This window comes from Streptomyces geranii, from assembly GCF_002954775.1.
Classification (GTDB): Bacteria; Actinomycetota; Actinomycetes; order Streptomycetales; family Streptomycetaceae; genus Streptomyces; species Streptomyces geranii.
Genome location: NZ_PJME01000008.1, coordinates 227,288 through 284,958 on the forward strand (window position 1 = coordinate 227,288; position 57,671 = coordinate 284,958).

Annotated in this window: 52 protein-coding genes and 2 pseudogenes (2 of these 54 running past the window's edge); 35 read left to right on the forward strand and 19 right to left on the reverse strand. The window is 65.4% G+C overall.

Annotation, left to right across the window (positions count from 1 at the left end; translation table 11 throughout):
* Positions 1–622: the 3' portion of a replication-relaxation family protein gene (locus CW359_RS14820; protein WP_105970391.1), read on the forward strand. Its footprint begins 56 nt before the window's first position; only the last 622 of its 678 coding nucleotides appear in the window; its start codon lies beyond the left edge, outside the window; the stop codon is at positions 620–622.
* Here the strand turns inward: CW359_RS14820 and CW359_RS14825 are convergent.
* Both CW359_RS14825 and CW359_RS44890 read right to left on the reverse strand, forming a co-directional pair.
* A complete protein-coding gene (locus CW359_RS14825) occupies positions 576–1,358 on the reverse strand; it encodes a nucleotidyltransferase family protein (RefSeq protein ID WP_157968537.1) in 783 nt (260 codons plus the stop codon). The genes CW359_RS14820 and CW359_RS14825 overlap by 47 nt on opposite strands.
* Positions 1,355–2,353, reverse strand: coding sequence for a hypothetical protein (locus CW359_RS44890; RefSeq protein ID WP_107503110.1), 999 nt, complete (start codon positions 2,351–2,353; stop codon positions 1,355–1,357). Before CW359_RS44890 ends, CW359_RS14825 begins: the two co-directional genes overlap by 4 nt.
* A 113-nt stretch (positions 2,354–2,466) precedes the next feature.
* Between CW359_RS44890 and CW359_RS14835 the strand changes: the two genes are divergently transcribed.
* Positions 2,467–3,477 (forward strand): GDP-mannose 4,6-dehydratase, encoded by a 1,011-nt coding sequence (locus CW359_RS14835; protein ID WP_105970394.1) that lies wholly within the window; start codon positions 2,467–2,469, stop codon positions 3,475–3,477.
* Between the two features lie 147 nt (positions 3,478–3,624).
* Here the strand turns inward: CW359_RS14835 and CW359_RS14840 are convergent, their stop codons facing one another.
* Positions 3,625–3,882, reverse strand: coding sequence for a hypothetical protein (locus CW359_RS14840; protein ID WP_105970395.1), 258 nt, complete (start codon positions 3,880–3,882; stop codon positions 3,625–3,627).
* A gap of 175 nt (positions 3,883–4,057) precedes the next feature.
* Between CW359_RS14840 and CW359_RS45235 the strand changes: the two genes are divergently transcribed.
* The 7 genes from CW359_RS45235 to CW359_RS47555 all read left to right on the forward strand — a co-directional run bounded on the left by CW359_RS45235 (position 4,058) and on the right by CW359_RS47555 (position 9,261).
* Entirely contained in the window at positions 4,058–4,378 is a 321-nt protein-coding gene (locus CW359_RS45235) for a hypothetical protein (protein WP_157968538.1), read from the forward strand.
* 3 nt (positions 4,379–4,381) lie between these two features.
* Entirely contained in the window at positions 4,382–4,648 is a 267-nt protein-coding gene (locus CW359_RS14845) for a hypothetical protein (RefSeq protein WP_105970396.1), read from the forward strand.
* 17 nt (positions 4,649–4,665) lie between these two features.
* A complete protein-coding gene (locus tag CW359_RS45240) occupies positions 4,666–4,803 on the forward strand; it encodes a hypothetical protein (protein WP_157968539.1) in 138 nt (45 codons plus the stop codon).
* 53 nt (positions 4,804–4,856) lie between these two features.
* On the forward strand, positions 4,857–7,121 hold the full coding sequence (locus tag CW359_RS14850) for a type IV secretory system conjugative DNA transfer family protein (RefSeq protein ID WP_157968540.1): 2,265 nt from the start codon (positions 4,857–4,859) through the stop codon (positions 7,119–7,121).
* Positions 7,109–7,417, forward strand: coding sequence for a hypothetical protein (locus CW359_RS14855; RefSeq protein WP_105970398.1), 309 nt, complete (start codon positions 7,109–7,111; stop codon positions 7,415–7,417). Before CW359_RS14850 ends, CW359_RS14855 begins: the two co-directional genes overlap by 13 nt.
* 219 nt (positions 7,418–7,636) lie before the next feature.
* Positions 7,637–7,855, forward strand: a complete 219-nt coding sequence (locus CW359_RS14860) for a helix-turn-helix domain-containing protein (RefSeq protein WP_105970399.1) — start codon at positions 7,637–7,639, stop codon at positions 7,853–7,855.
* Entirely contained in the window at positions 7,855–9,261 is a 1,407-nt protein-coding gene (locus tag CW359_RS47555; protein WP_105970400.1) for a tyrosine-type recombinase/integrase, read from the forward strand. The genes CW359_RS14860 and CW359_RS47555 overlap by 1 nt, the downstream gene beginning before the upstream one ends.
* Positions 9,262–9,344: 83 nt before the next feature.
* On the opposite strand, the gene CW359_RS45245 is transcribed toward CW359_RS47555, so the two are convergent.
* The 3 genes from CW359_RS45245 to CW359_RS14875 all read right to left on the reverse strand — a co-directional run bounded on the left by CW359_RS45245 (position 9,345) and on the right by CW359_RS14875 (position 11,095).
* Positions 9,345–9,761: a hypothetical protein gene (locus CW359_RS45245; protein WP_157968542.1), complete on the reverse strand. Its 417-nt coding sequence runs from the start codon at positions 9,759–9,761 to the stop codon at positions 9,345–9,347.
* Between the two features lie 375 nt (positions 9,762–10,136).
* A complete protein-coding gene (locus CW359_RS14870; RefSeq protein ID WP_105970401.1) occupies positions 10,137–10,751 on the reverse strand; it encodes an ATP-binding protein in 615 nt (204 codons plus the stop codon).
* A complete protein-coding gene (locus tag CW359_RS14875) occupies positions 10,748–11,095 on the reverse strand; it encodes a hypothetical protein (RefSeq protein WP_105970402.1) in 348 nt (115 codons plus the stop codon). The genes CW359_RS14870 and CW359_RS14875 overlap by 4 nt, the downstream gene beginning before the upstream one ends.
* Before the next feature lie 222 nt (positions 11,096–11,317).
* Here CW359_RS14875 and CW359_RS14880 point away from each other — a divergent pair, with 222 nt between their 5' ends.
* From CW359_RS14880 to CW359_RS14890, 3 genes are all read left to right on the forward strand, one after another.
* Entirely contained in the window at positions 11,318–12,469 is a 1,152-nt protein-coding gene (locus CW359_RS14880; protein WP_105970463.1) for a helix-turn-helix transcriptional regulator, read from the forward strand.
* Between the two features lie 11 nt (positions 12,470–12,480).
* Entirely contained in the window at positions 12,481–13,209 is a 729-nt protein-coding gene (locus tag CW359_RS14885) for a 5-formyltetrahydrofolate cyclo-ligase (RefSeq protein ID WP_105970403.1), read from the forward strand.
* Positions 13,210–13,343: 134 nt separating this feature from the next.
* Positions 13,344–17,795 (forward strand): NACHT domain-containing protein, encoded by a 4,452-nt coding sequence (locus CW359_RS14890; RefSeq protein ID WP_105970464.1) that lies wholly within the window; start codon positions 13,344–13,346, stop codon positions 17,793–17,795.
* A gap of 330 nt (positions 17,796–18,125) precedes the next feature.
* Here CW359_RS14890 and CW359_RS14895 read toward each other — a convergent pair.
* A pseudogene (locus CW359_RS14895) lies at positions 18,126–18,227 on the reverse strand (HhH-GPD-type base excision DNA repair protein); the annotation flags it as partial.
* A 167-nt stretch (positions 18,228–18,394) separates the two neighbouring features.
* On the opposite strand from CW359_RS14895, the gene CW359_RS14900 reads away from it, so the two are divergent.
* The 3 genes and pseudogenes from CW359_RS14900 to CW359_RS14910 all read left to right on the forward strand — a co-directional run bounded on the left by CW359_RS14900 (position 18,395) and on the right by CW359_RS14910 (position 21,821).
* On the forward strand, positions 18,395–18,895 hold the full coding sequence (locus CW359_RS14900) for a cupin domain-containing protein (protein WP_105970404.1): 501 nt from the start codon (positions 18,395–18,397) through the stop codon (positions 18,893–18,895).
* Positions 18,892–19,711: pseudogene (locus CW359_RS14905) on the forward strand (SDR family NAD(P)-dependent oxidoreductase). Before CW359_RS14900 ends, CW359_RS14905 begins: the two are co-directional and overlap by 4 nt.
* A 238-nt stretch (positions 19,712–19,949) precedes the next feature.
* Positions 19,950–21,821 (forward strand): copper resistance CopC/CopD family protein, encoded by a 1,872-nt coding sequence (locus tag CW359_RS14910; RefSeq protein ID WP_105970465.1) that lies wholly within the window; start codon positions 19,950–19,952, stop codon positions 21,819–21,821.
* Here CW359_RS14910 and CW359_RS14915 read toward each other — a convergent pair.
* The 3 genes from CW359_RS14915 to CW359_RS14925 are packed head-to-tail and all read right to left on the reverse strand — an operon-like array spanning position 21,811 to position 26,519.
* Positions 21,811–23,055, reverse strand: coding sequence for an McrC family protein (locus tag CW359_RS14915; protein ID WP_232838396.1), 1,245 nt, complete (start codon positions 23,053–23,055; stop codon positions 21,811–21,813). The genes CW359_RS14910 and CW359_RS14915 overlap by 11 nt on opposite strands.
* Positions 23,056–23,059: 4 nt before the next feature.
* On the reverse strand, positions 23,060–25,291 hold the full coding sequence (locus CW359_RS14920) for an AAA family ATPase (protein ID WP_232838397.1): 2,232 nt from the start codon (positions 25,289–25,291) through the stop codon (positions 23,060–23,062).
* Positions 25,242–26,519, reverse strand: coding sequence for a glycosyltransferase 87 family protein (locus tag CW359_RS14925; RefSeq protein WP_105970406.1), 1,278 nt, complete (start codon positions 26,517–26,519; stop codon positions 25,242–25,244). Before CW359_RS14925 ends, CW359_RS14920 begins: the two co-directional genes overlap by 50 nt.
* 367 nt (positions 26,520–26,886) lie before the next feature.
* On the opposite strand from CW359_RS14925, the gene CW359_RS14930 reads away from it, so the two are divergent.
* From CW359_RS14930 to CW359_RS14960, 7 genes are all read left to right on the forward strand, one after another.
* Positions 26,887–28,200 carry an ABC transporter substrate-binding protein gene (locus CW359_RS14930; protein WP_105970407.1) on the forward strand — a complete coding sequence of 438 codons (1,314 nt, stop codon included), beginning with the start codon at positions 26,887–26,889 and terminating at the stop codon, positions 28,198–28,200.
* Entirely contained in the window at positions 28,197–29,195 is a 999-nt protein-coding gene (locus tag CW359_RS14935) for a carbohydrate ABC transporter permease (protein ID WP_105970408.1), read from the forward strand. Before CW359_RS14930 ends, CW359_RS14935 begins: the two co-directional genes overlap by 4 nt.
* A complete protein-coding gene (locus CW359_RS14940) occupies positions 29,192–30,100 on the forward strand; it encodes a carbohydrate ABC transporter permease (RefSeq protein WP_105970409.1) in 909 nt (302 codons plus the stop codon). The genes CW359_RS14935 and CW359_RS14940 overlap by 4 nt, the downstream gene beginning before the upstream one ends.
* 37 nt (positions 30,101–30,137) lie before the next feature.
* The gene (locus CW359_RS14945) at positions 30,138–31,469 is read left to right on the forward strand and encodes a glycoside hydrolase family 36 protein (protein ID WP_105970410.1); all 1,332 of its coding nucleotides are present in this window, start codon (positions 30,138–30,140) and stop codon (positions 31,467–31,469) included.
* Positions 31,466–33,544 (forward strand): beta-galactosidase, encoded by a 2,079-nt coding sequence (locus CW359_RS14950; protein WP_105970411.1) that lies wholly within the window; start codon positions 31,466–31,468, stop codon positions 33,542–33,544. The genes CW359_RS14945 and CW359_RS14950 overlap by 4 nt, the downstream gene beginning before the upstream one ends.
* A gap of 83 nt (positions 33,545–33,627) precedes the next feature.
* Complete coding sequence (locus CW359_RS14955; protein WP_105970412.1) at positions 33,628–34,734, forward strand: hypothetical protein; 1,107 nt, start codon at positions 33,628–33,630, stop codon at positions 34,732–34,734.
* Positions 34,735–34,904: 170 nt separating this feature from the next.
* Positions 34,905–35,993 carry an alpha/beta fold hydrolase gene (locus tag CW359_RS14960; protein WP_105970413.1) on the forward strand — a complete coding sequence of 363 codons (1,089 nt, stop codon included), beginning with the start codon at positions 34,905–34,907 and terminating at the stop codon, positions 35,991–35,993.
* Here CW359_RS14960 and CW359_RS14965 read toward each other — a convergent pair.
* On the reverse strand, positions 35,968–36,618 hold the full coding sequence (locus tag CW359_RS14965; RefSeq protein WP_157968543.1) for a carbonic anhydrase family protein: 651 nt from the start codon (positions 36,616–36,618) through the stop codon (positions 35,968–35,970). The two genes, CW359_RS14960 and CW359_RS14965, sit on opposite strands and share 26 nt — an antisense overlap.
* Positions 36,619–36,740: 122 nt before the next feature.
* Between CW359_RS14965 and CW359_RS14970 the strand changes: the two genes are divergently transcribed.
* The gene (locus CW359_RS14970) at positions 36,741–38,180 is read left to right on the forward strand and encodes a hypothetical protein (protein WP_105970415.1); all 1,440 of its coding nucleotides are present in this window, start codon (positions 36,741–36,743) and stop codon (positions 38,178–38,180) included.
* Positions 38,181–38,486: 306 nt separating this feature from the next.
* Here CW359_RS14970 and CW359_RS14980 read toward each other — a convergent pair whose 3' ends face one another.
* From CW359_RS14980 to rutA, 3 genes are read right to left on the reverse strand one after another with little or no spacing between them, the layout of a single operon-like run.
* Positions 38,487–39,296: an ATP-grasp domain-containing protein gene (locus CW359_RS14980; protein WP_232838404.1), complete on the reverse strand. Its 810-nt coding sequence runs from the start codon at positions 39,294–39,296 to the stop codon at positions 38,487–38,489.
* Positions 39,297–39,344: 48 nt separating this feature from the next.
* Positions 39,345–39,989 carry an isochorismatase family protein gene (locus tag CW359_RS14985; RefSeq protein WP_105970416.1) on the reverse strand — a complete coding sequence of 215 codons (645 nt, stop codon included), beginning with the start codon at positions 39,987–39,989 and terminating at the stop codon, positions 39,345–39,347.
* The gene (gene rutA / locus CW359_RS14990) at positions 39,986–41,068 is read right to left on the reverse strand and encodes a pyrimidine utilization protein A (RefSeq protein ID WP_105970417.1); all 1,083 of its coding nucleotides are present in this window, start codon (positions 41,066–41,068) and stop codon (positions 39,986–39,988) included. The genes CW359_RS14985 and rutA overlap by 4 nt, the downstream gene beginning before the upstream one ends.
* A gap of 281 nt (positions 41,069–41,349) precedes the next feature.
* On the opposite strand from rutA, the gene CW359_RS14995 reads away from it, so the two are divergent.
* Positions 41,350–44,313 carry a SpoIIE family protein phosphatase gene (locus tag CW359_RS14995; RefSeq protein ID WP_105970418.1) on the forward strand — a complete coding sequence of 988 codons (2,964 nt, stop codon included), beginning with the start codon at positions 41,350–41,352 and terminating at the stop codon, positions 44,311–44,313.
* Positions 44,314–44,412: 99 nt separating this feature from the next.
* Here CW359_RS14995 and CW359_RS47560 read toward each other — a convergent pair whose 3' ends face one another.
* On the reverse strand, positions 44,413–45,294 hold the full coding sequence (locus tag CW359_RS47560) for a calcium-binding protein (protein ID WP_105970419.1): 882 nt from the start codon (positions 45,292–45,294) through the stop codon (positions 44,413–44,415).
* 180 nt (positions 45,295–45,474) lie between these two features.
* Here CW359_RS47560 and CW359_RS15005 point away from each other — a divergent pair, with 180 nt between their 5' ends.
* Positions 45,475–45,918 carry a hypothetical protein gene (locus tag CW359_RS15005; RefSeq protein ID WP_105970420.1) on the forward strand — a complete coding sequence of 148 codons (444 nt, stop codon included), beginning with the start codon at positions 45,475–45,477 and terminating at the stop codon, positions 45,916–45,918.
* 70 nt (positions 45,919–45,988) lie between these two features.
* On the forward strand, positions 45,989–47,044 hold the full coding sequence (locus CW359_RS15010) for an NAD(P)H-dependent amine dehydrogenase family protein (protein ID WP_105970421.1): 1,056 nt from the start codon (positions 45,989–45,991) through the stop codon (positions 47,042–47,044).
* An 86-nt stretch (positions 47,045–47,130) separates the two neighbouring features.
* Here CW359_RS15010 and CW359_RS45825 read toward each other — a convergent pair whose 3' ends face one another.
* Complete coding sequence (locus CW359_RS45825) at positions 47,131–47,277, reverse strand: hypothetical protein (protein WP_198655219.1); 147 nt, start codon at positions 47,275–47,277, stop codon at positions 47,131–47,133.
* 490 nt (positions 47,278–47,767) lie between these two features.
* Between CW359_RS45825 and CW359_RS15015 the strand changes: the two genes are divergently transcribed.
* The gene (locus tag CW359_RS15015; protein ID WP_105970422.1) at positions 47,768–48,106 is read left to right on the forward strand and encodes a hypothetical protein; all 339 of its coding nucleotides are present in this window, start codon (positions 47,768–47,770) and stop codon (positions 48,104–48,106) included.
* 179 nt (positions 48,107–48,285) lie between these two features.
* A complete protein-coding gene (locus CW359_RS15020) occupies positions 48,286–48,930 on the forward strand; it encodes a hypothetical protein (protein WP_105970423.1) in 645 nt (214 codons plus the stop codon).
* Positions 48,931–49,563: 633 nt separating this feature from the next.
* Here the strand turns inward: CW359_RS15020 and CW359_RS15030 are convergent.
* The 3 genes from CW359_RS15030 to CW359_RS15040 all read right to left on the reverse strand — a co-directional run bounded on the left by CW359_RS15030 (position 49,564) and on the right by CW359_RS15040 (position 53,959).
* Entirely contained in the window at positions 49,564–51,690 is a 2,127-nt protein-coding gene (locus CW359_RS15030; protein WP_105970424.1) for a KAP family P-loop NTPase fold protein, read from the reverse strand.
* A 614-nt stretch (positions 51,691–52,304) separates the two neighbouring features.
* The gene (locus CW359_RS15035) at positions 52,305–53,111 is read right to left on the reverse strand and encodes a protein phosphatase 2C domain-containing protein (RefSeq protein WP_105970425.1); all 807 of its coding nucleotides are present in this window, start codon (positions 53,109–53,111) and stop codon (positions 52,305–52,307) included.
* A 2-nt stretch (positions 53,112–53,113) separates the two neighbouring features.
* Positions 53,114–53,959, reverse strand: a complete 846-nt coding sequence (locus CW359_RS15040) for a sigma factor-like helix-turn-helix DNA-binding protein (RefSeq protein WP_105970426.1) — start codon at positions 53,957–53,959, stop codon at positions 53,114–53,116.
* A 760-nt stretch (positions 53,960–54,719) separates the two neighbouring features.
* Here CW359_RS15040 and CW359_RS15045 point away from each other — a divergent pair.
* The 7 genes from CW359_RS15045 to CW359_RS15075 all read left to right on the forward strand — a co-directional run.
* Entirely contained in the window at positions 54,720–55,025 is a 306-nt protein-coding gene (locus CW359_RS15045) for a hypothetical protein (RefSeq protein ID WP_105970427.1), read from the forward strand.
* A 30-nt stretch (positions 55,026–55,055) separates the two neighbouring features.
* A complete protein-coding gene (locus CW359_RS15050; RefSeq protein ID WP_105970428.1) occupies positions 55,056–55,508 on the forward strand; it encodes a hypothetical protein in 453 nt (150 codons plus the stop codon).
* A 199-nt stretch (positions 55,509–55,707) separates the two neighbouring features.
* Positions 55,708–55,971, forward strand: coding sequence for a DUF6284 family protein (locus CW359_RS15055; protein WP_105970429.1), 264 nt, complete (start codon positions 55,708–55,710; stop codon positions 55,969–55,971).
* Entirely contained in the window at positions 55,968–56,417 is a 450-nt protein-coding gene (locus CW359_RS15060; RefSeq protein WP_105970430.1) for a Pycsar system effector family protein, read from the forward strand. Before CW359_RS15055 ends, CW359_RS15060 begins: the two co-directional genes overlap by 4 nt.
* Entirely contained in the window at positions 56,414–57,274 is an 861-nt protein-coding gene (locus CW359_RS15065) for a protein spdB (protein ID WP_105970431.1), read from the forward strand. The genes CW359_RS15060 and CW359_RS15065 overlap by 4 nt, the downstream gene beginning before the upstream one ends.
* Positions 57,274–57,666, forward strand: coding sequence for an RRQRL motif-containing zinc-binding protein (locus CW359_RS15070; protein WP_105970432.1), 393 nt, complete (start codon positions 57,274–57,276; stop codon positions 57,664–57,666). The genes CW359_RS15065 and CW359_RS15070 overlap by 1 nt, the downstream gene beginning before the upstream one ends.
* Positions 57,667–57,668: 2 nt before the next feature.
* A protein-coding gene (locus tag CW359_RS15075) for a hypothetical protein (RefSeq protein WP_105970433.1) crosses the window boundary here: on the forward strand, positions 57,669–57,671 show its 5' portion. It continues 315 nt past the right edge of the window; 3 of the gene's 318 nt are visible here — the first part of the coding sequence; the start codon lies at positions 57,669–57,671; its stop codon lies off the right edge, out of view.

The following is a 57,671-nucleotide window of genomic DNA, read 5'->3' on the forward strand; positions in this document are numbered from 1 at the left end:
ACTCACCTCTTCCCACATTGCATCCATGGTTTTTCCAGACACAACCGGAACCCCGGTGGATAGAACCATGGCCCGGCTGGTTCGGCTGGAAGCACTGAGACGAATTGGTCGACGTGCAGCGGGCCCGCAGGGTGGTGCCGGTTCATATGCCTACCAACTCGGGCCGCGTGGTTGGTGGCTTCTCCAGCGTGAAGGGAAGTACCGGCCATATCGAGCGGTTAACCTGCACGCACTGGAAGTGGCAGATGCCTACGTCGAACTGCTCACCGCAGAGAGAGCGGGAGCTATCCAGATCCTGCATACAGAACTAGAACAGTCCATCGGGAGCGCTCGGCCAGACATGACCGTCGAGATTGGGCTTGTCCAGCAGCGCATGAAGATGAGCTATGCCATCGAGGTCGACCGAGGCAGCGAGAAGCCGCGGATCATTGCGGAGAAGTGCGCTGCGTACATCGAGGCGTTCTACAAGGGACTACGTAACCCGTTCCCGTATGTCCTCTTCCTGGTGCCGGACGAGTGGCGTAAGTCCGAGCTATCTCGGGTGCTTGGCCGGCTGGGGGATTGTCGAGAGATTTTTAGTGTGAAGCTGGCTGCGGGGTTTGGGGCGGGGTTTCAGGCGTGATCGTCTCTACTTGGGTCGCCAAGTACGAAAGCGCCTGCGCTAGCTCCTGCGCCGTTCCTACATTGAAGTAGCGGATATCAGGGTTGTGAGCCGCCCTCATGAGCCCCTTGTCTACCAGGGGGTTAATCATGCTGCTCCAGTCGTGGCCGTACTCCGTGTCGAAGAGATCCACTGCATCCCTGCGGAAGACGATGAAGCCGACGTTGATCTGTCCTACTTCGGTTTCGCGCGTCTTGAATCTTTCACCCTTCAGTTCGGTCGCCAAGATAGTTCCGTCTTCATCGGTGGTGATGACCCGATGCTGATAGAGGCGATCAGAACGCGTGGTGGTCATCGTGGCTCCTTTCTGAGGAGCGGAAGCATGTTGGGCCAGAAGGTCCCCCATGACCATGCCGTCTCGGGTTTCATCGGTGTTGCATACGATGAAGCTCTCCTGCGTCACGAGCTTGAGGGCGGCCTTTACTGCGCCCAGAACTCCGGGTTCAGTCTGCTCTGAAAAGTGAACCGGGCAGGGAATCTTCTGCTCTGCGACCCAGTCTCTGATGGCGTCCGCGTGATGGTCGATCGCAAATACCAGGCTGTTGATAGCCGAGAAGTCCAATACGTCTAGCGTGAACCTGATGAGCTCAAGGTCATCAAGCTTGTAGAGCGACTTGGGGATCGCGTCCTTCGTTACTTCATGGAACCGAGTGCCCTTACCTCCACAGAGAAGAACGACGTCTACCAAGCCGTTCACGCAGTGGTCCTTCTTGTAAGGTAGTTGGTGAGATCGAAGTAGCGGTTTACCGAGTTCTCGTTGTCGAAGTAGGCCGACAGATATAGATTCTCGCCTACGCGCCTTATGGAAGGCTCCACCAACACAGCAGAGTGAGAGGTGAACTTATGCTCTTCGGGCCCGTTGTCGGTCGCTACAAGGCCGTAGAGACGTCTTAGGCTTCCGGCCTTGATCGCATCTCGTATGAACGCCTTGATGCTCTCCTCGGAATCACCAGCCTTGAGCCTGAATCGGTAGTCAATGAGAGACACACCGGCGTATGGAACAAGGCTGTAGTTCACTAGGAAGTTGCTCGCATCAAGGAAGTCCAAGAGATGCGGCGCAACAAGTTCCAGGGTGCATTCTCGCCGCTCGATTGTGTCGAATGACTCCAGCTGTCGAACGGGCACGTTGTGGATGACGTTAACGTCGCTATCCAGAACGCCGTACTGCTCGTGTAGCAGCTGAGCCAGTGGAACATAGGCGTTGACCGTGCACGAGCCGTAGGAAATAGCCCCGTGCTTATCTCGGGCAAACTCTTCATGGTTGAAGCCATAGACGAGGATCTGATCCGCCGTCCAAGAAGTCGCCGACACAATGACATGTTTTGTGTCACCCGTAAGCGTCTCGTTCCAACCTTCCTTTCGCGTCTGCTTGCCAGAGCACTCTAAGAAGAGCGCTGGTTTGCCGAGCCAAGGAATCTGGTCGTACTCGACGTTCGTGTACGGAATGATTTTGGTACTTCCATCGGGCAGCTGCACGATGAGCGCCTGATCCGTTGTAGACACGTGCGACTTGAGCCGAAGGTACCTGTCACTCTGTACGGCTGTATTCAGTTCATCCAGCGAAAGATAGTCATCGTTTATATAATCAATTGAGAAGCGAGAGTGTTCGTAGTTCTCGATCCAATATTGCAGAAGATGTAGGCCAAATCTGCCAACTCCATTAACCCCTGTAGAAATTTTCTTGCTTTCCATAAATATAGAGATTAACACGGCTTGCCGATTATCAATAGGCGAAATGTCGAGTGTTGATCGGCACTACGAGAGGTGTTACATTACATATGTACACTATTTAAACGGACCTACTTATGACGCAGAAAAAGAAAGCCTTGATTATCGGTGTTTCTTCCCAGGATGGTTCATACCTTGCAGACTTATTGCTCGAAAAGGGTTATGAAGTATGGGGAACTATTCGAAGAAGCACAAGCTTCCACCACGAGAATATCGCTCATCTCTACGGAAAAATTATTATTAGGGCTGCTGACCTTATCGACTCAGTGAGCCTCGAAACTGTGGTTAAAGAATGTCAGCCAGACGAGGTTTACAACATCGCTGCTCAGTCTGTGCCAGCCGACAGCTGGACGCACGCCATGTATACAGGTGAAGTAACGGCCCTCGGACCAGTACGTGTCTTTGAGGCAGTTCGTCAGTTCGCCCCAAATGCTCGTGTCTACCAGGCAACCAGTCGCGAGATCCTCGGTAACATCGAAGCTGAATCAGCTACCGAGTCAACTCCGATCGATGCGAACAACCCATACGGTATCGCTAAGGCTTACGCCCACATGATGATTCGCAACTACCGCGAGTCATACGGAATGTTCGTGTGTGGTGGAATCCTCTTCAACCACGAGAGCCCACGCCGATCACTGCACTTTGTGACTCGTAAGATCACAGCTGGTGTTGCATGTATCAAGAACAATGTTGAGCATCCTCCAATCAACGAGGCCGGCGAGCCAATCATTGGTGCCGACGGCAAGTTGCACATGGGTGATATCAGCAACATGCGTGACTGGGGTTACGCTAAGGATTACGTCGAGGCTATGTGGCTCATGCTGCAACAGGACGAGCCAAAAGACTACGTTATTGGTACCAACACTGCTTACTCGGTTGAGGACGCTCTACGCGTAGCCTTTGCGCACGTTGGCCTTAACTGGGAAGACCACACTGTCGTTGACAAGAAGTTCTTCCGCCCTACCGAGATTAAAGAGCTCAAGGGTGACTACTCACTAGCCAAGAAGGAACTTGGTTGGGAGCCTAAGATGAGCTTCGAAGACCTCATGAAGTTGATGGTTGACGAAGACCTGAAGAAGTTCCAGTAGGAACCCGACTCATCGAATGAACGAAGCCCCTGTCTACGGACGGGGGCTTTTGTTTATCAGGCGGTCTTCTAATGGGGAGAGCCCGCAACCATAGGTGGTTGCGGGCTCGTGCATTTCCGAGAGGTACGGCAGGTATGAGAGGCGCGCTTAGTACGCGGCGTTGATCCGTTGGAGACCTTCGGCGGTGTGCCGGTCGATCTGCTGGATGGCGGTCTGCTGGATTCCTTCGAGGAGCCCCGCCAGTTGACCGGTCGGGTCATCCGAGCCGATGCCTGCTGCGAGCATCTCTTCGTATTGCGTTGTCAGCTGCTGCTTCCTTTCGGCCGCGTGCGCGACGAGGAAACCGCTCTGCTCCCGTCGTACCTGCTCCAGGTCAACCGGGGGTCGAAAGAAGTTGGGGAGCATAGCTCCTCCTGTTCTATCCGCAGGGTATGGAATTGCCCACCTATTTAAATATCATTCCATTAATGCGTCAATGATGAAATAACCTCCATTCGAGATTTGAACTGATCACCCGGATCTCACTAGGGTCACGCCTCGAACGGTAGATCCAGCCTTCACCCGAGACGGGCCCACACAGATGAACGAGCTCACCAACACCTCACGGCCGGCGATCCCTTGGATGAGCCGGTTCTTCGGCAGCACCCCCGCGCCCGCAAGTCGTCTTGGACGAGAGAGGCATGTCGTCGACGATGAAGCGCGGCTTGAAGTCTTCAAAGTTGACGGCGCTTATGCCGTCACGGGACGCATCATGGAGCGCAACGCGCAACTCACTTCTCAGCGCCATCAGTTGGCCCGAGGAGATGACCTCCTCAATCACATGCTCGCTGAGGTGCAGTGCAACTTTCTGCGGAAGGCCGCACAGATCCAGGCCGACATGTACGACCCCTACAGGCCCTGACCCGTGGGCATCGTGGTTCCGGTCGTTCTTCTGGTCTGCATCCTCTTCCAGAGCATCGCTCGTCTTCCGTGGCCGCTCGGCCTGGCCGTGATCGTCGGTGTCGTGCTCGCCTGCTGGGCCTGGATCAAGTGGGTTCAGGGCGACGCGCGCCGGTTGCGCCGGAAGACCATCCGCAACCAGCAGGCGACCGCTCGGCGCGAGGTCGAGTCGACCTACCGGGCCGCAGTCGTCGAGATGCAGCAGCACACCAACTCGCGAGGGCCGGCGTGAGGAAGGTCCGAGAGTTCTTGGTGCTCGCCCTGCTCGCCGCTGTCGTCGCCAAATTTGTGTGGTGGGTTGTGGCACCAACCTTGCCGTACATCGGTGGCGGCCTGCTGCTCGTGTCGATCTTTGGCGTGCTGTTCTACCGCAAAACCCGCTGGTAAACGCAAGCTTCTCGTGCCCGTTGGTCTCAGCGGGGATCATCACAATCAGTGACATGGTTACTGATGTTTTTCTCAGCCTCAGCGCTGGACTACTGGCACTAGCAGGAGCGGGCAAGATGCGTCTCGCTGGACAAGCAGAACGCGATGTTCAACGAGACGTGCTCTCCCTCCAATTCCCGCCCGACCTTACGGCCGAGCAGGTTTCCCTATGGTTGACCGCGATCAGCGGGAGCCTGCGCATGGGCAAGATTCCGCTCGGCGGGGTGCCCTCGATGGCCCTTGAGATGATGGCCAGCAGTCGGGGCATCGTCCACCGCATCAGAGTCCCCGAATCTCAAGCCGCCTACATACAGTCACAGCTCCAGACTCTTCTACCAGGCATCCGGGTTGCACCAGATGAGCCACCGTCAGAGAGCTGGAGCGGTGCCGTAGAGATGGGTACATCTCAGACGGCGCTACCGCTCCGTGTGCTCAATCCTGCTGCGCTCTCCGCCAGTCTCCTTGGAAGCATCCAGACTCTGACATCCGACGAGCGGGTCTTGATGCAGTGGGTCATCACGACGGCCCGCCCCCAACGGCCGGCGTCCGGGAAGAACGAGACGATCAAGCCTAACTCTCTGCTCGGCTGGTTGCTCACCGGCGCGACACCAGCGAGCAAGGAAGAAGCCGACGGCTTCAAGCGGAAGCTCTCCGAGGTCAACTTCCTTGGCCTGCTCCGAGTTGGAGCGAAGGCAACCAGCGAGACCCGTGCCCGACAGTTGATCGGGTTGGTTCAGAACGCCCTCGCTGGCACCGGAGATGCCAGCAACCACCTGCGTCCGCGGTGGCGAGTGCAAGAGCGACTTCTACGAGACATCCGTGATGCTCGAACTCCGCTCGCCTTCCCGGCCCAGCTGACCAGTTCAGAACTTGCCGGACTCCTGGCCTGGCCCATCGGGCAACCACATGTCGCCGGACTTCCTCAAGGACATGCTCGACAACTTCCACCAGGCGGCACCGTTGCTCGTGGTGGTCGGGTGGTCGCCTTCTCCAACTTTCCAGGCACCGAGCAACGGCCGCTTGCGACTACCGCGCAGGACAGCTTGAAGCATCTCCACATCTTGGGGCCGACCGGTGGCGGTAAGACAACGCTTCTCACCAACCTTGTGGCCCAGGACATCGCGGCCGGTCATGGGGTCATCGTGATGGAGAGCAAGGGAGACCTCTTCCATGGTGCTCTCACCGCAGTGCCCGAGCACCGTATAGACGACGTCATCGTCCTGGACGTCACCGAGGAACAACGGCCGGTCGGCTTCAACGTGCTCGCAGAGGCCAACCCCCGGGCGATCGTCGAGCAGCTCGGCTCGCTCTTCGAGTACCTCTACCGCGACAGCAGGAACGTCTACACCAGAGAGGTGCTGTACCACGGGCTGTCGACGCTGGTATCTCGTCCCGGCCTGACCTTCGCTGACCTCTCCGTCCTCCTGGCCCCGCGCCTCCCCGAAGAGGTGCGCTGGCGAGACAACCTGATCGCCTCGATCAAGGAGACAGAGCTTGCCAACTTCTGGGCTCGGTTCAAGGAAGCGCCGCGGATACAGCAAGAGCGCATCATCCAACCGGTGCTCGACCGCATCTGGCAGCTCAACTCTCGGCCGGAGATCCGGAACATCATTGGTCAGACGCACTCCAGCTTCACCATGCGCGAGGTGATCGAGCAGAACAAGATTCTGCTGGTCAACCTCGCCGGCCTCGGGGCTGAGACGGCCCGACTTACCGGGACGCTCCTCATCAATGCTCTCTGGCAGGCCGTGAAGAGTGGTCGATCCCGTCAACCGAGCTTCCTGTACGTCGATGAGTTCCAGGACTTCCTACAGCTCCCGATCAGCCCGGAGACCATGCTTGCGCAGGCCCGAAGCTTCGGGCTCGGCATGGTGCTTGCTCACCAGCACCTTGAACAGCTCTCCCGCGAGATGAAGAGCGCCATCATGGCCAACGCCCGGAGCAAGGTGGTCTTCCAGACCAACGCTGACGACGCCTTCGCCTTCTCTCGGGCCATGGGCCGCTCCGTGAGCGAGCACGACTTCATGAACCTCCGGCCCTTCGAGGTCATCACCCAGCTCGTGACCGGCGGTGGTGTCAGCTCCCCAATGACCGGAACCACCCCGGCCCCGTTCACCGGCTACCCCTTCGCGGGCGAGGTCATCCAGCGCTCCAGACAGCGCTACGGAACTCCGCTCGTTCTTGTGCTCGCCGAGATGGCGACGAGAACCCGAGAGCTTGAACCACCCGCACCCGAGAAGAAGCGCCCAAGTCTTGGAGCGCAGGAATGGACCCCGTGATGTTTGGCCTCAGTGGCAGCACAGACGCCCAGCGAACCGCAGACCGGATCTCTCGTATTGCAGACGAGGGCCGGGGTCATATTGGCAGTGACATGGAGGCGATCTACCTGGCAGCTCGGGACATCGAGAAGGCCGTCATGGCTCTAGAAAAGGAAGCCGGTAGCGAAGCCGAAAGTCACCTTCAGACCGTCGAGACACAGCTTGAACAGCGTGTCCAGCATGTACGGCACGAGCTGAATGACCTGAAGGTCTGGATGCAGGGGATGATGATTTCTGTTGAGCGGCTACGCAACTAAATCCCAGAAAATCAATGTTGCCGAAATGGGGCATTCTCTGCTATAAAAAATAAAGTTCAACCATAAGCGCACTTCTGCCACCCTCAACGCTCAACTACTTTGCAGCCAATCCTCAGCTGAAAGTAGGACTATGTATGTGGGCATCGCGAACTACCCGGTATAACCAATAACGCGCCAAGCGCTTGGTGCGCCGAAAGGGGGCAGAAGATGAAAGACAAAATGACAGACATACTCGACGACGAACATAGACCGGCTCTTGCGCCAAAATTACTGACCGTGCGGGAAGCGTACAGACGGCTCCGCATTAGCAAGTGGAAGCTATACGACCTGATCCGCTCACGTCGGCTCGTTTCCATCAAGATAGGCCGCCGCAGGCTCATACCTGCCGAAGCAGTTGAGAACATGATTCGTCAACTCTCGCGGGAGGCATTTGCCTAGTGCCTCGCCGTAGCACAAACGGTGAAGGCACGGTCTACCGCCGCAAGAGCGGCCGGTATGTCGGCTCCGCTTGGGTACTGACTACGAGCGGCGAGAGAAAAAGACGCTACGTCTACGGCGCTACTCGCGCGGAGGCCCGCGCAAATCTCAATGAACTCCTAGCCAACCATAACCAGGGGATTCCATCTCCAGACGCCGCATGGCGTCTGGAGGATTACCTTGACGCTTGGCTGGAGTCCGTAGTCAAGCCAACCATGCGGCCCAAGACTTATGAGCAGTACGAACTAATCGTGCGGCTCCACCTTAAGCCTGGGCTCGGGCAGAACTACCTAAAGAATCTGGGCGTGATGACCGTCCAGACTTTTTTGAATCAGCAGCATGAGAACGGCGCTTCTGTACGCCGAGTCCAGATGATTCGAACAGTACTTAGCTCTGCTCTCACCCGAGCCATGCGCGAAGAACTCATCACCCGCAACGTGGCGCGTCTTGTTGTCTTGCCGAAATGGCGGCGACGCAAGGTCGACCCGTGGACGGTCGAGGAAGCTACTCGATTCCTTGCAGTTGCTCGCGGGCATCGGTTATACGCGGCTTTCGTACTCGCGCTGTACTACGGAATGCGCCGAGGAGAGATCCTTGGGTTGCGCTGGCAGGACATTGACTTCCAGCGAGGAACCTTCAACGTAGAACAGCAGCTTCAGCGAGTCGGCACCGAGTTGCTGATTGGGCCAGTGAAGACAGATACCAGCCGTCGAGGTCTCCCGCTCGTAGAAGAGCTGGTTCAAGCGCTCCGCGGAATCGAGCGTAAACCATCCGATCATGACCTCGTCTTCACGAGTACCGTTGGCACACCACTTGAGCCGCGCAACTTTGTGCGGTTGTTCTGGCGACTTCGTGAGCAGGCCGGCTTGCGCGAGATCGTGTTCCACTACCTTCGCCACACACAGGCCACCATGTTGGAGCACTTTGGTGTGCCGGTCAGAACTGCGCAGATCATCCTGGGCCACTCCAGCCCATCCGTAACTCAGCAGGTCTACCAGCACGGAAACATGGAGCTAAAACAGAAGGCCATAGAGAGCCTGCAAGACGCCCTACGTCCAAGCACAACGGCTCCGACTGAAGAGTCGGAGCCGTCTAAGGATGGGGCTGACAGCAGTCGTAGCTGTCAAAATAGCTGTCAAAGTCTATTTGCAAGAATTTTTTCCATGAAAAAACACCGACAGGTAGCGATTTATCGGTGTTTTTTCATGGAGGGCCAGCTGGGACTTGAACCCAGGACACCCTGCTTAAAAGCTCAATCCGCCATCTCCTTGAAGGACCAGATAACAGAGGCCCGCGTGTTCGCGGATAGACGCACAAGGTCTTGGATGGTCGGGATCGTTGCTGTCAACTTAGCTGTCAAATGCTAAGAGTTTACCTCTCTGGGTAGCCAACTCACGGATTTCTACTTTCAGCAAAAAACAAACCCAGCCAAGTTTGGATCCTTTCTTCGCTATTTTTTGATCAGGGCAACTATGACAGCGGCGGCAGCTATGATTGTAGGTATCCAGAACGTCAGGCTCTTCCAGCCTTTATCCCTCATTTTTGCTTCGATGCGGCCGTCAACGTATAGATTGAGCTTCTGCTGCGCGTCGCTATTGCTGAATTGCGCAAGCCCAATTTCCTGAACTTTCGTCTGGAACGCCTCGTGCCTGTTACTAGAATATGCGTTGTCGAGCTCTTCCTTCAAAGAATCGCGGACCTTATTTCTAAAGTCGGTGCTGTCTGTGCGTTCATCAATTATTTTGATAATGCGCTCTCTGAAGTGTTCGTTATCTACAAAGTCCTGAATCTTCTGCTGGATTGCAGCATCACTGTGGGAAGCTTGAGAGATGGTTCGAGAGTGCGGAACACTTTGCTCTTCTGGCATAAATTAAGACTCGCTGGTTGGCGGTTTCGACTCTTTAAGTTTTTGAACCACCCCTATGGCAATCTTTACCACTTCCGTAAGATCTTCCGTCTCAAAGTATTCAGCTAAATCCTCCAACTCTTTGAGCGCCCCGTTCGTGAAGGTTACCTGAAAGGCGGCCTTCTCCTGGCCGTCGTCTTGAATCGTAGTCTTTTGTCCTTGGTGTGGCATAATGCTTTTAGTATATAGCAAATCTGCAGAATGAAAAAGAAATCTGCAATCACCCGTTTGATTTCTGCATCTTTGATATCGATTTCGCGACGACCGAAGAAAAAGAGTGCCCCGCGATTCAGTACGGGACACTCTCGGCAATGCTAATCGGTGCAAGCGGCAATCTTAAGTCACATCTTTCACCCTCCTCGCCACCGACGCCGTGACCGTGGTGTCCATCAGCCTCTCGTAGAGCGACATGCGCGCCTGCTGCTCAACAGGCCCTCGTCGTGCACGGAGGTCGCTGGGTAGAAGCAGTGGTCGGTGCCACTCGCCAGAGGGTTGCTCCACCGGAGCATCGAGGGGGAGTTCTGCCCAGACGATCTTCCCGCCTGCCCTGGGACGGTAGACACCCCAGCACTCAGTCAGCGCCTCGACCAGAACCAACCCGCGCCCACTCTCAGCTTGGAGGTCAGGGTTCTTCCGCGCAGGTGCATCATCTGTTCTGTCCCAGACCTCGATGTAGAGGCCGGCTCCGAGGGCTCGCATCTGAATTCCGATGACGTGCTCCGGCTTGATGTGCCAGGGCTTTACGTCCGGGTCGATGATGCCGCTGGCCTTCACGGCATTGGTGACGAGCTCGCTCATGATGAGCGTCGCGGTCTCGATCTGCTCCTTGTAGCCCCAGTTGGTCAGGTGGTGCGTGACGAACAACCGGGAGCAGCCGACAACGGTAGGTACGGCAACCAACCGGAGAGAGGCGTTCAGCAGTGGAATCGGGTGAACCGTGTCAGCGCTCATGACGCGGTACTCCTCTGCTGCACGGCGGCACCCTGCACCACCCAGAGACGAGCGCCAATCTCGCGCTCGATGTGGTCGCGCATGGCTGCTTGCAGACCAGGGAGACGAGCGAAGTGCCAGAGGCTGGGCACGATGACGTGCTTGACGTCGGTGGTCTTGAGAGCGTCAACCAGAGCGAAGAACGCTGACTCCTCGTCGACGCGGAGCCGTTCGATGAACAGCCGCTCCAGCGTGAAGCCCTCTCGCCTGGCGTGTGCTGCCAACTCCAGTTTGATTGCCTGGTTTTCGTCCTTGTCCTCTTCGTGTACGAGCTGCCGCATGTAACCGAACATGACGGGGGTCATCCGTTCCTCCGGGGGGTTGGAACGGTTGACGGGCAGTGGCACGGGGCTCCGACTGCCCGTCAACCTACCCGCCAGAGAAGCGGTTTGACCTGGGCAAACACCACAGCAAACGTGCCGCACGAATGACGCATCGGTGCTGCATTGGGCGGTCTGGCCTGCACAGATGGTCTACGTGCCGCTACGGTAGTAACTCGCCCCGTAACCGGAGGGATGGGCGATGGCATGAAGCGCATACGTTTCGCCGGGCGGCGCAAGGCGGCAGGCTTCACGCAAGAGAGCCTGGCCCAGTATCTAGGCGTCGAGCGGTCAACGGTAGGTCGCTGGGAGAGTGCCGAGACCGAGCCTCAAGCGTATATACGGCCAAAACTGGCGCGGGCGCTCAAGGTCGGTAGCGAAGAACTTCAGGCGCTCCTGGATGACATCACCGTCATGGACACCAGCCCCAGTGAGCGGATGAGCTATGCCCTGGAGCATCCAGGCTCCGCTGACCTGATGGTGGTTGCCTACCTCCACGAGCGGCTGCGGCAGTTGGATGAGTCCTACGACCAAGAGTCCTCAACAAGCCTGCTTGGTACGGCCGGTCAACTGCATGGGCAGGTCTGCTTCCTCCGGGAGAACGCCGGGAACCCTCGGGTACGCCGGGCCCTGTACGAGGTTGAGGCCGATTCGGCAACGTTCATGGGGCAGTTGGTCTGGGACGTCAGCCAGCGCCGTGACCATGCCGCACCCCTTGGGTACTTCGAGGAAGCCGTCACTGCGGCAAGACATGCCCGAGATCCGTCTACCGAGTCGTACGCCACCCTCCGGATGAGCTTTGTTGCGCTGTACGGCGAGAAGAACGCTGCACGAGGAGTGATGCTCGCCGAGCGGGCAGTCGAGGCGGCCAGGTTGGTCAGTCCCTCGCTCACTGGTCTCAGCCTTCTACATGTGGCCGAGGGGCACGCCATGACCGGTGCTCTCAAGGAGTGTGAGGATGCACTCAGGAAGGCGGAGGCTCAGTTCGACCGCGTACATGCGGATGACCTGGCAGCGCCGTTCTACACGCTCAATGAGTTCAACCGCCTCACCGGCTCCTGCTATCTCTTCCTCGGTCTCCCCGAGCGAGCCGAACCCATCCTGCGCACCACTTCACGGGCGCTGGCCTCCAAGAAGAAGAGCCAGGCCATCGCCCTCGGCAACCTGACCTTGGCGCTCATCCGTCAAGGGAAGCTCGACGAAGCAGCCGCGACCATGCACCGAACGATTGATGCCGTCGAGCTGACTCGTGGCGGAGGTGGTCTTAATCTGGCGTTCTCTGCCGGACGTGAGCTGCGGCAGTGGAGAGCAGAGCCGTGGGCGCAGGAGATCAACGATCGCTTGCTCGCCCTGATGTAGACAGGTGGGGCGTGAAAGAGATCGACCAGGCCAAGCAGGCCGTACGTGAGCGGGTATGGCGTCGACTGATCGACGGCGGCGGTGCTCCGGAAGACTCTTACGGCAAGATCCCAGGCTTCTACGGTGCAGAGGCGACCGCAGAACGACTTGCCGGTCTGGATGAGTGGCAGCAGGCATCAACCGTCAAGGCCAACCCGGATTGGGCACAGCTTCCTGTACGCATCCGCGCCTTGAAGGATGGGAAGCGCGTCTACATGGCTGTGCCGAGGATGGCCAGTCCCAAGCCGTTCTACCTGCTCGACCCCGAGACGCTGACCATCTCGCCAGAGGAGGCGGCCGAGAAGAAGGGTGCGGCTCAGGTTGCCACTCAAGTTGGCGCAGATGAGGTGCGACCTATCGACATCGTGGTCTGCGGCAGTGTCGCGGTGAACCGCTCTGGTGTCCGGATCGGTAAAGGTGCTGGGTACTCCGACCTTGAAGTCGCGCTTCTCATTGAAGCCGGCCTGATCACCGAGAAGACGGTGATCGTCGCGCCGGTGCATCAGCTTCAGGTCATCGAGGACGAGATCCCGGAGACGATGCACGATTTCTCCGTGGACTACATCGTCACCCCCGACGAGGTGATCCCCTGCCCCAACCCCCGGCGACCGAGCGGTCTGGTCTGGGAGGACCTCACCGCCGAGAAGATCGCGGCCATCCCGGTTCTGGCTGCGCTTGCCGCAACTGGACGAACCAAATGATCCGCTACTTAGCGTGGCAACAAAACGACAATAAGTAGTAGAATGGTGGCAAGGGAAGTGGGGGCCGGTATGTGGCTCCCACACTTGCTAATGAATAACATTGCGGATAATTCACATCAGAAACGGAGGGTTTCATGAGTCCTCGACCGGGAGGTGAGGCTGACAAGTTTGGCAATCGCTATGAAGGTGCCTGGACGATCCGGCATCTTCTTTACGTGCTTCGAGGCACGGGTCAGTCTGTAACGGTCGAGGATATCGATGATTTGGGGCAGGGAGCCGAGTTCACCTATTGCCATGGCGATACCGTAGAAGTGCACCAACTGAAGCGACAGAACGGCAGTGCAAACACTTGGACTGTCAAGTCCCTTCATAGCAAAGGGATCTGGGAGAACGTTCGTTCGCACGTCGAAGATGGACGTCAGTTCCACTTCGTTTCCCTGTTGCCTGCCAACTCCCTCCAGGAGCTTGCCGATCGCGCAAGACGTTCAGGCAGTCATGAGAATTTTATTAACCATTGGCTAACGGAGGGGCTCAGGGACCCTTTCGATGACCTCGCCTCTTCTGAGATTTTTGAATCTTCGGAGACGGCATGGGAGATGCTGCGAGGCTTCTGGATTTCTTGGCCTGATGAGCAAGATATTGTGAATATGAACGGAGCGCTTGCCGGGCTGTTCTTGGAAGGTGCGGCCGGAAACCTGGCGGCAGTTGGCTTGGGCGACTTGGTTCAGAATGCCCTTGGCGTAACGCTTGACGTCCCAGCAATTGAGGCCCGCCTGGGCACCTATGGGCTGAGCCGGTCCCGGCTTGTTAACATCAATGGAATCGCCGAGCAGGTTAGCTCGGTTTCCAAGGGTTGGAGTTCGAGCGTTGAGCGAGAGCTCCTTCAGCCCACCATCGAACGCCCTGAAACGACCCAGCTAGTAGAGCTGGTCAATGGAGCGGATCAACTTCTCCTGTTGATGGGGCATGGAGGTGGTGGGAAGAGCGCCACGCTTCATCAGGTCTACGAATCTCTTGATGCGGATTCGGTGCCGCTTCTAGCTTTCCGGCTTGACCGTCTTGAACCCTTCTCTTCTACGACCGAACTCGGGGCAAGGATTGGCCTCGGTGTTTCGCCCGTCACCGCGCTCGCTGCGGTTGCTGGGGAGCGTCCCAGTGTCATGGTCGTGGACCAGCTGGATGCGGTGAGTCTGGCTTCAGGAAGAATGCCGAGGAACTTCGACGCCGTTGCGAGCTTGGTGCGCGAAGCGTCAGCATTTCCTGCAATGACAGTTATTCTCGCTTGCCGGAAATTTGATGTCGAGAACGACTACCGCATCCGCGAACTCGTCGATGCTAAGAATTGTGCGCATGTCGAGGTTGGGGAGCTTTCCGACGAGCAGGTCGCAGAGTCGGTTCGCGCAATGGGGTTGGACGCGAACGCTCTAACTGACCATCAAAAGAAACTGCTGTGCTCTCCGCTGAATCTTGTACTGTTGAAGAGCATCGCCGGCGACGAAGACGCCATGGCATTTCAAACCTCGAAGAATCTCTTCGACGCCTTCTGGCAGCGCAAGCTGACGGACTGCCGTCAGAGGCGTGATGCAGTTCGCTTTAACAAGGTCATCTCGACCCTTGCTGAGGCCATCAGTTCGAGACAGCGACTCTCTGTCCCGATTACTGCTCTTGACGCCGATGATCTGGCTGATGATGCGGGAGTCCTGGTTTCAGAGCATGTACTTGTTCGTGATGGCCAGCAGATCGCGTTCTTCCATGAAAGCTTCTTTGACTACGCCTTTGCCCGCGGTTGGATCGAGCGCGGTGAGTCACTCGTAACGTTCTTGTTGGGCGGAGAACAAGAACTCTTCCGTCGGGCACAAGTTCGCCAGATCATGAACCATCTACGAGAACTTGAGCCAGACCGCTTTGCTGTCGAGGTGGAGGCTCTACTAACAAGTTCTGAGATTCGGTTTCACATCAAGGATGTGGCTCTCAAAATTATTGGCTCCTTGTCGAACCCATCGGCCCGTGAGTGGGAGATGGTGGCAAGTGTCCAGGATTCGGATCCGACTTTTGATGAGCGTTTGTGGCGCTCTCTCCAAACCGCAGGATGGTTTGGGCGCCTTGATGCTGAAGGCGTAATCGAAGAGTGGCTGGCTGGGCCTGACGAAGCAGCCCAAGGGCGAGCCATTGACATTATGGTTGGCGCCGCGAAAACCAACCCCGATCGTCTAGCAGTAATCCTTGATGCAGACAAAGCAGCACCTGAGCATCCGCAGCGTCTTCTTTGGGTGACCCGATTCTCTGACCTATACCGTAGTCGCCCGCTATTTGAACTGCTTCTCGATGCAGTGAGGAGCGGTCACTATGCAGCAAGGACGGATGAGCTGTGGCTATCAGCTCACGACCTCGGCAAACATGAGCCAGGGTGGGTAGTGGAGTTGTTGGCCGCTCACCTTGTCGATCGACCTGATGCAATGGCCGTGGATGACAACGGAAAAGTTGAGACGCTACTTGACCGTGACTACTCCGTAATCCGGCTAGTGCAGATCGCGGCAGTTGGCGCACCCGAAATTTTCTGTGAACGTCTAATCCCGTACATGCTGCAAGTAATGGCTGCGACAGCTTATGAGAACGGCGAGGACCGTCCCGCTAGAGATCGACATTTCTCCCAACGTCATCCAGGAACAAGAAGCCATGAACTTGAAGATGCCCTTCTGGCAGGAGCTGCTACAGCGCTTCGCCTCATTGTCGAGAGGGATGCCGCGTCGGCCCGGACCATCCTTGAAAACCTCGCCTCAGACTCTCACGACACGGCGCAGTGGCTTCTCTATGAAGCATTGAGGGCGGCGGGCAGCCAATACGCAGATTGGTCAGCCGAGCTTCTACTTCAGGGAACCCGTCGACTCATTAGTGGGTACTATGCGGCAAATGCTGTATGGAAAACACGGGAACTAATCCAGAGCACGAGTCAGTTCATGTCGGACGAGGCATTTTCGAGACTCGAAGCGGCGATCCTAGCGGTTCGGTTTCCATGGGAGTCTAAGCCGACGGGCTGGTATCCCTTCAATCTGCTTTCAGCGATGCAAGAAGATCGACTATCTGAGCAAGGGCGCCGTAGACTCGGAGAACTACGCAGGAAGTTTAATTGTGATCAGCCAGCGGCGCCGCAAGGCATAACAGGTGGTGCTATCGGCGCTCCCATTAATCAAGCTGCCTCTGAGCGCATGAACGATGAACAGTGGCTAGGCGCCATCGCAAAACATAACTCAGAAAGAACAAACTGGCAGAATCACACCGGTGGTGCTTACGAGCAGTCCCATGTACTCCGCGAACAAGTGAAGAGTGACCCTGAAAGATTCGCTCAACTCGCTCTCCAGTTTGATGAGAATGTCCATCCTGCCTATGGTGATGCACTTCTCATGGGACTAGGAGATGCCGAATCTCTCGCTGATCCTACGTCGGTATTTGAAGCTGTCCGCCATATTGCTTCCCTCGGACACGAGGCAAACAATCGATGGCTGGGATCTGCCATCCAAAAGTATCTCAAGACGGTTCCTCAAGATATCGTTCAACTTATTGTTGACCGTGCAACCGGTGCTGCTGATCCGGTTGACGGTAGCTTGACTGTCCAGACTGCTAATCAAGAGCACACGCGGGGGCGAGACCTGTATACGTCGGGGATTAATTCTTCGCGCGGAAGTGCGGCAGAGATCCTGGGCGACCTACTCATCTACGATGCGGATGGCTCTAGAACAGCATTGGTTGTTCCAGTACTCGAAACGATGGCTGAGGATCCCGCTGTCACCGTGCGCTCTTGTGTCGCACGCGTGATTCACGCCTCCATGCGCCATGCTCGTCCTCAGGCTTTGCAAGCCTTCACTCGGCTCATTGACGCAGACGATGAACTACTTGCTACGTATCACGTGGTACGGCTTATCGCGCACATTGGTTTTGAGAACCCTGACGTAGCGAAGCCCGTGATTGAACGCATGTTGCAATCGGACAGCTACGAGACACGGCAGTGCGGTGGGCAATTGGCTGCACTGGCTGCGATGCAGTGGAGCTTGGCAAGGCTCTTGGATTCGGTACTCTCAGGTGAGGATGCGGCCAGTCGTATTGGAGCTGCCGGGGCTTGTGCTCAAGGGCTGTCTAAAGCGACCGATACTACCATCACTCGGCGAGCCTTCGTGCAATTTATTGACGACTCTGAGGAGGGCGTACGCAAGGCCATCGCTGAGTTCCCATCGGTTGTACGTGGTGAGCGCCTACGCCCCCTGAAGGTCTCTCTGAAAGCACTAATTGAGTCTTCCTCCTTCGAGGAAGCTCTACCGCAACTGCTCATCACTCTTGAGCACGCACCTGACCGCGTCGATGACTTGGCCTTGGAGTGTGCCCGCCGGTTCATTGAGGTCCACGGAGGGGCATCCGGAAACATTCAGAACCGTGCAGCAGCCGATGCTCGGCATGTTGGTGAGCTGCTGGTTCGGGCCTACGCGCAAGCTACATCGAGTGCAAGCCGTGGACAGGTCCTTGATCTATTGGATCAGCTGCTACTTGTCGGTGCCTTTGGCGTTGCAGAGCTTGTGGAGAAGTCCGAGCGGTAGCACTGCACCCAACCACCTTCACCTGTCCAGGTTGGTGTGTTGACCTGGTGCCACAGATTGTCGCCGCTATCCCGGTGTTGGCTCAGCGTCGGCCTAGGTAGCCCAAGAACTCGCGTTCAAGAGCGCTCGGTCTGTCGGTTGGATCGGGCGTTCTTCGCGTTGGTTGGCTCCGAGAGCGACCGCCGGACCGCCACCTCTCGCCCCGGCCAGTACGGACGGCCGATCGTCCCTCGAAACCTGCTCTGACCTGCGACGTTGCGTCCTCCGAGGGACTGCCCACGGGCCCTCTCAGGCGGTAGACTTACCCCTGTCCGCACCACCTCGTATCCGAATGTGCTGGTCAAGCAGCATGCCGGTCAGCGCGGCGAGCGCGCTGCGGCCGAGGAGCGCGTCGGCCTCGGGGTCCTGGGCGAGGTGGAGAGTGACGTCCATGGGTCGATCATGCCTCGGCGGTCGCCCGGCCGCGTGTGGGGCATGGCTCCGCGGCGGGGCCGGGCGACTCGTACGACGGTCAGAGGTATACGTACGGGCTGGTCAGGGACGTACCGAAGAGCCAGAAGCAGCCGTCGGCGTTCTCGCCGGGAGGTAGTTTTCCCCGGGTGACCTCCACCCCGGGAAACCCCACCCCCGCCGACCTGATCGCCCACTACGGCCTGGAGCCCATCCCGCGTGAGGGCGGGCTGTTCCGGCGCACCTGGGCCGGGCCCGAGCGGGCCGACGGGCGGCCGGAGGGGTCGGCGATCGTCGCGCTGCTGACCTCCGCGCCCGGCGACTTCTCCGCCCTGCACCGGCTGCCGTCCGACGAGATCTGGCACTTCTACCTCGGCGACCCGCTGGAGCTGCTGCTCCTCGCCCCGGACGGGAGTTCGCGGGCGGTGGTGCTCGGGCCGGGTGTTCTGCGGGGGCAGGAGCTCCAGTTCACCGTGCCCGCCGGGACCTGGATGGGCGGGCGGGTCGTCGCGGGCGGTGCGTGGACGCTTTTCGGGTGCACGATGGCGCCCGGGTTCACGTACGAGGGGTACGAGCACGGGGACGCCGCCGGACTGGCCGCGCGTTATCCGGCGGAGGCGGCCCGGATCGGGGAACTGTGTCGCCCATGAACCTTTCGAACCCCTCGAACCCCTCGAACCCCTCGAACCCCTCGAACCTTTCAAGCCTTTTGGCAGGCCGGGTCGCCCTCGTCACCGGGGCCGGTGGCGGCATCGGGCGCGGGATCGCGACGCGGTTCGCGGCGGCGGGGGCCGCCGTCGCCGTGCACTGCCGGACCTCCGACGAGGGCGCCCGGGACGTGGTCGAGCGGATCGAGGGATCGGGCGGCCGGGCCGTCGTACTGCGCGGCGATCTCACCGTCGAGGACGACTGCCGGCGCGTGGTGCTGGAGGCCGCCGAGTGGGGCGGCGGGCGGCTGGACGCGCTGGTCAACAACGCGGGCGTACAGCCGGTGCAGGAACTGGCCGGGATGACGGTCGCGGACTGGCGGGCCGTCGTCGACACCAACCTCCTCGGCGTCTTCGCCTGTACGCAGGCCGCGGCGGAGGTCATGCGGGGACAGGAGGGCGGGGGGAGTGTCACCCACATCGCCTCCATCGAGGCCGCGCGCCCGGCTCCCGGCCACGCCCACTACTGCGCCGCCAAGGCGGCCGTCGTCATGCACGCCCGGTCGGCGGCGCTCGAATACGGGCCGTACGGCATCCGCGTCAACACCGTCTCGCCCGGGCTCGTCGACCGAGAAGGGTTGGCCGACGACTGGCCCGACGGGGTGCGGCGGTGGCAACAGGCGGTGCCCGTACGGCGGTTGGGGCGGCCGGAGGACATCGGCGACGCGTGTGTGTTCCTGGCCTCGCCGCTCGCCTCCTGGGTCAGCGGGCACGACCTGGTCGTGGACGGGGGGGATGTCGGCGCGTCCCACGTGGTGAAGACCACGGTGAAACCCTTCGCCGGGGCGGTGAGCGGGGCGTCAGGATCGTCCGTACGTATACGAGAGCCGAAAAGTCCCGAAGACGGAGAAGGTACGTGGGCCGACTACGGAGCGAAGGGCGCGATGACCGACGAGCCGCGGGAGGCGAACAGCCAGGCGTCGGCAGAGGGGTGATCCGGGGACTCGGGGGGTTCAGGGGGGCCCGGGGGCTTCAACGGGTGGCGCTGCTCGGTGCCATGCTGGTCCTGTTCGTCCTCGTCGGCGGGGCCGGTACCGCCTCCGCGCACGCCGCGCTCAAGGACACCGACCCCCGGGACGGCAGCGTCCTGGAGTCCGCGCCCCGGCAGGTCACCCTGAGCTTCACCGAGTCCGTCGGTCTGCTCGACGACTCCTTCCGCCTGTTCGACCCCGACAGCCGACGCGTGAGCACCGGCGAGGCCGAGCATGTGAAGGGGCGTTCCGACGCGGTGCGCGTGAGTCTGCCCGCCGGGCTCGGCGAGGGCACGTTCACCGTGGCCTGGCGGGTCGTCTCGGCGGACAGCCACCCCATCTCGGGCGCCTTCACCTTCTCCATCGGCGAGCCCTCGGCGACCCCGGCCGCCATCGACACCGGCCCCACCGAGAACGCGGCCACCAGCGCCCTCTACGACATCGTCCGCTATCTGGCGTACGCGGCACTGGCGTTGCTCGTCGGCACGGTCGTCTTCGTGCTGGTCTGCCGGCCGTCCAGTACGGACCCGCTGCGCAAGCTGGTCCTGACGGGCTGGTGGATCCTCCTCGGCGCCACGCTCGCCCTGCTGCTGCTGCGCGGCCCGTACGAGGCGGGCACCGCCCCGACCGCCGCCTTCGACCTGGCGACCCTGGAACGGACCGCGACCAGCAGGCCCGGCGAGGCGCTCCTCGCCCGGATCGTCCTGCTGGCCCTGACGGCCGTACTCCTCAAGGTCGTCGCCCGCCGCAGTGCGAGCGACGGCGAGAGCGGGACAGCGGGCGGGAAGCCGGTTCTGTTCGCCGCCGGTGGCGTGCTCACCCTCGGCCTCACGCTGACCTGGGCCGCCGCCGAGCACGCGTCGGCCGGTATCCAGGTGCCGGTGGCGATGACCTCCTCGGTGCTGCATCTGCTCGGCATGGCGGCCTGGCTCGGCGGCCTCGCGGCCCTGCTCGCCTGCCTCCAGGCGGCGGAGCCGCTCCCCGAGTCCGCCGTCGCCCGCTTCTCCAAGCTGGCCTTCGCCTCCGTGACCGTCCTGACGGTCACCGGCGTCTACCAGTCCTGGCGCGGCCTCGGCTCCTGGGACGCCTTCACCGACACGTCGTACGGCCGCATCCTGATCGCCAAGCTGGTCGCGGTGCTGGCGCTGCTGGCGGCGGCCGGGTTCTCGCGCCGCTGGACGGCACGGCTGCTGGTGCCGGAGACGGCCGAGGCGGAGAAGAAGCAGGAAGCGAAGGGGGCGGAGGCGGAGGTTGCCGAACGGGTGCCGGAGACCGTGGGCGCTCCGGCGGCGGGAACGGCGACAGCAACGTCGACGGTGACGGCCGCGGTGGGTGCGGGCGACGGTGACGCTTCCGGCGGCGGGGCCTCCGACGACGTACGCCCGGAGAGTTCTTCCGACGCCTACCGGCGTCGGCTGCGTGGCTCCGTGCTGGTCGAAGTGGCCGTCGGGGTCGCGGTGTTGGTGATCACGACGATTCTCACGGCCACCCTGCCCGGACGGGCCGCGGCCGAGGCGGCGGAGGCCGCCAAGGACGCGCCCGTGCCCGGGGTGATCAGCGCGTCCACGACGACGATCCCCTTCGACGTCGGCACGCCCGGCGGGCACGGCAAGGTGCAGGTGACCCTCGAACCGGCCCGGGTCGGCGAGAACAGTGTGCAGGCCGTGGTGTTCGGGCCCGACGACGGTTTCGCGATCGTCCCGGAACTCCGGATCTCCTTCTCCCTGCCCAGCAAGGACATCGGCCCGCTCAACGCCGACGTCACCGACCAGGGCGGCTACTGGGGCGCCAACGCCTTCCAGCTGCCCATCGCCGGGACCTGGACCATGAAGGTGACCATCCGCACCTCGGACGTCGACCAGGTGAGCGTGGAGCGGAAGGTGGAGATCAGGCCCTGACCCGGGAGAGGTGCCCGGCGAGGGCGGTGACCGACGCCAGGATCTCCGCCGGTGGGCGGGCCAGGTCCACGGCGTGGCTGGTCAGGGTGATGCCGGCGTTGCGGATCGGGTGCGGGACGGGGGCGTCGCCGCGCTGGGCCGCGTAGACGAGGTGGCCGTGCGGGAGCGCCAACGCCGTGCAGTAGCTGAGCAGTTGGTACAGGTGCTCGTGGGGCGGCGGGTCGGCGCCGAGGTCGCGGTACTTGGCGTCCACGACGGTGAGCGGGACTCCGGCGCGGTAGAGGACCAGGTCCGGGATGATCCGGACGCGTGCGCCGACGTCGAGGTGGTGGCGCCGGTCCTGGCGGGCGACGCGTATGCCGTGGGGGCGGAGCGCGGCGGTCAGGGTGTCGGTGAGGAACCGTTCGAAGACCCGGGCCAGGTCGAGGACGAACCCGTCGGTTGTCACGGGGGCCGCGCCTGCGTGCGGGGACATGCTGCGGTCGGTGAGGACCAGTTCCGCCAGGCGCAGGGCGGGCGCGTAACGGGAGTTGAGGCGGGTCGGCGTCCAGACGGGGAGCGGGGTGCCGGGGCGCAGCGGGGTGACCTCGGGGAGGCGTCCGGCCAGGTGGCGCAGGGTGCGGCGGGTCGGCTCCGGGACTCCGGGGAGGCGTTCCAGGCGGTGCAGCGCGGCCAGCAGGACGCGGTTCTCCGCGATGTCGGCCGTGAAGTCGTCGTAGCGGACGGCCACGGGGAGCGGCAGTCCCGTCCGGCGCAACTGGTCGGCGGCGCGGATCCGGCCGCGTACGACGGGGAGTTCGTCGTCGGTGACGCGGTAGCCGTGCAGGACGCCGGGGTCGAGGGCGCGGCGGGCGGCGCGGGCGTAGGCGTCGGCGAGGGCCGGGAGCAGGGTGTCGTCGGACGCGGACGCGGTGACCTGCTGGTCCTGCCAGGGGTCGCCCGGGGTGTGGGTGAGGAGGAACAGCAGCTGGGAGACGGGGAGTTTGGGCCGGATCCGGAGTTCGACCGCCCCGTCACCGCGCCCGAGGCGGACCAGGCCGACGCGCTGCCGGCCCGAGACCCGCCAGAGTCCGCCGGGACCGGGTGCCGGGGTGAGCCGTACGAGGTCGGGGCGGGCGGCGAGGGTGGCTATCTGGGCGGGGTGCAGGGCGACTTGGACGCCCTTGCCGGTCTCGGTGAGGGAGATGGGAGAGATGGGGGAGACAGGGGAGATGGGGGTGACTGCGGCGGCCACGGGGTTACTCCGGTGCGGAGGGCAGGGCCGCGGGCAGGGAGGCGGTGAGGGCGGCGAGCCCGTACTCCGTCTCGACGTCCACGCCCGTGCCGTACAGCTGGTCCTCCAGGAGGGGCAGGATCTGGGTGCTCCAGATCAGCTCCAGGCCGTCGGGGTCGGCGACCTGACGGTTCATCAGGTACGACGGTCCGATCGCCCGGTCGGGGTCGGCGAGGCGGGAGTTGAGGGCGTCGAGGAGGTCGGCCGGGCGCTCGGGCAGACCGTGGCGGCCGAGCCAGCGGCGCAGCAGACCGGCGACGGGCGGGCTCTCCGGGGAGAGCCTGCGGAAGGCGAAACGGCGGCGCATGGCCGCGTCCACCAGGGCGATGGAACGGTCGGCGGTGTTCATCGTGCCGATGAGGTACACGTTCTTGGGCAGGTCGAACTGCTGCTCCGGCGCGTACTGGGTGACGATCGGCTCCTCCCGGTACTCCAGCAGGAAGTACAGCTCGCCGAAGACCTTCGCCAGGTTGGCCCGGTTGATCTCGTCGATGACCAGGACGTACGGGTTGGCCGGGTCCTGCCTGGCCCGGTCCACCAGCAGCTTGAACGGTCCCGGCACCACCTCGAAGGCCACGGTGCCGTTGTCGCCGCGCACCGGCCTGAACCCCTCGAAGAAGTCCTCGTAGGTGTAGGAGGGGTGGAACTGCACGAGCCTCGTGCGGTCGGGTCCGGCCACGTGCTGGGCGAGGCGCCGGGCCAGGAAGGTCTTCCCGGTGCCTGGCGGGCCGTACAGGATGATCTGCTGCATCCGCTCCAGCTGGCGCGCGGTGTCGCGCAACCAGCCGACGTCCATGAGGAGTTCGCCCGCGAGATCCTCGCCGACCGGCGGCAGCTCGATCGGGCGGGTCGCGTCGGCCTTCAGCAGCTCCTCCTCCACGGAGTCGGTCAGGCCCGCCGCCTCGGCGAGTTCGGCGGCGACCGTGCTGATGTCGTAGACGGTGGGCGGGCGTTGGAGCTGGGCCTGCACCTGTTCGGGGAGTTCGGCGCGGCGCAGGGGGTGGTCGGCGGTGGCCCACTTCACGGGGCGGCGGCGGGCGCGGTCGGGGCCGCCGGAGAGGTCGTACAGGGCCGGGCCCTCGACCGTGCCGACGTGCACCTCGTCGGGGGTGACGGTGACGACGACGTCCCCCGGCTTCATCTGGCTTAGGAACAGGTGGAGTTGGCCGGTGGCCTGGCCGCGGACCTGGGCGGTCGCTTCGGGCAGGCCGAGGGAGACGGCCTGCCGGATCGCGGGCTTGGCGGAGTCGGCGGGGATCTCCGGCATCTCGTTGAAGGAGACCGAGCAGTAGCCGTGGGCCAGCCATGCCGGGATGAAGTTCTGGCCGTCGACGTTGAACCCGCGGACCAGCCAGCCCTGTTGGCCCACCTGCGTGGCACCGGGGCGCCAGTGGCTGAGCCATGGTTCGGCGTAGAAGTTCACCGGTTCGTCGGACTCCGGCTGCAACAGGCCCCGAAGGGTGAGGAGGTCGCGGTCGTCGTCGCCGGTGAGACGGGGGAGCCGGTCGCTGTACGCGGACAGGATGCGCTGCTTGCTCTGGCCGACGGCTATCGGCAGGAAGGCTTCCGGGAACACCAGCGCGAGAAGGATGTGGAACTGGGCGCTGGCCTTGTTGTTGCCCATGCCGGCCCGGACGGCTCGGCACGTGTCGCGGAAGAGCCAGGGGTCTTCGAGCAGCTCTCGCCTCACGTGCGCAGGGCGTGCCGTCAGCTCCTCCACCAGCAGCACCAGGAACTGGAACTGCGCCCACCGGTAGTTGAGAAACGCCTGCCCACCGTTGATGAACCCGACCAGAGGGGCGTCCAGTTCGGCCGGTATCGGGATCTCCCGGTCGGCCCAGGACAGCACCTCGGTCAGGATCTCCCGCTTCCTCGCGAGGCCTATCTGTTCCGGCTTCAGCGGTACGAGGTTGACGTAGAGGAGTTCGGCGGCCAGGACGATCGTCTCGTCCGGGGCCCCGGACAACTGCCGTTCCAGCTTGACCAGGAAGGTGTCGGAGGAGTCGTCGGGCTGGTCGACGAACCGGCGGCGCAGGTCGGTCGCCGCGCCGCTCGTCCAGATGTCCAGCCCCGGCGCGAACGCGGAGCCCCCGCCGTTCAACCCGTCCCGCAGCACCCGCCGCACCGCCGCGACGACCGGAGCCCCCTCAACTGTCGTGCCGTATACGCCCGTTCCTGTCCCGGTCTGTTCGATCACGCCGCTCATCGTAGGTGCCGACGCGGAACCACACCGCCAGGACGATCGGATAGACGAGGTAGCCGAACCGGGTCGCCGGTATCAGGCACATCGCCAGACCCAGGCCGATGGCCAGACGGTCGGCCGCCGCTCTGAGCGTGTGCGGCGGGCGGACCACCAGTGACGCCGTCACCGCGACGGCGCTCGCCGCCAGCAGGGCGACGGCCAGGACGAAGCCGCCGGGGACGTACTCCGCGAGGAGGTGCCCGGGGAGCGGGCTGGTCGCCGGGGAGTGGACGCCGCCCCTGCCCAGCGGGAACAGCACGACGTGCTCGACGAAGGCGTGCGGGTGGGCCAGCGCGACCGGCACGACAGCCGCCGCTGCCGTCAGCAGAGCGGTCGCCGTAGCCCGTACGGCCGTGCGGCGGCCGACTGTGACGGCGATCAGTGCGAGGCCCACGGGGAGGAGCGGCCAGGCGGTCCACTTCAGGGCCGCCGCCGCGCCCATCGCCAGGCCCGCCGCGACCCCCGCCCAGGGGCCTCGGGAGCCGCTGCGGGCTGCCAGGGCCAGCCCCAGGCACATCAGCCCGATCACCGGCAGGTCGACCCCGCCGACGGCGAGCGGCAGGGCCACGGCCGGGAAGGAGAGCAGCAGGGCCGTACGGGGTATGCCCGTGGGCGTGGGTATGCCCGTGGTCGTGGTCCTGTTCGCCGGTCGTCCCGTGCCTGCTCTGGTCGTCGCGTACAGGCAGGTCACGAAGGCCGCGCAGAACCACAGGCGGGCGTCCGTGAGCGGGGCCAAGGGGGTGTGGCCCAGGAGGGCGTGCGGGAGGCCGAAGAGGGCCATGCCGGGCAGATACGGGTTGTAGTCGTCCACGGTGGCGGGGTGGGCCGGGTACGGGCTGCCCGTGTGCAGGAGCAGGGCGCCCGAGTGTTCGACGACCCCGACCTCGGACTGGGCGCCGCCCAGCAGTATCAGCAGGGCCAGGGGGACGAGGACCGCGCCTACGGTGGCCGCGCGCAGCGGACCGGCGGTCCAGGGGCGCGGGGCGCGGGCGGCCAGGACCGCCGCCGTGCCGTAGCCGAGGGCCGCGCAGACGCCCCACACCCGGTGCGGGGTCAGGGAGGTGGCCAGTGCCAGGCCGAGGGCGAAGACGGCACAGGCCAGCAGGTGGACGACGTCCCAGCGGAGCCGTGCCGGAGCGGGGCGCCCTGTGGCGGGTGCCGTGACGGTGAGCGTGCTGGACATGGGTGGCTCCGGCCGACGGTGGGGTGATCACCACCAATGTCGTTTCCGGACCACCCCGCCCGCCTCGGCCGAATGGTCACCGTTCGTGACCGGCGCGAGCGTGCCGCTCGGCCGTTCGGCCGAGGGAGCCGACAGCGAGGTATGCGTGGGCTGTTTGCCTTCTATCTGTTAGCAAACCTTCACATCTGGATGTCCATCACGTTTCAGGAACGGCGGGCGTCACCTCTTGACGCATGACAGGACATGAGGCTCTTATTGCCGCCACGATGTTTGGTCAAGTTGATTTCTGGTCGTTTTAGATCAGCATGGACCCAGCGTAGTCGTGACCCTGCTCCCCTTTTCGGGGGGTCTGTCCTCAGGAGCCGTCATGCACCACACTCCCTCCGGTCTGTCCGTCCCCGGTCCCAGCCGCCGCACCCTGCTGCGCGGGATCGGCGGCGCGGCGGCACTCGGCGCCGCCGTTCCGCTGCTGAGCGCCTGCGGCGGCGACAGCGACTCGGGTTCCGACTCGAAGACCGTCACCCTCGGCTCGAACTCGTCGGACGCCGTCCCGAAGAAGGCCTTCGCTGAGATCTACGCGGAGTTCACGAAGAAGACCGGCATCAAGGTCGACGTGAACACGAAGGACCACAACACGTTCCAGGAGCAGATCAACTCCTACCTCCAGGGCACCCCGGACGACGTGTTCACCTGGTTCGCCGGCTACCGCATGCAGTTCTTCGCGGGCAAGGGCCTGGCCAGCCCGATCGACGACGTGTGGGCGAAGATCGGGGACAACTTCCCCGACGCGATGAAGCAGCTCAGCAAGGGCGCGGACGGCAAGTACTACTTCGTGCCGCTGTACACGTACCCGTGGGCGATGTTCTACCGGAAGAGCGTCTTCAAGGAGAACGGCTACGAAGTGCCCACCACCTGGGCGCAGTTCATCGCGCTGTGCAAGCAGATGAAGGCGGACGGCCTGGTCCCGATCGCCTTCGGCGACAAGGACGCCTGGCCCGCGCTCGGCACCTTCGACCAGATCAACTTCCGTACCAACGGCTACGACTTCCATGTCGAGCTGATGGCCGGAAAGGCATCCTGGACCGACGCGAAGGTTCGCGCCACGTTCGACAACTGGGCCGAAATCCTCCCCTACAGCCAGGAGGGTTCGACCGGACGGACCTGGCAGGACGCGGCCCAGACGCTCGTCTCGAAGAAGGCCGGCATGTATCTGCTGGGCACCTTCGTGGGCCAGCAGTTCACGAACGCGACCGATCTCGCGGACCTCGACTTCTTCGCCTTCCCGGAGATCGACCCCTCCTTCGGGCAGGACACGGTCGAGGCGCCCACCGACGGCTTCATGCTCAGCAAGTCACCGAAGAACAAGGCCGGTTCGGTGCAGCTGCTTGAGTTCCTGGGCACTCCGGAGGCCGAGCAGATCTACCTCAAGGCCGACCCGAACGTCGTCGCCGCGTCCACGAAGGCCGACACCTCGTCGTACAGCGACCTTCAGAAGAAGGCGTACGCGATGATCTCCGGCGCGAAGAGCCTCACCCAGTTCATGGACCGCGACAGCCGCCCGGACTTCACCTCCACGGTGATGCAGCCGGCGCTGCAGAAGTTCATCCGCGACCCCAAGGGGATCGACAGCCTGCTCTCGTCCATCGAGCGCCAGAAGAAGACGATCTTCGCCTCGTCATGAGCACCTTCGATACGAATCCCGTGATCCCGGGGGCGGCCGACGCGCCGCCCCCGGGCGGTACCGGCACCCCCTCGTCCCCGCAGCGGCTCAAGCCGCCCCAGGGGCACAAGCGGCTGCTGACCCGCAAGGACCGGGTCGCCCTGGGCTTCATGGCGGGGCTGCCGACCTTCCTGCACATCGCCCTCGTGTGGGTGACGGCCCTCGCCTCGATCGCGCTGGCCTTCACCACCTGGGACGGCATCGGCTTCGGCTCGATCAAGTGGGTCGGGCTGCAGAACTTCCGCGAACTCTTCGACAGCAACCCGCAGTTCTGGCCGGCCGTCCAGCACAACGTCATCTGGTTCGTCGTACTCATCGCGATCCCGACCCCGCTCGGCCTGTTCCTGGCCGTCCAGTTGGACAAGAACATCCGCTTCAGCCGGGTCTACCAGACGGCCTTCTTCCTCCCGGTCGTCGTATCGATGGCAGTCATCGGCTTCGTCTGGCAGCTGATCTACAACCCGGACACGGGCCTGATCAACAGCCTGATCGGCGCCAACAAACCCGGCCACTACATCGACTGGATCGGCGACCCGGACCTCAACCTCTGGGCCATCCTCGTCGCCGCCGCCTGGCGGCACACCGGCTACATGATGATCCTGTACCTGGCCGGTCTGAAGGGCGTGGACCCGTCGCTGCGCGAGGCGTCCTCGCTCGACGGCGCCAACGAGTGGCAGACGTTCAAGAACGTCATCTTCCCCACCCTGCGCCCGACGAACACCATCGTCCTCGTCGTCACGATCATCGAGTCGCTGCGCGCCTTCGACCTCGTCTACGTCTTCAACGGCGGTGCCCAGGGCACCGAGTTGCTGTCGATCCTGGTCACCAACAACATCATCGGCGAGTCCAGCCGCATCGGTTACGGGTCCGCGATCGCCGTCGTCCTGCTGGTGATCTCGCTCGTCGTGATCATCCCGTATCTGGTCAGTACCTTCCGGAAGGAGCGGCGGGCATGAGCACCACGGTGTCGTTGAAATCCCAGAAATCCATGTCGGCGAAGCAGCGCGCCCCCGTCCGACCCGGCCGCGTGCTGCTGCACGTGTTCCTCGTCCTGATGTCGCTGGCCTGGCTCGCACCCCTGCTCTGGGCGATGTACGCGGCGCTGCGCCCCTACGCCGAGACCAGCGACAAGGGCTATGTCTCCTGGCCCGACAAGCTGAGCTTCTCGAACTTCACCAACGCGTTCACGCAGTCGGACATGACGCACTACTTCGTCAACACGCTGATCATCGCCGTCCCGGCGGTGCTGCTGACGCTGTTCCTGTCGTCGATGGTCGCCTTCTACGTCAGCCGCTTCGACTTCCGCGTCAACCTGTTCCTGCTGCTGATCTTCACGGCGGGCAACCTGCTCCCCCAGCAGGTCATCATCACCCCGCTGTACCGCCTCTACCTGCTGGTGGACCTGCCGGGCATCACCGAATCGGGCAAGCTCTACGACTCCGCGCTCGGCCTCGTCCTCATCCACATCGCGTTCCAGTCGGGCTTCTGCGCCTTCGTGCTGGCCAACTACATGCGGATGCTCCCGCACGAACTGACCGAGGCCGCGCTGGTCGACGGCGCTTCGGTGTGGCGGATGTACTGGCAGATCGTGCTGCCGCTGTGCCGGCCCGCGATGGCGGCGCTGGCGACCCTGCTCTCCATCTGGATCTACAACGACTTCTTCTGGGCCATCGTGCTCATCTCGACCGGTGAGAACATGCCGATCACCTCGGCGCTCAACAACCTCTCCGGGCAGTACTTCACCGACCCCAACCTGGTGGCGGCGGGTGCGTTGTTGACCGCGATCCCTACCTTGATCGTGTACTTCGCGCTGCAGCGCCAGTTCGTCAGCGGACTGACGCTGGGTGCCAACAAGGGCTGAACGCCCCTCGCGACCCTCGCTCGAAAGAGAACGACAAGTGCCCCTCCCCTTCACGCCCGTCGCCTCCATACCCGTGGACGTCCGGCACGCCCTCGTCCACGAGGAGGGCTGGCAGTCCTGGAGCCCCAGCGGCGCCTACGCCCCCGGCGACAAGCCGTACCGCCCGACGAACGACAACTGGGCGACGGTCTGTTACCGCCCCGGGCACCCCGTCCCCGACGGCGTCTTCCAGGGCGAGGGCCTGCTGGCCCTGGACCCGGGCGACGGCTCCCCGGTACGCCTGTGGGCGGCACCGGACCCGACCCGCCAAGTCCCCTCCATCCGCCTGGAGTTCACGGCCGGTCACGCCGAGGTGAGCGCGGACGGCCCGGTGACGGAGGTGTCGTACGACGGCGACATCCAGGCGGCGCTGGCGAGTTGGGCCGAGGGTCTCGGCCTTCCGGCACCGCGCCCGGCGCCCACGGTCTGGTGCTCCTGGTACGAGTACTTCACCGAGGTCACCGAGGACGACATCCACGAGAACCTGCGTGCGATGGACGTACTCGACCTGCCGATCGACGTCGTCCAGATAGACGACGGCTACCAGAAGGCCCTCGGCGACTGGCTCACCCTCTCCGGCCGCTTCCGCTCCCGCGCCGGGATAGCCGACCGCATCCGCTCCAACGGCCGCCGGGCGGGCATCTGGACGGCCCCTTTCCTGGTCGATCCGAGCAGCGAACTGGCCGCCGAACACCCGGAGTGGCTGGTGCGGGACGGCGAGGGCGCTCCCCTGCACGCGGGCCGCAACTGGGGGCACGACCTGTACGTCCTGGACCCGACCCACCCGGCCGCGGCGGCCTACCTCACCGAGGTGTTCACGACGCTGCGGGCCGAGGGGTACGACTACTTCAAGGTCGACTTCCTGTACGCGGGGGCGCTGACGGGCGTACGACACGAGGGCGGCGACAGTGGCGAAGAGGCCGCTCTTGCCGCGTACCGCGCGGGAGTCGGCCTGATCCGGGACGCGATCGGCCCGGACGCCCATCTCCTCGGCTGCGGCGCCCCGATGCTCCCCTCCCTCGGCCTGTTCGACGCGATGCGGGTCAGCGCGGACACCGCCCCGCACCGCCGCCCCGAGGCCGGCTACTACTCCCAACCCGGCCAGGACGCCGCCGAGTTCACCGGCGTAGGACGCCAGTGGCAGCACGGCCGGCTCTGGGTCAACGACCCCGACTGCCTGATGGCCCGCCCGGCCGTGGAGACCCGGGAGCGCTGGGCGGCCCATGTCGAGGCGACCGGCGGCCTGATGGCGTCCAGCGACCGCCTGCTGTCCCTGGACGAGTGGGGCGTGGAGACAACTCGCCGTCTGCTGAGCGGAGTCGACCGATGAAGGAGACGGCGAAGGAGACAAGGGCGAAGCGTGAACTGTCCGTCCCCGGCATCGCGTACGGGGGTGACTACAACCCCGAGCAGTGGCCCGAGGAGGTCTGGGCCGAGGACATGCTGCTGATGCGCGAGGCCGGGGTGACGATGGTCAGCGTCGGCATCTTCGCCTGGGCCCTGCTCGAACCGGCCGAGGGCGTCTACGACTTCGCCCGGATGGACCGACTCCTGGACCTCCTCCACGAGAACGGCATCGCGGCCGACCTCGCGACCCCGACGGCGGCACCTCCAGCCTGGTTCTTCCGCGCACACCCGGAGGCGCTCCCGGTGGACAGGGACGGCCGCAGACTGTCGTACGGCAGCCGCCAGACCTTCTGCCCGAGCAGCCCGGCCTACCGGGAGGCGGCCCTGCGGATCGCGGGCGCGCTGGCGGAACGGTACGCGGAGCATCCGGCGGTCGTGATGTGGCACGTCCACAACGAGTACGGCTGCCACAACCCCGCCTGCTACTGCGACGAGAGCGCGGAGTCGTTCCGCCGCTGGCTGCGGGCGAAGTACGGGGACGACCTGGCCGCGCTGAACGACGCCTGGGGGACCACTTTCTGGAGCCAGTGGTACTACGACTGGGCCGAGGTGATCCCGCCCCGAGCGACGGGCGCGGTCCCGAACCCGACCCACCAGCTGGACTGGCGCCGCTTCTGCAGCGACGAGTTGCTGTCGCTGTACAAGGCGGAACGGGACGTGCTGCGCGCGGCGGCCCCCGGAACCCCCGCCACCACCAACTTCATGGTGATGTACAACTTCGACGCGCTGGACTACTGGCGCTGGGCCCCGGAGCTGGACGTGGTGTCGAACGACCACTACCTCCGCTCGACGGACCCCGAGTCGGAGATCGACATCGCGCTGAGCGGCGACCTGATGCGTTCGCTGGCGGGTGGCCCTTGGCTGCTGATGGAGCACTCCACGGGCGCGGTGAACTGGCAGCCGGTCAACAGGGCGAAGGTGGCGGGGGAGTTGCGCCGCAACGCCCTCTCCCATGTCGCCCACGGCGCCGACGGCATCGCGTACTTCCAGTGGCGGGCCGCGAAGGCGGGCGCCGAGCAGTGGCACTCGGCGATGCTGCCGCACGCCGGCACGGACAGCCGGATCTGGCAGGACGTCGTCCAACTGGGCGCGGATCTGCGGGCATTGGCCGAGGTGCGCGGCAGCACGGGCACGGCGTCGGTGGCCATCGTCTGGGACTGGGACGCCCGTTGGGCCCTGGAACTCCCCTCCCAGCCGAGCGGCGAACTCCGCTTCCAGGATCTCGTGCGGGACTGGTACGAGCCGCTGTGGCGGGCGGGCGTGGCGGTGGACTTCGTACGCCCTGGGGACGAGTTGGCGGGGTACCGGCTGGTGCTGGCCCCGAGCCTGTACCTGGTCGACGAGGCGGGCGCGGCCAACCTGATCGGCTTCGCGGAACGCGGCGGCACACTGGCCGTCGGCTTCCACAGCGGGGCCGTGGACGCCAACTGCCATGTACGGCTGGGCGGTTACCCGGGCGCGTTCCGGGAGGCCCTCGGGGTGCGGGCGGACGAGCTGTTTCCTTTGCTGCCGGGCGAGTCGGTGGGGCTGGGGGAGGGCGGTACGGGATCGCTGTGGTCGGAGAGGCTGCGACTGGAGGAGACGGGCGAGGGGGCGGGACCGGGGGCGGAGGCTGTGCTGTCGTACACGGACGGTCCGCTGGCCGGGGTCCCGGCGGTGACGCGCAACTCGGTCGGTACGGGCAAGGGTGCGGGCGTGGGTTGGTATGTGGCGACGCGGCCGGACCCGTCGACGCTGGGTGCGCTGCTCGGGCGGATGTGCGCGGAGTCGGGTGTCGAGTCGGTGCGGGCGACTCCGGCGGGGGTGGAGGCGGTGGTGCGGCGGGGGCCGGACGCCGACTATCTCTTCCTGATCGACCACGCGGGCGACGGCGCCGAGGTCGAGGTGGCGCAGGGCGCGACCGAACTCCTGAGCGGGGAACGGCTGGTGGGAGGCGTGGTGCGGGTGGCGCCGGGTGGGGTGGCGGTCGTGAGGGAGGCTCGGGGCGGGCGCCGATAGGCGCATGGACAGGCCCTCTTGATGGGGCATCAGATGGCCCATAGCCTGCTGTCCTGGATCGCTGAGTTGACCAGGGGGCAGGGTTGGCCACGCCGCCGTCCGACGAAGACTTCCTCCGGGCCGTCGAGCGCTATTTCTCCGCGAAGGGCGATTCCTCCGTACGGCTGCTGGTGCCCGGCACGGCGGAGCTGTCCCGGCAACCGTTGCTCGACTTCCGGATCGTGCGGCGGTTCGAGGTCCGGCGGGGCGGGGTGCCGCAGCGGCTGCCGGGGAAGAAGCTGAAGCAGGTCTCCAAGCGGCCGAGTTGCACCGACCTCGCCACCGAACAGGTGCCGGTGCCCGAGGGGTTCGGGTCCTCGCCGAGGGTGGAACTGGTGATGGCCGGTTCGATCGCCGAGGTGCCGTGCGCGGACTGCGAGGGCGGCAAGCAGGGGTGCGGGGACTGCGGCGGGCGGGGCACGCAGGACTGCGTGCGCAAGGTCGACTGCGCCGGCTGCGGGGGCGGTGACGCGGCGTGCCTGAGCTGCGGGGGCTCGCGTACGGCCTTCGGGCCGCGCAACCGGCAGCCGTCCAGGACCACTTCGGGGCCGCGAGTGCAGTGCGCGCGCTGCGGCTCGCACAACGCGGCCTGCCCCGGCTGCGCCGGCCGCCAGATCGTGGACTGTCCGGCCTGCGCGGGGACGGGACTTCGGCAGTGCGAGTCCTGCAAGGGCGCGACGAACTTCCGCCACGAGGAGTGCAAGGGCACGGGCTTCTTCACCACGTGGACGGAGGCGCACATCACGCACCCCGTGGTCCCCGACCGCGAACAGGAGCGGGCCCGGGCCTACCTCTGGTGGCCGACCTACCGCCAGGGCGGCTGGCGCGAGACCCCTTTGACGGACATCACGGCGAAACTCCCGCCCGACCTGCCCGACGACCACCGAGCCCGCGTGGAACCCCACCTGGCCCACAAACAGGGCGAGGTACGACGCCGGGCGACCCTCCGCCACCTGCCGGTCGCCCGGATCACCGTCAACGACCGCCCGAACTGGGTGTACTTCGCGTTCCCGGGCCGCGCGGGAACTGAGACCACCGGCGTCGTCGAGGTCGTCCGACGGCCTTCACGCCCAAGGGTCGTGCTGGGCGCGGGCATCGCGACGGCGGTACTGGTGACCGCCGTACTCGTCGCACTCCTCGCCACGCGCTGACGATGCCTCGGTACAGGCCTCGGTGCACGGGTGTGCGGATGGGCGGGCCCGTGGAGGCCGGTTTGCCGAAACGGCAACAGGCCTCGCGTACGTCCGACACCCCACCCCACGCTTGCCGTTGACGTGACGCCGACGTCCGCTCCCGCTCACTGACGACGTACGGAGCCCCCATGCCCCACCCCCACTCCCACCTCCACCCCCTCACCCACCGCCTCGTCCCCTCCCCCGCCGGCCGTATCCACCTGGTCGAACAGGGCAGCGGGCCGCTGGTCCTCCTGCTCCACGGCTTCCCGGAGTCCTGGTACTCCTGGCGGCACCAGCTCCCCGCCCTCGCCGCCGCCGGATACCGCGCCGTCGCCATCGATGTACGCGGGTACGGCCGTTCCTCGCGCCCCGAGGCGACGAGTGCGTACGGGATGCTCGACCTGGTCGAGGACAACGTGGCCGTCGTGCACGCCCTCGGCGAGACCTCCGCCGTACTGATCGGCCACGACTGGGGCGCGACGATCGCCGCGACCTCCGCCCTGGTCCGTCCGGACGCCTTCCGCGCGGTCGCGCTGCTGAGCGTGCCGTACACCCCGCCGGGCGGCCCGCGCCCCAGCGAGGTGTTCGCGCAAGTCGGCGGTGAGGACGAGGAGTTCTACGTCTCCTACTTCCAGGAGCCCGGTCGCGCCGAGGCCGAGATCGAGCCCGACGTACGAGGCTGGCTGGCCGGTTTCTACGCCGCCCTCTCCGCCGACACCATGCCCGAACCCGGCGCCCCCGACCCGCACTTCGTGACGCGAGGCGGAAGCGGAACGGGAGGAGGACAGGGAGGAGGACAGGGAGGCGGACAGGGGAGCGGAAAGGGGAGCCTTCGCGAACGCTTCCCCCGCGACCGACGCCCCGCCTGGCTCCCCGACCACGAACTCGACGTCTACGCCGAGGAGTTCGAGCGCACCGGCATGACGGGCGCCCTCGCCCGCTACCGCAACATGGACCGGGACTGGGCGGACCTGACCGGCGCCGGGTACACCGGCGCCCCCGTCACCCAGCCGGCGCTGTTCATCGGCGGTGCCCTGGACGCCTCCACCACCTGGCTGGCCGACGCGATCGACGCCTACCCGGTCACCCTCCCCGCCCTCACCGGCTCCCACCTTCTCGAAGGCTGCGGCCACTGGCTCCAGCAGGAACGCCCGGCGGAGACCAACGCCCTCCTGACCGCCTGGCTCGACTCCCTCCCCGCCGCCGCCCCTACCACCACCGATGGCGGTCACTGACGATCCGCCGGTCCCCGAGCCGTTGCACATCAAGGGAGTTGCCCTCGGGGAAGAGGTCGCGGAAGTGCTTCAGCACGGCGGCGGACGCCTGCACGGGGTGGGTCAGTACGTTCCAGCGCACGCCCGGGGTGTACTCGCAGACGGTGGTGGAGCCGACGTAGCGGTAGGACTCGGTGCAGGAGGGCAGCAGTTCGTCGAGCTGTACCTCGGACTCCGTCCAGCGGACCCCGGGGTGTTCGGCCCGGCGGACCGAGGACAGCAGCCGGTCCAGGGAGTCATTGGCCTGCCCCGGATGCACGAAGACGGCGACGACCGTGTACTCGGCCGCCCCCGACCGGTCCTCCCGCATGTACTTCATGTGCTGCTCCAGCGGAAAGGCCACCCCGCCGACGGTGTGCTCGGACGGCGTGTGCCAGTGCACGTCCTCCAGCACATAGGGCTCCTGGTCGCCCACGCTCAGCAGATACTTCTTGTCCTTCATCGGAAGGGCCTTCACGGTGTTCTCGACGTCCTCCCGGACACAGCCGCCGCAGTGCCGCTCAGGACCCGTGTAGTGCAGCTCCAGTTCGACCCGCGTCGGGTGATGGAAACGCAGCGGCGGCAGCACCGAGGTGGCAGGACTCACCAAACAACCTCCCCGCGCGGCCACCCCCGACTCACAAGATCACCCGTACTGCTGAACGGGCCGCCCGATTCCGCCGGACACCGCTGACCACGGGCGAACGGCGCGGAGGGAGGATGGGGGCCATGGGCGACGTACACGAAGATCTGGACGAGCGGGCCGGGAGACAGGACCACCTGGACGTTGACCCTGACCTGAACCCGGATCTTGACCTGAACCCGGATCTTGACCTGAACCCGGACCTCGCCCAGGAATGGCTCCGTGGGCTGACGCTCAACCACGCGCTGCCCGCATCGGTGCTGGCACGGCTCCTCACCGTCGAGGGACTTCCCGCGTACGTCTCCTTCTGGCTCGCCCAGTGCTCACTCGACCGGGAGAAGACAGCCGTACTGGTGGGCTCCCCGCAGGTCGAGCACCGGCGGAACGTGGCGGAGAACCCGGCCGCCGACGTCGACGTACTGGCGCGGCTCGCTCGTGATCCGGAACCCCGGGTCCGTTTCGTCTACGCGGTGCTCATGGGCGACTTCGGCCGGCGCGTACCGGACGGAGTGCCGGAGATCCTGGCCGGCGACAGCGAGGCGAAGGTCCGGCGGACGGCCGCGCGGTGGCCCCTGCCGGTGCCCGTACGGGCGCGGCTCGCCCAGGACGAGGACGCGTCGGTACGGGCCGCCGCCCTCACCCCCGAACTGTGGCCGCAACTCCCGCCCGCCGTACGCGAGTTGCTGCTCGCCGACCCCGAGCCCCAAGTCCGCGCCGCGGTGGCCGAGTTGTTCCCGAACGAACCGGAACCCCGGCCCCATCCTCAGCCCGACCCCGCCGCCCGAGTCCGCGACCCCGATCCGCTCGTACGGGCCAAGGCCGCCCAGGACCCCGGTGTCCCCACCGCCCTCGCCCTGCGCCTCACCGACGACCCCGACGACCACGTCCGGCTCTGCCTCTCGATGCGTGAGGACCTCACGGAGGAGCAGCGCGCCGCCATCGCGTATGTCGTGCCGGGCGGGTACCACACCGCTCCGCGCTGGATCGTGGAGCGCGGCCACGAACCGGAGGTCGCCCGGCGGGCCGCCGCCTCCGGGCACGTCCTGCTGCGGCGGAGCATCGCCGGACAGCGGCTGTTGCCCGCCGACGTGGTGGAACTCCTGGCGGCGGACGAGGACTTCTTCGTCAAGCTCACCCTGTGCGAGTCCTGCCAACAGGCCCCGCACGAACTCGTACTGGAGATGTACACCTACTGGCACGGCCTCAAGTGGAGCTTCCTGACGAGCCACCCGAACTTCGCCAGAGCCGGCCTGGCCCGTTTCGCCGACCACCCCAACCCCCGCCTGCGCCACGCCGCGCTGTACGACCCCGAGGCCGGCCCCGACCTGATCCTGCGGCTGATCGACGATCCGAACGTCGGCGTCTGGGCCCGCCGGGACCCCCGACTCCCCACCCAGGAACTGCACCGCCGCCTCGGCCTCCCCGACTCGGCCCGAGACGCCGCCGCGAACCCGGCCCTGCCACCCACAACCATGCACCGCCTACTCGACCTCGCCGGGGTACCGAATCCGCCGACTGCCGACTGACCTGGTGTCATTCCGTGCCGCCGCGCAGGGTGGCTCCCGCAGGACACCGAGGGCCTGTGGGCGACGCGGCTCGGCGGCGAGGTCTTCAGCGAGGACTTCGCCGGGATCAAGGCCCTTCTTGCGCGGGGCCAGGAGGAGGGCTGGTGGCACTACGAGGTCGGCTGCGGCACCGACGAGTGGTGGAACGCCTGAGCATGCCGCTGCCGCTGCCGCTGCCGCTGCCGCTGTCCCCGTCCCTGACGCTGGCGGAGCCGGAGTCGCCCCTGCTTCCAGCGCCCCTCGTGCCCCCTCACCCCAGAACCCCCCTCACGAACCCCCCGCCCCCACCACCCCCCTCAAAAACCCCACATCCCCCCGCCCCACCAACCCCCAAGGCCCCGCAGCCCGCAGCACAACATCCAGCACGCCCTCCACCCCCGCCGCGTAACTGTGCGAGAACCAAGGCATGTTGGCCTCCACCACAGCCCACCGCTCACGCCCGCCCCGGTCGGGGTCTTGGACGAGGCCGACGTCGACAGTGACCGCGCTCGGCAAGGAGTGCCGTTGCTCCGTGAGCAGGCGGTCGGCGAACTCCCGTACCTCCCGCTCGCGTTCGTCCCCGTCGAGTGGTGCGGGGTCCAGGTGGCCGTACACCGCGTAACGGCTCCCCGCCGACACCCGCCCGTCCAGCACGAACAGGCGGTACTCGACGGCGAAGGTGACGACCTCCGACACCAACACCGGTGTCCGAGGGCCAACTCCCGTGCCCGTACGGGGCAGTCGCGAGCCGTCGGCGTACACCGCCGCCGGGAAGGACTTGTCGCTCGGGGGCTTCGCGAACACCGGGTGCCGGCCCTGCCACGCCTCCGCGAGCGTCGTCAGCCGCACGCGGCGCCCGGTGTACTCCTCCGGCAGCCCGGCCAGCCAGCCGTCCGGCGGTTCGAGCAGGCCGAGGCAGAGCGGGGCGGCGATCCGGTCGGCCGCCAGCGGGCCCCCGTACCAGTGCACCGCCCGCCCGGCCAGCGACGCCGGCGAGACCCCCGGCTCGCCCAGCGACCGCACCTCCATGCCCCGCCCGGCCGCCGCCTCCGCGAGCAGCACCGTCGTACTGGTCCGCTGTCCCGAGGTCAGGAACACCGGACCCCGCCGCCGTCCGTCGCCGCTCACCAGCCGTCCCCTCGTGCGTCAGGTTCCGTCCCGGGACAGGTACTCCCTCACCCGCCCCACCCCCCAAACCTCACCGATCTTGTGCCGGATGTCGAACAGATTCGCCGCGTGCACCCCCGGATCCCGGTCCCCCACGGCCTCCTCGACGACCACCGGGACGAACCCGTGCTGCATGGCGTCGAGCGCCGTCGCCCGTACGCAACCGCTGGTCGTCAGGCCGGCGATGAGGAGGGTGTCGATGCCGTGGGAGGTGAGGTACGCGGACAGCGCGGTGCCGAAGAAGGCGCTCGGGTACTGCTTCGTCACCGTCAGGTCCGAGTCCGCCGGTGCCAGCCCCTCGATGAACTCCCCGTACGGGCTCCCCTCGACGAACGCCCGCAGGCTCGGCACCTTGCGGTAGAAGACGCCTCCGTCGCCGCCGTCGGGGCGGAGGATGACCCGCGTCACGATTACGGGGATCCGTGCGTCCCGGGCCGATGCCAGCAGGTCCCGCATCGCCTCCGCCGCGTTCTCCGCGCCCGCCCCCGCGTAGAGGGGGCAGGCCGGATCGACGTACGCCCTGGCCGGGTCCACGAGGAGGAGGGCGGGGGAGCTGCCCGGCGTCAACTCGCCCGCCAGCCCCGCCCGTTGGTAGTCGTCTTCCCGGGAACCCGTCGGGCTCACGCCGAACTCCCCCTACCCGCACGCGACTTCATCAGCGGCTGGATGCGGGTGCCGAAGTTCTCCAGGCCCTCCAGGAAGTCGTCGAAGACCAGCATGATCCCCTTCGTGCCCGGCACCGCCGCGACCTCGTCGAGCATCCTCGCCACGCTCTCGTAAGAGCCCACCAGCGTCCCCATGTTGAAGTTGACCGCGCCCTCGGGCAGCGCGATCGTCCGCGCCGTCGACGTGCCCGTGGACGTCGTGTCCGCCTCCGTCTCACCGGCCATGTACGCCAGCGCCGCGCGGTCGGCGTTGTCGTGGTAGTCCTGCCAGGTGGCCTGGGCCTCCTCGTCCGTCTCGGCCGCGATGATCATGAACAGGGAGAGGGCTCCTACGTCCCTGCCGGTCCGTTCCGCCTCCTCCACCAGCGTCGCCGTGCTGCCGGAGAGGGCCGTGGGGGTGTTCACGCCGCTGCCCAGGATGAAGTTGTACTCGGCGTGCTCGGCCGCGAACTTCATGCCGGTGCCGCTCTGCCCGGCCGCCACGATGTCGATGTGGCCGTTCTCCGGGCGCGGCGAGAGGACGCAGTCGTCCATCTCGTAGAACTCGCCCTTGAAGTTGCTGACGCCGTCGCGCCACAGGTCCTTCATCACGGTGACGTACTCGACGGCGCGGCCGTAGCGGTTGCCGAAGTGGTCGTCGCCGGGCCACAGGCCCATCTGCGCGTACTCGCCGGGCGCCCAGCCCGTCACGATGTTGATGCCGAAGCGGCCGGGGGCGATCGAGTCGACCGTGACCGCCATGCGCGCGACGATCGCGGGCGGCAGGGCCAGGATCGGGGTCGAGGCGTAGAGCTTGATGCGGTCGGTGACCGCCGCCAGGCCCGCCATCAGCGTGAACGACTCCAGGTTGTGATCCCAGAACTCCGTCTCGCCGCCGAAGCCCTTGAGTTTGATCATCGACAGGGCGAAGTCCAGGTCGTGGGCCTCCGCCTTCTGCACGATCGCCTTGTTGAGGTCGAAGCTCGGCAGGTACTGGGGCGCGCTCTTCGAGATCAGCCAGCCGTTGTTGCCGATGGGGATGAAAACACCGATGTCCATGCCACCACTCCTCAGTCGTTCCAGGTCGTTCCGCAGTCGTTCCACGAACCTCTGCGGGCAAAGTGAAGTCCTTGTCGGTCAGTTACGTTCAAATCTCAACTGTCCGTCAACGGCACGCTACATCGGTGCCGTGACAGTGAAATGTCGCACAACTTGCCCCAGAATCACGGCTGTTGATGCTTCTGCGGCACTCGTACGGGCTGGTGAAGGTGGCTGTGGGTGTCGGTGAGATTCCTGCAAAGTCGCGCATCAGGTGGGATGGAAACGGTAAAACTTCAAGCATGAACGCACGGCTGGCACTGCTCAGCTCGGTGGACCCCGGGGTTGCCGAGAGCGAGGTCTTCCGACTGGCTCTCCAGCACTCGGTGGCGGAGCTGGGCGCGCTCGGGGGGACGATCCACCTCCGTGGCCCGATGTCGGCCCTGCGCCTGGTCTCGGCCACCGGGCTGCCCACGGCCCTCACCGGCCCCTGGGAGATCATCGACCAGGAGGGCCCGCTGGCCCCCGCCCGCGCCCTCCAGCAGGAGTACCGCACCGGTCACGGCGTGTGGATCCCGGGCGTGGCCGCCGAGCGCGCCGACCCCACGGTCCCCATCTGCCCGTCCCGCGCGCCCATTCCGGGCAGCGGACTCGCCGCCGTGCCCGTCATCCGCGGCGAGCGCAGCATCGGCGCCCTCACCGTCATCACGGGCGACAACGGCGAACCGACGTCCGCCCAGTGGCGGTTCCTGCGCGCCGTCGTCGCCTGGAGCGAGGAGCGCATGGTCCAGGCGCCCCCGCCGGCCGGCCCCGTGCACTCCGAGCTGAGCGGCGACCGGCTGCGCCAGGCCCTCAAGGAGGTCCGGGTCGGCTCCTGGGACTGGCACATCACCAACGGCGAACTCATCTGGGACGAGGCCGCGTTGGAGCTGTACGGCACCCGGCCCGAGGAGTACACCGCCCGCGTCGAGAACTGGATGCGCTGCGTCCACCCCGACGACCTCGGCCCCACCCTCGCCCTCGTCGACCAGGCCATCCGCGGCCACACGGTGTTCGAGGCCGAGTACCGCGTACGGGGCCTGGACGGGACGTACGGCTGGCACCAGGCGCGCGGCCGGGCCACGTACGACGAGAACGGCGAGCCCCTGCGCATGATCGGCATGGGCTGGGACAGCAACGAGTCGCGCACCGCCCGCGACGCCCTCGGCCGCGCCCTGCGGCACATGAGCGACGGCTTCCTCGCGGTCGACGACACCTGGCGGATCACCTTCGCCAACCTGGAGGCCGAACGCACCCTCGGCCTCTCCGAGGAGGAGCTGTTCGGGCGCGTCCTGTGGGACCTCCCCACCGTGCGCCAACTGCCCGGCCTGGAACGGCGCTGCCGCAAGGCCGCCGCCGAGGACAAGCCGGCCGGCTTCGACATCCGGGTGCCCGGCACCGGCCGCCGCTACCACCTCCGCCTGGTCCCGGGCCCCGACGGCCGCACCCTCTACCTCCAGGACGTCACCGAGAAGCGCCGGCTCGCCGAGGAGAGCCAGGCCGCCGAACGCGCCGCGTCCGAACGCGCCGCCCGCATAGCGGAGTTGACCGCAGCCCTGGCCAAGGCGACCACCGCGCGGGACGTCGTCGACGCGGTCGCGCGGCGCGTACTGCCGCCGTTCGCCGCCGCCGGCCTCATCGTCCAGACCATCGAGAACGACCGGCTGTGCACCGTCGGGGCCATCGGCTACGAGGAATCCTTCCTGAACATCATCAGCGACGCCCCGCTGACTCCCGGCTGGCCCAGCTGCGACGTGATCGCCACCGAGACCCCCGCGTTCTTCTCGTCCGCGGACGAGTTCGCCGCCCACTACCCCGCGCTGACCGGCCTGCCCCGGCGCAGCGGCAAACAGGCCTGGGCGTTCCTGCCGCTGACCGCGTCCGGCAACACCTTCGGCGTCTGCTCGATCAGCTTCGACCTCCCGCGCGGCTTCACCGACGAGGAACGCACCCTCCTCACCACGATCAGCGCCCTCGTCGCCCAGGCCCTGGCCCGGGCCCGGCTCTACGACGACGAGCGCAGCCGCTCCCGCGAACTCCAACGCGCCCTGCTGCCCAGCGAGTTGCCCGACCTGCCCGCGTGCACGTCCGCCGCCCGCTACCTCCCCGCCGCCCAGGGCGTGGACGTCGGCGGCGACTGGTACGACGTCATCCCGCTCTCCGGCGGCCAGGTCGCGTTCGTCGTCGGCGACGTCATGGGCCACGGCCTGCCCCAGGCGGCCACCATGGGCCGGCTGCGCACCGCCGTCCACACCCTCGCCGACCTCGAACTGCCGCCCGACGAGATCATGAGCCACCTCAACGACATCGTCGCCAACATGGGCGAGGAGTCGTACGTGACCTGTCTGTACGCCCTCTACGACTCCATCACCCAGACCTGTTCCATCGCCCGGGCCGGCCATCCCCCGCCGGCGGTCGTCCACCCCGACGGCACGGTCTACTTCCCCGACCTGACCGCCGACCCGCCGCTCGGCGCCGCCGAACCCCCCTTCGAGACAGTCGAGTTGAAGGTCCCCGAGGGCAGCCTGCTGGTGCTGTACACGGACGGCCTGGTCGAGTCGTCGAAGCGCGAGATCGACGAGGGCATGGGACAGCTGGCCCGCCTCTTAAGAGGTGCGTACGAGGCCGGTGAACAGGGCGACCTCGGCCGGCTCTGCGACCGGCTCACCGCGGGACTGCTCCCCGCCGACCAGCCGAACGTGGACGACGCGGCAGTCCTCATCGCCCGCCTGCACGCCCTGACCGGCGACCGGGTCGCCTCCTGGCCGCTGCCCGAGGACCCACGGGCGGCCGGCCAGGCCCGTCGCCACGTCCGCGAACAGCTCGCCCTCTGGGGCCTGGACGACCTCACCGCGACGACGGAACTCCTGGCGAGCGAGCTGGTCGGCAACGTCGTACGGCATGCCAAGGGCCCGCTCCAACTCCGGTTGCTGCACGGCGCGGAGCTGATCTGCGAGGTGTTCGACGGGAGTCTGACGATGCCGCGGATCCGCCGGGCGACGGAGACGGACGAAGGGGGGCGGGGGCTGCAGCTGATCACCGCGCTGTCGCAGCGGTGGGGGACTCGGTACACGCGCAACGGCAAGTGCATCTGGACCGAGCAGGCGTTGCAGCCGCCGGAGAGCGGGCGGGGGGAAGTGGCGGCGGACGCGCTGGAGTTGATGTTCCTGAACCCCGGGGAGTTCGACGACTTTCCGGAGTTGAGAGGGCTCGGTGACCTGAACTGAGCCCTCTCCGGTAGTTGGTTCGCTGCGGGGCGGTGGCGGGCTGGCCGCGCCCCGCGGCGGAGCCGCAGATCGATACAGCCCCGCGCCCCTGAAGACAGGCTAGTTCTGGTAAACCCTGTCCGATCCCGGGCCGCCGGACAGTTTGTCCTTGCCCGCGCCGCCGTACAGGACGTCGTTGCCGCTGTTGCCCCACAGGGTGTCGTTGCCGGCGTCGCCGTAGAGGCGGTCGTTGCCCTTGCCGCCGTAGAGGACGTCGTCGCCCGACTTTCCGCGCAGGACGTCGTTGCCGTCACCGCCGTTGAGGATGTTGTCCGCCCCGTCCTCGTCGACGTCGCCGGTGAGGGAGTCGTTGCCCGCGCCGCCGTAGCAGGCGACCGAGCAGCCGGTCTGGACGTCGTTCCCGGCCCCGCCCCACGCGCCGAGACCCCAGACCCCGCCGCCGCCGACCGTACGGTCGCTGCCGTCCTGGCCGTACAGCACGGTGTAACCGTTGCCCACCAGCACGTCGTTGCCCTTGCCGCCGTAGATCGTGGCGTAGGCGTGGTTGTTGGCGGCGATCGTCGCGGTGTCGTTGCCGTCGCCCAGGTCGACGTCGTAGATGTCGGAGTCGTCCGAGCCCACCGGGATGTGGACCGCGCAGCGCGCGACCGTGCGGTCGGTGGCCGACGGGTAGACGCACTCGTCCTTGTCGGCCGCGCTCTTGTCGATCGTGATGGGGGCGCGGTCGCGGAAGGTGAGGATGTAGTAGGAGTCGGACTCGTTGTCGCGGGTCTCGATCCTCATCGAGACCGTCAGCCGGTTCGTCTGGCCGGCGGCGCCCTTGTACCAGAGCTCGCCGTTCGTGTGCCGCAGCGTGGCGGCGCTCGGGGTGGCCGCCTGGGCGGCCGGGACCGTGAGCGCGGCGGCGCCCAGGGCGAGAGTGAGGGTGAGGGCAGCGGTCGTACTGATCGCGACCCTTCTGTCGACGCTGTTCGTAGGCATGCGGGAGCAGCCCCTTCGCGGGTGTCGTGAGGTGGATTCTGATTACCCGTTAGACAGCGGATCAGGGACGGAGGTTGTACTCCGGAGCGAACCTTCGTGACCGTTCGTCCCTCTATAGGAGGGGGAGTTGGGGAGGAAGGGGGCCGAGCGAGGCGAGAGGACGAGGAGCACGTGCCGGTCATGGGCCAGCGGACGCACCTCGTGCTGCTCACCGCCTGGACGGTCCTGTGGTTCGCCCTCGTCGAACCGCACGGCGGCTTCTCCTGGCACTACCTGCGCACCGGCGGGGAGTTGATCTACGAGAGCCCGGAGAGCCCCGACGGCGGCCTGAACCTCTACGCCCACATAGCCCTGGACCCCGGCGTCTACACGTACTACACGGCCTCGGTCCTCCTGGGCACCCTGCTCTGGGACGTGATCGGCCAGCGCCGCCTGGTCCCGTGGTGGAGCTGGATCGCCCTGATCACCCTGTACGGCAGCGTCTTCACCGTCCCCGACGACACGGCCCGGGGCCTGGTCCGCCTGGGCTTCGTCGTCGTCTCGACGTCGTACGTCCTCTTCTGGCCGGTACGGGACCGACGGCGCGGGCGGACGACCAGTGTGCCGAGGGTCACCGTTCGGTGAGCGGAACCGAGGGGGAGGCTAAGGAGCACGGGGCGAACTCCTGCTCGACCGGACCCACAGCGAGGTGGACATGGATCGAGGCAACTCCCTTACGGACAAAGGGCTCAGGGTCGTGCAGTGGGCCACGGGCAACATAGGCACCGGCGCACTACGAGCCGTACTGGGCCACCCCGGCATGTCCCTGGCAGGCGTCTACGTCCACTCCCCGGAGAAGGCGGGCAGAGACGCGGGCGACCTGTGCGGAGCGGAGCCTACGGGCATCAGATCGACGCACGACATGGACGAGATCCTCGCCCTCGGCGCCGACTGCGTCCTCTACATGCCACGCGCCTGCGACGTGGACGAGGTCTGCCGAATCCTGGAGTCGGGCGCGAACGTGGTGACGACGAGAGGCGAGTTCCACCACCCCCCGAGCATGGACCCGGCGATACGGGACCGGGTCGAGGCCGCCTGCGCACGGGGCGGCACCTCGATCCACAGCACGGGCAGCAGCCCCGGCTTCATCACCGAGGCCGTCCCGCTCGTCCTGACGTCGATCCAACGCCGCCTGGACCGCCTGACCATCGACGAGTACGCCGACCTGTCGCGCCGCGACTCCCCGGGCATGCTGTTCGACGTCATGGGGTTCGGCAGCGCCCCCGCCGACTTCGACGAGGCCCGCGTGGCCCACGTACGCGACAGCTTCGGCCCGTCCCTGAGCCTCCTCGCGGACGCCCTCGGCCTGCCGCTGGACGCGATCACGGCAACGGCCGAGGCGGCGACGGCAGCCCACCCGACCACGATCGCGGCGGGCACGCTGGAGCCGGGCACGGTGGCAGCACAGCGAATGACGGTCACGGGCCTGCGCGGCCCGGAACCGCTCCTCCAGTTCCGGGCCACCTGGTACTGCACGCCCGACCTCGACCCCGCCTGGGACATCCGCCCCACAGGCTGGCACCTGTCGGTCGAGGGAGACGCCCCCCTCGACGTGGACATCCGCCTGGCGGTCCCGCTGGAACGGATGGCGGCGATGTCCCCCGGCTACACGGCGAACCGGGCGGTGAACGCGGTTCCGGTGGTGTGCGCTTCGGCGCCGGGGATTCGGACGACGGTGGATATGGCGGGGGTCAGGGCGAGGTTGGGCTGAGGGAGGAGGGAGGAGGGGGAGGAGGGGGAGGAGGGAGGAGAGGGAGGAGAGAAGGGGGCGGAACGAAGACGAGACGGAGACGAAGATCAACGCCTCTTCTTCGTCTTCTTCTGCTGCGGCGGGGTCCACTCGCCCCGGTGCAACTGGCAGCGGGAGTAGCCGATCATCGCCGGCTTCTGGCACCGCTTGCCGGTCTTGGTGTTGGTCGACCCGCACTTGACCTGCTTGCCCATGAGCCCCCACCTGTCCGGCCGAAGGTGTCGCATGCCCACCCATCGTCACCGGCCGCAGCCACCCGACGCCTGCCTCTCCACCGCAATCGTCCGGTTCGCTCCCCTTTATGCGTGGATGACGACGCTCACCGACTCCCCGCCGAAGGAGCTGACGGAGCCGACGGCTTTGCCGACCGTGGTGAAACCGTGGTGCGTGGTGCGACGTCTTGATGTACAAGACCGGGAGAACGTATCCGAGTTACGCCATCTCGGGCCTGTCTGGATGTATCAGAGAGGATGGTGCGAAATGGCGCACCGGAACCGTTCCCGTCGCTTGTCCCGCGCTGCGGCTCTGGGCGTGGCCGCCACGGCGACGGCCCTGCTCACGAGCTGCACACCGAACAGCAGCCCACCGCACGACACGGCACGAACCCCCTCGCCGTCGGCCACGGCGTCAGCGTCGCCGGGTACTTCGGCGGCCACGTCTGGCGGTGGCTGCCGGTCACTGCCGGTGGCGCCCACCACCAAGGCCGACGTCACGGCGGCCTACCGCGACCGGACCCAACCACCTCTCGTCCACATCGCTCCGGTCAAGGGCACGTTCTACTACGGCAGTTGTGACGGAACCCTCTATGCCGGAACCCGATTCCAGCTCACTCCCGGCAGCACGGAGACGGAGCAGGTCGCCCTCCAGGACGACGGAGCCGCGATGAAGTACTTCGTCGACCGCCCCGACACCGGCTGGCGCTACACGGCAAGCGACGGTTTCCCCGCCGACCCCGACGGCTGCGCCGCCATCACCCAGATCCCGCCCCGCCTCGCGGCCCTGTGGAACGACTGCGAGCAGTGACGCACAACTGACGCAACGATGGAGACGGCGATGAGGGGACTGAAGGAGCCGTCGCCGTTGAGGTCGCCGACGCCGACGATTCCGGAAGGGTGCTTGCGGGACTTTCGTTGGGAACGGCACTCTCTAAATCGCTATGCACCTTGGGAGAATCACTCGCCCGGACGGCCGGTACAGCGCAGATGGCGAGTTCGCTCACCCAGTCCAACGACGTTCCGAAGATTCCATGCCTGACGCTCCTCACCGCCGGCAGGAACTTCAAAGCGCATTCGCAGGTGAGGAGCAAGCCGGTGCATGAGATCCACTCCGTGTTCGAGCCCTTGGCCAGGCGGAGGATCCGGGACGTCCAAGTACCCGGCTTCGTCGACCGTGATGAGGCCGTTCCACGGTTCACGCCGCTGGCGGACAGCGTCTACCTGGCCCTTGACGAGGGATACTTCCGGCTCGACTCGGTCGGCAATCACGGACAGTTGGCCATGAGCCTGGTCACGGCGACCGAACCTTCTCCGGCGCTCCAGGGCGAGGACGAGGAGTTCACGCTCGCTTCCTGCGGCGATTCCTTCCTTGCCGACTCCCACTCCGAGTATCGGATCACACGGATTCGCTATGCACTCAACAACGAGTCCGTACCTGGCAGCGGAACGGTGAGGTGCGCAGAGTTCGAGTTCGAGAATCACTTCATCGTCTTCGCCGACCCGATGTATCACTTCGGAATCCGGTTGGAGGGCGTGGGCGCCTACGACCGCTGGATCAACGACAGCCGAGATGAGCCGGCCACATTCGGGCCGACCCGTGAGGGGGTCTGGGTGCCGGCCACGATCACCTGAATCCAGATATCCACGCCGAGGCGCTCCAGAAAAGTGTGACCGAACGTGCAGAAGCTCCGTTGAGACAGGCGCGACCTCAAATCGCCTGTCTGCAACGGAGCTTCGGCAGTTCGTGGCTCTGAACTCGCGGTCGGCCGCGCTCGCCAGGAACCTGGAAGAAGAAGAGAAGCTGCCCGGCTCAACCCCTGAACTGCCGATCGTGGTGCTCGACGCACTCATGCTCACGACTCAGCGCATGGTCATCAACCGTCAAGGCTCCACGGTCTGGGAGGCGGAGAGCCACCGGGGTCACTACACCGTGAAGACTGCGCCGAACCCGGCCGGACCAGCAGTCTCCCGCTGTCTGATCTCAGCAACCGCACCCTCGATGTCGAAGGGCCCCGCTGCGAACAGCGGGGCCCTTCGACATCGTGCCCGGTGAGGCACTGGCGGAGGATACGAGATTCGAACTCGTGAGGGGTTGCCCCCAACACGCTTTCCAACTCTGCTGGTTGCCGTTCCTGGTAGTTCAGACCCGTTCAGATCCTGTGTGTCGCAGTCTGCTGACACGGCCTTGAACGAGCACGAACTACCAGGGATGAGACTGCCGTTGAGACTGAGCGACAGCGTCAGGGGCACCACTCCTCCGCAACGTCAGAAGTCGCTAGGCCTCCAACCTGTCGCATAGAGATCGAAAGTAGCGAGAGCTCTCTGAAGGCGCACGCTAACTTCTTGGTTCCCGATCGATTCTTTGAGCTGGTCGACTGCAGAAGAAAGTCTACTTTCGCCACCATAAACAGAAATAAGAGGTTCCCAAGCGAGTCTATCCTCAGAATTAACGACAACACTGCCAAGGGTGTTGCGCTTACTGGGGGAAAGTGCCGTTTCGAGGAGTCTAGCGGTCACGTTTGGTGAATCAGCTGATGCGATAGCGAGTTCTCCTGACTCGGCATCGCAATCGATTGCCTGAACCACCGTTAGAAGCAACTCTCTCTCCGTTTGCAGAGCATCGGCAGGTGCTGACTTCAGGTACTCTTGTAGGTCGGCTCGAAGTTCAGCTTCAAGCTCTGGGGTGATTACTTGTCCTTCCGAATGCTGCTGCTTCCCCACCAAGGAGAGGAATCTGAGACGCGCATATGGACTTTTGGTGGCTTGATAAACTACCCGTGCCACGAGGTCCGCATTTTCTGGTTCAACTCTCTGCATCAGTTTTTTCGCTGGCCGAAGTGCGGTATATTCACGCCTGCCGAGGTCGAACATGCCAGATGACTCCTCACTAAATCGGGGGAGTAGGTCCAACAGAGCGACCACGATTGGCGGGATGCGACTAATATCGATCGTTTCCACATGTGAAAGGAAGCGGTCGAGTGCGTCTTCTAGGTGAAGATCCGGGATGGCGGAAAGGGCATTTCTGAATTCTTGTTCATCTCCTGTTGCATAAACAATCGAGTCAACCTGACTGCTCGGAGCAGCGCCAGACGGCAACTCGCGATGCAAGTAATACTTTAGAACAGTAGCGTGTGCCACTCGACGGTCGCGGCGCCATTCTTGTAGGGAATCGTTGCCGTGCCACATGTTTTCCGTGTGGACCTGAGCTGCTGGAAAGACGAACCGAATTATGGCCCGCCCCACGTCATCTGGTAGCTCTGCCTGGAGGGCAGTCACTACTTCAGCGTCAGCAGCCAAAATGGCTTGGTTGCGTGTTTCCGATTGCCAGCTGTGGATCGCTGTCAGCGCGCGAACGTTCTGCGATATTAGATCATGTGCGGCCGGTTTCATCACGCGGACTGCTTCGAGGGCTACGAGATCTGGAATGGCCACCTCGCCAGCCGCAGAACGGACTGTGAGCGTGAGTGACGACAAGAACCTCTTTACATCCCTGACCGTGGAGAAAAGAGGCCTCACTACTTGCCAAAAAACGTCCGGGAACCGGTTCTCGTCCGGCGCTGTGATTGTTGCATTGGTTAGAGCCGTAAGCATCCCTATGCGAAGAACGGAAGCAAGAGCCTCGTCTGCAGCCGGCGGTACTTCGACGGACGTCTTTACGATCTTCTCTAGATAGGCGGCACCATTTAGCCCTTCTTCGCCCAGAGCATTTTCTACCACCTGCCTGTCAAAGCATAGAAGGTAAACGACGTTTGGGAAGGAGCCGTTGAGTCGAACAAGTCGGAATAGGTCGCGGATCTCTTGGCGCGTGAGTCGGTCGATATCGTCGATTAGGACAACGATTCTTCCGTCTAGACTACTCAAAGCTTCGGAGATTTCGATTCTTTGGTCGTGGACACTTGTGGCAAGTGCTTGAGACACTCCTTCTGCAGTCTTCTGTGCAGCGTCAAATATTTGCCCGACGCCCGGGATGAATTTGACCGGAGATAGCGACGTGGAGTACCTGCTGAACTTCTCGGCGATACTCGCAGTAGCATCCTTGAGTCGTTTTTTTCCGCTCCTTTCACTTCTTAGCTGCCTGGTCATTTCATCGAAAAAGAACCGCATTAGCTGATCGGTCCCTGAGAAGAACCAAGGGTTGAAATCGATAACTTGGATGGAATCTTGTTCGCGTAGGATATTCGCGGTCAGGTTTAGTAGCGAAGTTTTGCCAGTCCCCCACTTTCCAGTAATAGCTACTACAGCGCCGCGTTGGGCATTCATCTCCCGTACTTCGTCGGCTATGGCAATTGCCAGGCGTGACCGGTTTAGAAGGTCGTCGCCGGAGCTGAGAATGGGGTCGTCACCTGTGAATAGGGCCGATTGATCGTTGTTGCCGAGGAGCGGATCAGTCATGACATCACCTGACTTGAGAGGCACGGCGGAGTCGCAGCCTATGCCGCAGCGGCGACGTTGTCCGGAGGTTGTGGTTCTTCAGTCAGAAAGGTGCACATCTAGGTTGACGGAGCGGCTTTGAGACGAGTGATCATGGCTCTGTAAGCTTCCGGCGAGTCGGCAGTCCGTAGACCGGCCAGTTGGGGCACGACGTTGGGACCATGATCTTCGAGGCTCGCCCCATGGTGACTTGCCTAAAGCTGTGGAGCCGACCACCCCAGCCAAAGGGTGCCTCCCCAAGCTTCATACGGGCAGCTCGCGTCGGGCGTGGGCCTTTGTGGAGGGGTGGGAAGTTCACCGGGCTCATGCGGCGACGGCTTTCAAGACCGTTCCCTTAGGCCGCTCGGGCAACCCACCTACGTCCCGCTCACCAGGGGCGGAGCGGGTACAGCGTACCGGCACCGAGCGTTTCGCGTGTTGCTGGCCCGCATATGGCCCGCAGACCAGCGATCATGAGGTGAATCGCCAGCGGTTGGCGGCGGTAGGTGCCCGTCCGACCGCGAGCAGATGAGAGCTGGCTGCCAGCAACTCAGGGTACGGCTCAGCCATCCGGGCGGCGGTCATGGCGGACGCAATCACCACTGGCAGAAGGCCAGTGCGGCATCGTCGCCGGACTTGTAGCGTGGCCATCGGCGACCGGTCGGGTCCGTCGCCTCAACCTTCCGTACATTGTCGATCAGCTCGCGGGGTCCACCGGTGCGGAGGGTCGCGAAAACCTCAGACCATGTCGCCATTTTGTACTCGCTGACGAGCCGGGAGACACCGTCGGACATGACGAGTGCGGCTTGTGCGTCTCGGAGCGGCGTCGTTCCGGTCAGCGCGTGCTCAGCCGCTTCCGGGCCGGCCGAAGCGACCCAGTAACCGTCTGCGGTGTTGCGGATCTGTCGCTGAGCATGCACGAAGCGTTTCAGGGCTTCCTTGTGCTCCGGTGTGTCCGTCTCGTGCTGTTCGACCTCGGCTCTCAGATGGGGAAGAACGTCGTCGACGCGTAGATCCGTGATCACCGAGTAGTCCGCATGGCCCTCGATGACGATCGGCGAGTCTGCGAGAACGAGGTGGTCAAGGTCTCTGTCCCGATGCCGCAGGACTGCGACCGTGGCTGAGGGTGTCCCCGGATTGTTCAGGTCGCACTCGGGGTGCATCGCGGCGACCTGTTCGAGAGCATCAGCCAACCCCTCTGAGAGCGGCCGTTCTGGCGCTGCGAGTGCGGCCACAAGCTGACTACCGAGCCGCGCGACGTACCACGGGACGCCGTGACGGCATCCCGTGTTCAGACCCGCCGTACTCAGTCCGTCCAGCACGATGGCGAGCGTGGACGTACCAGCCACCCAGTCTTCATTGGGATTGGCCCCGCCAGGGTGGGTGTCGATGGAGACTCGCATGATCACGCCTCATGTCGATACAACGGGGTGACACGCCGACTCTCCAGCACGTCAAGCGTCTTCGGATCGTAGCGGCATGAAATGAGTGTCGAGAAGCGACGCGTACGCACCTCTCGGTACAGCTCTGCCAAGTTGTTCTCCAGGTAGTGAACAACGCCGTTCGCGCCGATCGCGTGGACTCCTGCGATGTACAGGAACGTCCCCTTGCCGTCCAGACGGGGGAGTCGACCGAGGTAACCGAAGTCACCGGCCGTGCCGTCCTCATCCATCGGAGACCGGAACTGCTGACCCGTGTTCTGGTCCACCAGGTGCCAGGCTCGATCCTTTTCAAACCGCAGGTTGTCATCCCCTTCGAGCACCATCGCCACGATGGGGGACAACCGTGGGCCGCATATGACGACGTGGTTGTCACGGTTGAGGTTGATCATTCCGGTTGGCGGGACCACCTCGTACTTGCTCTCAAGTTTCATGCTGCTCAGCAGCGATCGCAGATGATCGAAGTTGCTGATGTCCTCCCTGGTGACCACCTCGCTGGGGTTCTGTTCGGGGGTCTTGCCGGCCTCGTACTTGCCACCTAGCGACACGGTCACCAGGTCCGTGCCGAAGAACGCGCGTTCGGGGGGTGGGCCGGCGGATGCCAGTTGTCCTACCCGGCCGCGACTCACTCCGAGCCGCTTGGCGATCTCGGCCTGAGTCATGCCGGACGCCTGTGCTTCCTCGATGGCCTCACGCCGGATGCGTGACAACTCCAGCACCCAGCCCTGATACGTAGCCATCAGGTCTATCGCGGCTTTGGCTCGGTCGACCGGGTCGGTGGTCCCTGAGACCTGCTCCATGTCCTCGTGCACGAGTCTCCATCCATTGCTTAGGGGGGCTGTCGAACTCTATCGCAAGAGGGGGTTGCGCGACGGTTCGGCTTTGCCTATGGTCTCTAGCAAGCAGGACGGCAAGCCCCCCTAAGCAAGCCGGGTGGAGCTGTCTTAGCTGGTTTGACCTGCACGGATGTAGTGCCGTTGTTTGAGAACTGAACAGTGATCGTGCGGGGCTGACGCGAGGGCGGCGGTCACGGTAGGTGCCTAGGGCGAGGGTCCGGGGGCAAACCGTCGTGATGTACGCAGCTCTCCCCCTATGCGCCTGGCAGGCGCCATCCGGTGACGGGTGTGGGGTAGTACAGCGTGGCTCCAACGCACGTGGCGGGATGAGACAGACCGCCCCCGAGACGACCGGGTGACGTCGTCGGCGGCACGCCACTCTGCACCGTTCGTGCAAGCCGCCTGCTGGCGTCAGAGCAGTGACGATGACGCACCCGAATTCACCGGCTCGGGACCGGTCCGCCCCGCAAGGGCCGACCGGTGAAGCCGTTTCCCCTTCTCGCTGAGGGAGGTCGGTGTGAGCCGACGACATCCCCAGGCGCCGCCGTGAGGACCGACCGACGGCGCCGTACCTCCCCGGTCCATCCCTGTTCCGCAGCGTGAGCGCTGCGGCCGGCTGCCTCTCCCACCCGTCCGGGCCCGCTTCACGCGGGGACCGTACGGGTGGGAGCGCGGGGAGCCGGAGCCGTTCGTCCGCCTGCTCCACACCCCGACCACCAACCCGGAGGAGAACCCCTTGTCCCGACGTGAGAGCACCGGCGGAGTCTCGTTCCGTGAGCGGGTCAGCCGCCGACTCCAGGCCACCGGTCAGCAGGTCGCCGGTGAGCGCGGGGCCCGGATCGCCAATCGGATCTCGGAAGCCGTCGGCTGCGGGCGCATCAACATCTGCGGCGACCCGAACTGTGGCGACTGCGCCCCCACCACCGACCTGACCTCCCCGGAAGCCGTCCAGATCGGCCAGGCGGTCTACGACCGGATTACGTCCGGCGAGTGCACGGACGCGGTGGCGGAACTGAACGAGGCATACGGCCGCAACGCCTGACCAACTCCCCCTCGACACCCAGGAGTTCCTGTGATCACGACGCTCATCGCCGTGTTCGGCACGCTCGCCGGCGCTACCGTCGCCGGGGTCATGCAGCACCTGACCGCGACCCGTACCGCCCGCACCGCCACAGCGGAGCAACGCCGCAAGGCACTGGCCGACGCGATACCGGCCCTGCTGGCCGCGCTGGTCCGTCACCGCGAGCAGCAGTTCCTGAAGATCGTGGCCCGCCGTGAAGGGCAGGCGGACACGACGGAGGCACGCCAGGCCCGTTACGCGGCCCGGTCGGCGGTCACCAGCGCCATGGACGTCCTCCACATGACCACCCGGGAGGGCGGGTTGCTCGCCATCGCGCAGGAGGCCGTGGACGCTGCCTTCGCGCTCGGTGACGTGCCGGATGCCGAGGTGGACGCGGCGGGCCTGCGGGCCCGCAAGGCGCACACCGCGCTGCGCACCGCCGGCGGCGCTCTCCTCTACACCTGACCACTGCTCGGCACATCAGCCCCGGTCTTTGGCCGTGAGGGCGCCCGATCGGATCGGGCCCGGGGCACTCCGGCCGCTGCTCAGCGGTCGTGCCGCGCCTTTGCGCGGCCCACCATCCCCTTCAACGGCGCGCGGCGCCCGGGTTGCAGCCCGGGCGCCGCTGTTCGGGCCGTTGCACCTGCTAGGGAGACCACGACCCATGAACCCCATCGTCACTGTTCAGGATGCTGTTACCGCGTTCGCCGACTTCATCGAGCCGACGGCTGCTGAGTTGGACGCCATCGAGCGCGAGATGCCGCTCATCTTGGCGCAGGTCGACCTGTTGGACGCGCAGATCATCACCATGGACCGCACCCCGACCGAGTTGGACGTGCGGCGTGTCCGCCGGGCCCGCCGCCGGGTGCTGGCCGTCGGCCGCACCCTGGCCAACGGCGTGCAGCTCGTTCCGGGGGTGGGCGCGTGAGCACCACCCCGGAGGAGAACCTGACGGCCGCGCACGCTGAGGTGAAGGCGGAGATTGCGCGGACGGATACCAAGACCGGTCTGTTGCTGGCGTTCGTCGGCGCGGTCCTGGCCGGCACGTGGACCGTCGCCCGGGAGCTCCCGCTCACCCCCGCCGTGCTCGCGGTGGGCGGTACGGGCGTCCTCGCGCTGGTCGCGGCGGCGGGCCTGCTGCTGCGCTCGGTCCGCCCGAACCTGAGCGGTGGGCGGGGGTTCCCGCTGTGGGCCACCCTCACCCCCGACCAGATCACCGCCGTGCTCGCTGAGGACATGGTCGCGGACGTCGCGGGTCTGTCCCGGATCGCGGTGGTGAAGTTCACCGGCCTCAAGCGCGCGGTCGACCTGACCTGCACGGGCGGCGCCCTGCTCATCGCCGCCGCCCTGATCGCGGCGGGGGGTGCGGCATGAACGCCAAGACCGTTCTGCCCGCTGTCGCGATGACGGCCGTGTCCATGGTCCTCACCCTGGCTGTGGTCATGATGTGGCTCGGCACGGCTGTGCCATGGCCGGTTGCGCTGGTCGTCGGGGTAGGGATCGACGGGGGCTGGCTGGCCACCCTCGCCTACGAACGCCGCCTCGCGGCCCAGGGCGACCACAACCGCACCGTCACCGCCGTCGGTTGGTCGTTCGGTCTGATCGCGGCCGGGGTGCTGGTCGCGCACGCGCTCACCGCTGAGGAGTCCGCCGGCGCGTGGCTGGCAGTGGCCTGGCTGCCGATCGCGGCCAAGGCCCTGTGGCTCGTCCACGGGCTGTGGGAGCGCACCGCGCTCACCCCCACCGCCCTCGGAGCGATCCGGGACATCCAGCAGGAGGCCCGTGACGAAGCCGCCGTTGCCCGCGCCCGACTTCGGGCCGAGGCCGCGACCGAAGAGACCCGGCTGACGGCCGTGACGCACGCCGGGGCGCGCGTCGCACGTGTCCAGGCCAGGACGGCCAAGTCTCTTGCCGGGGCGTGGTCGACGCTGGAAGCGGCGCGGCAGGGAGACGACACTGGTAGGGCGCTGAGCAGCGTGACGAGCCGCGTCACACCCGACGTCACACCCCGCTGGGACCTGCCCGTCTGGGGACCCACCGAGCCCCTGACGGCCCGCTCGCTCGAAGCGGCGCCCTCGCTCACCGACCAGGAGCTCGACACGCTGGTCGACGAGATCCGGCTCAGCGAGACCCCGGCCCTGTCCTACCGGGAGATGGCTCTTCGCTTCCGTACGGCCGGCCACTCCGCTTCCGAGGTCCGCCTGCGGGCGGCATGGAAGCGGGTGGCCTGATGTCCGCCGCCTACGGCAAGTGCTACGACCCGTCGGGTGCCCTGTACGGGGTGCCCACCTTCCCGTGGAAGTTCGCCCCCGACGACGACCAGTTCGCCACCCGCCGCCAACTGCGGGCCAAGGGCTTGCGTCCGGGCGGTCAGCCGATAGCGGCGCAGGTCATGCGCGTCAACCGGCGCGCCGGCGGGGTCCGGGTCGCCTACCTCTACCGGATCGACCTCGCCAAGCCGGTACGGCCGATGACCTCGCGGAAGTGGGGCGCCCTCGCGCTGGCGATGCTGGCCCGCCGCACCTGCCCCAACTGCCAGGTGATCTACGACTACTGCATGCCCCGCTCGCTCGGCATGTGCGTCCCGTGCGCCTTCCCCGAGCCGATCCCGAACGGGAGTTGACCGTG

Excerpts from the sequence above, each read along its gene's own strand:
- CW359_RS44890 (WP_107503110.1), bottom strand. The coding sequence starts at position 2,353 with ATGGAAAGCAAGAAAATTTCTACAGGGGTTAATGGAGTTGGCAGATTT.
- CW359_RS14850 (WP_157968540.1), top strand. The coding sequence starts at position 4,857 with ATGGTTACTGATGTTTTTCTCAGCCTCAGCGCTGGACTACTGGCACTA.
- CW359_RS14880 (WP_105970463.1), top strand. The coding sequence starts at position 11,318 with ATGAAGCGCATACGTTTCGCCGGGCGGCGCAAGGCGGCAGGCTTCACG.
- CW359_RS15070 (WP_105970432.1), top strand. The coding sequence starts at position 57,274 with ATGTCCGCCGCCTACGGCAAGTGCTACGACCCGTCGGGTGCCCTGTAC.
- CW359_RS14935 (WP_105970408.1), top strand. The coding sequence starts at position 28,197 with ATGAGCACCTTCGATACGAATCCCGTGATCCCGGGGGCGGCCGACGCG.
- CW359_RS14995 (WP_105970418.1), top strand. The coding sequence starts at position 41,350 with ATGAACGCACGGCTGGCACTGCTCAGCTCGGTGGACCCCGGGGTTGCC.
- CW359_RS14835 (WP_105970394.1), top strand. The coding sequence starts at position 2,467 with ATGACGCAGAAAAAGAAAGCCTTGATTATCGGTGTTTCTTCCCAGGAT.
- CW359_RS14855 (WP_105970398.1), top strand. The coding sequence starts at position 7,109 with ATGGACCCCGTGATGTTTGGCCTCAGTGGCAGCACAGACGCCCAGCGA.
- CW359_RS15030 (WP_105970424.1), bottom strand. The coding sequence starts at position 51,690 with ATGACTGATCCGCTCCTCGGCAACAACGATCAATCGGCCCTATTCACA.
- CW359_RS14925 (WP_105970406.1), bottom strand. The coding sequence starts at position 26,519 with ATGTCCAGCACGCTCACCGTCACGGCACCCGCCACAGGGCGCCCCGCT.
- CW359_RS45245 (WP_157968542.1), bottom strand. The coding sequence starts at position 9,761 with ATGCCAGAAGAGCAAAGTGTTCCGCACTCTCGAACCATCTCTCAAGCT.
- CW359_RS45825 (WP_198655219.1), bottom strand. The coding sequence starts at position 47,277 with ATGGGCAAGCAGGTCAAGTGCGGGTCGACCAACACCAAGACCGGCAAG.
- CW359_RS14930 (WP_105970407.1), top strand. The coding sequence starts at position 26,887 with ATGCACCACACTCCCTCCGGTCTGTCCGTCCCCGGTCCCAGCCGCCGC.
- CW359_RS14960 (WP_105970413.1), top strand. The coding sequence starts at position 34,905 with ATGCCCCACCCCCACTCCCACCTCCACCCCCTCACCCACCGCCTCGTC.
- CW359_RS15005 (WP_105970420.1), top strand. The coding sequence starts at position 45,475 with ATGGGCCAGCGGACGCACCTCGTGCTGCTCACCGCCTGGACGGTCCTG.
- CW359_RS45235 (WP_157968538.1), top strand. The coding sequence starts at position 4,058 with ATGAACGAGCTCACCAACACCTCACGGCCGGCGATCCCTTGGATGAGC.
- CW359_RS14970 (WP_105970415.1), top strand. The coding sequence starts at position 36,741 with ATGGGCGACGTACACGAAGATCTGGACGAGCGGGCCGGGAGACAGGAC.
- CW359_RS14950 (WP_105970411.1), top strand. The coding sequence starts at position 31,466 with ATGAAGGAGACGGCGAAGGAGACAAGGGCGAAGCGTGAACTGTCCGTC.
- CW359_RS15035 (WP_105970425.1), bottom strand. The coding sequence starts at position 53,111 with ATGCGAGTCTCCATCGACACCCACCCTGGCGGGGCCAATCCCAATGAA.
- CW359_RS47560 (WP_105970419.1), bottom strand. The coding sequence starts at position 45,294 with ATGCCTACGAACAGCGTCGACAGAAGGGTCGCGATCAGTACGACCGCT.
- rutA (WP_105970417.1), bottom strand. The coding sequence starts at position 41,068 with ATGGACATCGGTGTTTTCATCCCCATCGGCAACAACGGCTGGCTGATC.
- CW359_RS14875 (WP_105970402.1), bottom strand. The coding sequence starts at position 11,095 with ATGACCCCCGTCATGTTCGGTTACATGCGGCAGCTCGTACACGAAGAG.
- CW359_RS14870 (WP_105970401.1), bottom strand. The coding sequence starts at position 10,751 with ATGAGCGCTGACACGGTTCACCCGATTCCACTGCTGAACGCCTCTCTC.
- CW359_RS15020 (WP_105970423.1), top strand. The coding sequence starts at position 48,286 with ATGGCGAGTTCGCTCACCCAGTCCAACGACGTTCCGAAGATTCCATGC.
- CW359_RS14840 (WP_105970395.1), bottom strand. The coding sequence starts at position 3,882 with ATGCTCCCCAACTTCTTTCGACCCCCGGTTGACCTGGAGCAGGTACGA.
- CW359_RS15065 (WP_105970431.1), top strand. The coding sequence starts at position 56,414 with ATGAACGCCAAGACCGTTCTGCCCGCTGTCGCGATGACGGCCGTGTCC.
- CW359_RS15055 (WP_105970429.1), top strand. The coding sequence starts at position 55,708 with ATGAACCCCATCGTCACTGTTCAGGATGCTGTTACCGCGTTCGCCGAC.
- CW359_RS15010 (WP_105970421.1), top strand. The coding sequence starts at position 45,989 with ATGGATCGAGGCAACTCCCTTACGGACAAAGGGCTCAGGGTCGTGCAG.
- CW359_RS14860 (WP_105970399.1), top strand. The coding sequence starts at position 7,637 with ATGACAGACATACTCGACGACGAACATAGACCGGCTCTTGCGCCAAAA.
- CW359_RS14890 (WP_105970464.1), top strand. The coding sequence starts at position 13,344 with ATGAGTCCTCGACCGGGAGGTGAGGCTGACAAGTTTGGCAATCGCTAT.
- CW359_RS14940 (WP_105970409.1), top strand. The coding sequence starts at position 29,192 with ATGAGCACCACGGTGTCGTTGAAATCCCAGAAATCCATGTCGGCGAAG.
- CW359_RS14910 (WP_105970465.1), top strand. The coding sequence starts at position 19,950 with ATGCTGGTCCTGTTCGTCCTCGTCGGCGGGGCCGGTACCGCCTCCGCG.